At 44.5% G+C, this 49630-nt stretch carries 34 protein-coding genes and 4 tRNA genes; 11 read left to right on the top strand and 27 right to left on the bottom strand.

Annotated features, from left to right (window positions below):
* Nucleotides 1-5: 5 nt before the first annotated feature.
* The 4 genes from N4A56_RS09050 (at nt 6) to N4A56_RS09035 (ending at nt 345) form a co-directional block, all read left to right on the top strand.
* A tRNA-Cys gene (locus N4A56_RS09050) sits at nt 6-80 on the top strand.
* A 7-nt stretch (nt 81-87) separates the two neighbouring features.
* Nucleotides 88-162: transfer RNA gene (locus N4A56_RS09045), tRNA-Gly, on the top strand.
* Between the two features lie 26 nt (nt 163-188).
* Nucleotides 189-263: transfer RNA gene (locus tag N4A56_RS09040), tRNA-Cys, on the top strand.
* Nucleotides 264-270: 7 nt separating this feature from the next.
* Nucleotides 271-345: transfer RNA gene (locus N4A56_RS09035), tRNA-Gly, on the top strand.
* Nucleotides 346-543: 198 nt separating this feature from the next.
* Here the strand turns inward: N4A56_RS09035 and N4A56_RS09030 are convergent.
* Nucleotides 544-3156 (bottom strand): tetratricopeptide repeat protein, encoded by a 2613-nt coding sequence (locus N4A56_RS09030; RefSeq protein ID WP_295546695.1) that lies wholly within the window; start codon nt 3154-3156, stop codon nt 544-546.
* 33 nt (nt 3157-3189) lie between these two features.
* On the opposite strand from N4A56_RS09030, the gene N4A56_RS09025 reads away from it, so the two are divergent.
* Nucleotides 3190-3552 carry a molybdenum cofactor biosynthesis protein MoaE gene (locus N4A56_RS09025; protein ID WP_293668625.1) on the top strand — a complete coding sequence of 121 codons (363 nt, stop codon included), beginning with the start codon at nt 3190-3192 and terminating at the stop codon, nt 3550-3552.
* Nucleotides 3553-3720: 168 nt separating this feature from the next.
* Here the strand turns inward: N4A56_RS09025 and treS are convergent, their stop codons facing one another.
* From treS to N4A56_RS09010, 3 genes are all read right to left on the bottom strand, one after another.
* The gene (gene treS, locus N4A56_RS09020; protein ID WP_295546692.1) at nt 3721-7059 is read right to left on the bottom strand and encodes a maltose alpha-D-glucosyltransferase; all 3339 of its coding nucleotides are present in this window, start codon (nt 7057-7059) and stop codon (nt 3721-3723) included.
* 197 nt (nt 7060-7256) lie between these two features.
* Nucleotides 7257-8618 carry a sodium-dependent transporter gene (locus tag N4A56_RS09015; protein ID WP_293668627.1) on the bottom strand — a complete coding sequence of 454 codons (1362 nt, stop codon included), beginning with the start codon at nt 8616-8618 and terminating at the stop codon, nt 7257-7259.
* 563 nt (nt 8619-9181) lie between these two features.
* Entirely contained in the window at nt 9182-10261 is a 1080-nt protein-coding gene (locus tag N4A56_RS09010; RefSeq protein ID WP_295546688.1) for a tRNA(5-methylaminomethyl-2-thiouridylate) methyltransferase, read from the bottom strand.
* Nucleotides 10262-10494: 233 nt separating this feature from the next.
* Between N4A56_RS09010 and recA the strand changes: the two genes are divergently transcribed.
* Nucleotides 10495-11577, top strand: a complete 1083-nt coding sequence (gene recA, locus N4A56_RS09005) for a recombinase RecA (protein WP_295546687.1) — start codon at nt 10495-10497, stop codon at nt 11575-11577.
* A gap of 103 nt (nt 11578-11680) precedes the next feature.
* Nucleotides 11681-14326, top strand: a complete 2646-nt coding sequence (gene alaS, locus N4A56_RS09000; RefSeq protein WP_295546684.1) for an alanine--tRNA ligase — start codon at nt 11681-11683, stop codon at nt 14324-14326.
* Between the two features lie 104 nt (nt 14327-14430).
* Here alaS and N4A56_RS08995 read toward each other — a convergent pair whose 3' ends face one another.
* The 19 genes from N4A56_RS08995 to N4A56_RS08905 all read right to left on the bottom strand — a co-directional run bounded on the left by N4A56_RS08995 (nt 14431) and on the right by N4A56_RS08905 (nt 33660).
* Complete coding sequence (locus N4A56_RS08995; protein WP_295546682.1) at nt 14431-14898, bottom strand: nuclear transport factor 2 family protein; 468 nt, start codon at nt 14896-14898, stop codon at nt 14431-14433.
* A 187-nt stretch (nt 14899-15085) separates the two neighbouring features.
* On the bottom strand, nt 15086-16288 hold the full coding sequence (locus tag N4A56_RS08990) for a dicarboxylate/amino acid:cation symporter (protein ID WP_293668634.1): 1203 nt from the start codon (nt 16286-16288) through the stop codon (nt 15086-15088).
* A gap of 671 nt (nt 16289-16959) precedes the next feature.
* Nucleotides 16960-17655 (bottom strand): phosphate signaling complex protein PhoU, encoded by a 696-nt coding sequence (gene phoU, locus N4A56_RS08985; protein WP_295546679.1) that lies wholly within the window; start codon nt 17653-17655, stop codon nt 16960-16962.
* 46 nt (nt 17656-17701) lie between these two features.
* Entirely contained in the window at nt 17702-18451 is a 750-nt protein-coding gene (pstB, locus tag N4A56_RS08980) for a phosphate ABC transporter ATP-binding protein PstB (RefSeq protein ID WP_295546678.1), read from the bottom strand.
* A gap of 55 nt (nt 18452-18506) precedes the next feature.
* On the bottom strand, nt 18507-19193 hold the full coding sequence (locus N4A56_RS08975; RefSeq protein ID WP_293668638.1) for a response regulator transcription factor: 687 nt from the start codon (nt 19191-19193) through the stop codon (nt 18507-18509).
* A 194-nt stretch (nt 19194-19387) separates the two neighbouring features.
* The gene (locus N4A56_RS08970; RefSeq protein ID WP_295546696.1) at nt 19388-20005 is read right to left on the bottom strand and encodes a 3'-5' exonuclease; all 618 of its coding nucleotides are present in this window, start codon (nt 20003-20005) and stop codon (nt 19388-19390) included.
* A 77-nt stretch (nt 20006-20082) separates the two neighbouring features.
* Nucleotides 20083-21465: a 4Fe-4S binding protein gene (locus N4A56_RS08965; RefSeq protein ID WP_295546675.1), complete on the bottom strand. Its 1383-nt coding sequence runs from the start codon at nt 21463-21465 to the stop codon at nt 20083-20085.
* A 2-nt stretch (nt 21466-21467) separates the two neighbouring features.
* Nucleotides 21468-22133, bottom strand: coding sequence for a 4Fe-4S binding protein (locus N4A56_RS08960; RefSeq protein WP_295546674.1), 666 nt, complete (start codon nt 22131-22133; stop codon nt 21468-21470).
* 238 nt (nt 22134-22371) lie between these two features.
* Nucleotides 22372-23748 carry a tRNA uridine-5-carboxymethylaminomethyl(34) synthesis GTPase MnmE gene (mnmE, locus tag N4A56_RS08955; protein ID WP_295546672.1) on the bottom strand — a complete coding sequence of 459 codons (1377 nt, stop codon included), beginning with the start codon at nt 23746-23748 and terminating at the stop codon, nt 22372-22374.
* 87 nt (nt 23749-23835) lie between these two features.
* Nucleotides 23836-25011 (bottom strand): Jag N-terminal domain-containing protein, encoded by a 1176-nt coding sequence (locus tag N4A56_RS08950; RefSeq protein ID WP_295546670.1) that lies wholly within the window; start codon nt 25009-25011, stop codon nt 23836-23838.
* A 42-nt stretch (nt 25012-25053) separates the two neighbouring features.
* The gene (gene yidC, locus N4A56_RS08945) at nt 25054-26670 is read right to left on the bottom strand and encodes a membrane protein insertase YidC (protein ID WP_295546667.1); all 1617 of its coding nucleotides are present in this window, start codon (nt 26668-26670) and stop codon (nt 25054-25056) included.
* 16 nt (nt 26671-26686) lie between these two features.
* Complete coding sequence (gene yidD, locus N4A56_RS08940) at nt 26687-26935, bottom strand: membrane protein insertion efficiency factor YidD (protein WP_082936320.1); 249 nt, start codon at nt 26933-26935, stop codon at nt 26687-26689.
* Complete coding sequence (gene rnpA / locus N4A56_RS08935; RefSeq protein ID WP_293668799.1) at nt 26935-27318, bottom strand: ribonuclease P protein component; 384 nt, start codon at nt 27316-27318, stop codon at nt 26935-26937. The genes yidD and rnpA overlap by 1 nt, the downstream gene beginning before the upstream one ends.
* The gene (rpmH, locus tag N4A56_RS08930; protein WP_074217433.1) at nt 27309-27443 is read right to left on the bottom strand and encodes a 50S ribosomal protein L34; all 135 of its coding nucleotides are present in this window, start codon (nt 27441-27443) and stop codon (nt 27309-27311) included. The genes rnpA and rpmH overlap by 10 nt, the downstream gene beginning before the upstream one ends.
* A gap of 205 nt (nt 27444-27648) precedes the next feature.
* Nucleotides 27649-28425: a FlgO family outer membrane protein gene (locus N4A56_RS08925; RefSeq protein WP_293668649.1), complete on the bottom strand. Its 777-nt coding sequence runs from the start codon at nt 28423-28425 to the stop codon at nt 27649-27651.
* A gap of 2 nt (nt 28426-28427) precedes the next feature.
* A complete protein-coding gene (locus tag N4A56_RS08920; RefSeq protein WP_293668651.1) occupies nt 28428-29093 on the bottom strand; it encodes a hypothetical protein in 666 nt (221 codons plus the stop codon).
* A gap of 163 nt (nt 29094-29256) precedes the next feature.
* Nucleotides 29257-30906 (bottom strand): chaperonin GroEL, encoded by a 1650-nt coding sequence (gene groL / locus N4A56_RS08915; protein ID WP_293668652.1) that lies wholly within the window; start codon nt 30904-30906, stop codon nt 29257-29259.
* 41 nt (nt 30907-30947) lie between these two features.
* Entirely contained in the window at nt 30948-31232 is a 285-nt protein-coding gene (gene groES, locus N4A56_RS08910; protein ID WP_293668653.1) for a co-chaperone GroES, read from the bottom strand.
* Between the two features lie 481 nt (nt 31233-31713).
* Entirely contained in the window at nt 31714-33660 is a 1947-nt protein-coding gene (locus N4A56_RS08905; protein WP_295546661.1) for an ATP-binding cassette domain-containing protein, read from the bottom strand.
* A 176-nt stretch (nt 33661-33836) separates the two neighbouring features.
* Between N4A56_RS08905 and N4A56_RS08900 the strand changes: the two genes are divergently transcribed.
* The gene (locus tag N4A56_RS08900; protein WP_295546659.1) at nt 33837-34211 is read left to right on the top strand and encodes a hypothetical protein; all 375 of its coding nucleotides are present in this window, start codon (nt 33837-33839) and stop codon (nt 34209-34211) included.
* A gap of 276 nt (nt 34212-34487) precedes the next feature.
* Here N4A56_RS08900 and N4A56_RS08895 read toward each other — a convergent pair whose 3' ends face one another.
* Both N4A56_RS08895 and N4A56_RS08890 read right to left on the bottom strand, forming a co-directional pair.
* A complete protein-coding gene (locus tag N4A56_RS08895; protein WP_293668658.1) occupies nt 34488-34979 on the bottom strand; it encodes a YajQ family cyclic di-GMP-binding protein in 492 nt (163 codons plus the stop codon).
* A 14-nt stretch (nt 34980-34993) separates the two neighbouring features.
* Entirely contained in the window at nt 34994-36436 is a 1443-nt protein-coding gene (locus N4A56_RS08890; RefSeq protein ID WP_295546656.1) for a DEAD/DEAH box helicase, read from the bottom strand.
* Nucleotides 36437-36644: 208 nt separating this feature from the next.
* On the opposite strand from N4A56_RS08890, the gene N4A56_RS08885 reads away from it, so the two are divergent.
* A complete protein-coding gene (locus tag N4A56_RS08885; protein ID WP_295546653.1) occupies nt 36645-37586 on the top strand; it encodes a phosphotransferase in 942 nt (313 codons plus the stop codon).
* Nucleotides 37587-37656: 70 nt separating this feature from the next.
* Nucleotides 37657-38271 (top strand): peptide-methionine (S)-S-oxide reductase MsrA, encoded by a 615-nt coding sequence (gene msrA / locus N4A56_RS08880; protein ID WP_293668663.1) that lies wholly within the window; start codon nt 37657-37659, stop codon nt 38269-38271.
* Between the two features lie 173 nt (nt 38272-38444).
* On the opposite strand, the gene N4A56_RS08875 is transcribed toward msrA, so the two are convergent.
* Complete coding sequence (locus N4A56_RS08875) at nt 38445-39725, bottom strand: NYN domain-containing protein (protein ID WP_295546650.1); 1281 nt, start codon at nt 39723-39725, stop codon at nt 38445-38447.
* Between the two features lie 92 nt (nt 39726-39817).
* Nucleotides 39818-42589 carry an excinuclease ABC subunit UvrA gene (gene uvrA, locus N4A56_RS08870; protein WP_295546648.1) on the bottom strand — a complete coding sequence of 924 codons (2772 nt, stop codon included), beginning with the start codon at nt 42587-42589 and terminating at the stop codon, nt 39818-39820.
* Between the two features lie 923 nt (nt 42590-43512).
* On the opposite strand from uvrA, the gene N4A56_RS08865 reads away from it, so the two are divergent.
* Nucleotides 43513-49630: calcium-binding protein (locus tag N4A56_RS08865; RefSeq protein ID WP_295546646.1), on the top strand; the 6118-nt coding region annotated here is incomplete at its 3' end.

The raw sequence follows: 49630 nt of genomic DNA, 5'->3' as shown, positions 1-49630 counted from the left end.
TTTGAGGCGACATGGCCAAGCGGTAAGGCAGAGGTCTGCAAAATCTCCATTCTCCGGTTCAAATCCGGATGTCGCCTCCACTCAAGAGCGGGAATAACTCAGTGGTAGAGTACAACCTTGCCAAGGTTGGAGTCGCGAGTTCAAATCTCGTTTCCCGCTCCATTTTAAAATTAAATTTTCTCTTTTGAGGCGACATGGCCAAGCGGTAAGGCAGAGGTCTGCAAAATCTCCATTCTCCGGTTCAAATCCGGATGTCGCCTCCATTCAAAAGCGGGAATAACTCAGTGGTAGAGTACAACCTTGCCAAGGTTGGAGTCGCGAGTTCAAATCTCGTTTCCCGCTCCAAATGCATTTAAGCCGATTCATTGAATCGGCTTTTTTTGCGTCTACAGTTTACTTTCCTCTGCCCTCTTGCCTTCGCAGATGAATTTATAGTCTCGGATCAAACAACATCTTCATAAAAAAATCCCCTGTACTGAACTGGTACAGAGGATTTTTTTATATTGATGCTAGGCAACAGGGCTGCCGAAACGCATAATGCCATCAAGCAAGCCCACGCGCTTTATTGAAGTACTTTTCTCGAACTTTGTCGAATACAAGTGCTGTCCGGAAACACGAAAGGACAATTGCAAAAATCGAGAACCCGAGAATCAATTGTTTCTGGATACTCCACTTTTCTTTAAAGAGTAGTCCAGTTGCCCATTCCATGCCGGATTGCTCTCCATAAAACATCGTCAGAGGCAACGCGACAACAATAATGCACATAAACACAACTTCAATCCAGAAGAAGGTACGGGACATAATAAGCATAAATAATGTTGAGTCCCTAACAACTTTCAAAAACTTAAGACGCTTTTCAAGCTTTTCAAGTCGTTTTTCCTCTGTATCAGCAACAATCTGTGCCTTTTTAAAAATATCTGCGACCTGAAAATGTGTCTTCAACGCCCACGAGATATTTGCAGCGCATAAATTGTAGTTTTTATTAAACTCAACAAGAGCACGCGGGAACGGAAACCATGCTGCCTCTTCCCTAATATATCGCAGCCTCTCTCGCTGATCCTGAAATCTGTTCTTCAGTGTTGCGGTTTCTTTCGTAATATACCGCTCTAAATCTTTTGCCAGCCCTTTGCACCCCTGAAGGATAATCATGAAAGAGACATAGTTTTTTACATCACTGGCAGCAGTCATCCTATCAATCCGCTTCATGCTTTTGACAAAAAACGGACTCCCTTCATCAAACCATTCATGCACTTCTTTTTTTAGCCTGCCAAGCTCATCAACCGCTTTTTCAACCTGATTCTCCGCTTCAATCCAAGGGTGATATAACGCTGACAAAACCTGAATGTGTCCACGTTCCATCTCAGGATCAATCAATACCCTGTTGAAATAGTGCGGAGTCTCTTTCACAAGAGAAATGAGCGAAGCCATTGCCTGCTCTGCAAAGCCGATTTTTACCTGACATACAGATTTTCGGTACTGTGCATCATGCATGGTTGGGCACATGCGCAACACACGGCTGTACAATTCAGAAGCTTTTTGGAACTGCGAGGTGTATTCAAGTAGACGAGCTTGCAAGAACACACAATACGCTTGCTTCATCATAGTTGTAGAAAGAATTTCAGCCTCTTTCCACATCATCATTGCTTTATGGTCATCTCCGCGTTCCATAGCAACAAAACCGGCGAGCATGCGTGGTCTGGCATCACGCGGAGCACGAATCGCAAGGTTAGCAAGTTCCTTGTCTGCCACCAGCAAATCACCTGCGAGCATGCAGCTAAGAGTGCTCCACACTGGGTTTTCATCACGCGGTACGACCTCTTCAAGACCTTTTGCAAAATCTTTTCCCCGACACAACCACATGTGCTGCATCATGCGCAATTGTGAAATCTCGTTCACACCATACACGGCATTCAGCAAAACACCGTCATAACTTTTTGAAGCCTGAATTTTTTGCAATCCTTCAGGATCTTTTGTTCCAAGGGTTGCTTCAATAGTTTCAAAACCTTTGTTGAACTCTTCAAAACCCAACGAGGCGAGTTCGCTCCACACCTTCGGCGTAAGTTTTGTTAAAGAACGAGTCGGGCATTGCGGTGATGTGTGCGACCGCATACCACAATAAAAACAATGGTCATGGTTACCAGCAGTAAGATGCTTTGAAGTTCGAATCGGGAGCATGCCACTTTCTTCGGAATGATCGACAGCCATTGTGACTTTGCACCAGTCATCAACGCTGTTTGCATCTAACGAGAAGTTTACATCATGCACTTCAAAAGCACGCCCGAGCAAGTAACCGGAACGGAAGCTCATATGTGGAAAGTCAGGAACAAGCTGGTTCCAATCAAGCCCCATTCTTTTGGGAAGATCAGGCGTAAAATTGACGCCGCGCTTATTGGTTACCGCCACAACAGCAGGCCAATATAAGTCGCGGTCTGTAGCTTTCAGCTCATCGACCAGCGCCAGATGCTCGCGTGTCCATTGCCGGAGCATCTGCAAGTTTTCTAAATGAAAAACCAGATACGAATCCTGAACAAGGAACTTAATATTAACCCGTTCAAATAACTTTTTAATCTCGCCGGAATAATTTCGCCAGCCCTCAAGAAAATTTTTCTCCATTGTATTGCCAAGAGGTTTAATAACCCCATACCACCCTAATGTGGATTGATATGGCAATCGTGGGTCAACAATAAGAGATACCCATTCTACGGGAGCCAAACCGGAACGAGATTCTTCCGGCTTAAATGTCAGTCCAGGCAAACCGTTGCCATCACCACGGCATTTCGGATGTATCCAAATCTGGCACGTATCCGGTACAATAATAGACTGGGCAGTGAGTGTTGGGTCTAACGAAAACGAAATTTCACGTTTTGGGCTGAACAACAACTTTGCAGGAACAATTTGCGCATACAGTTGGAGCGTATTGAATTTTGCCCATACATTTAATCTGGCAGCAGCCAAAAAAACGTCTGAACTAAAGAAGAACCATAATGCTTGGTCTCTATCCACTTCTACCTGCAATCCACCGTAGTCCTGCAATGTTTGCACTACTGCCGGATTAAGTTCACCATTCCAGTTAATCCACATTCCGTAACCAGTGGCTACCATTCGGGATTCCTGAAACATTGGAAGTTTCTTGAGCAAGTTTGATAAATGAGGCATATCTACCTTTCACCATTACTTTTGGGAGGACTTATGGACATTACCAGAACTCTGGCTGAACTAAAAAAAGACCCGGGTTTTGCCGAAAATGTCGGCATGACACTTATTCATAACGGCACTGTACGCGGCTGGTCTCGCAAAAACAGGCAAGAAGTCCAAGCTATCCGTGTTCGTCATGATTACGATAAAATTGAAAGCATCCGTAAAGAACTTGAACAAAATGAAGGTATTTACCGAATCATCACAGAGGCATATGAAGGTGATTTCAAACCCGGTGATGATGTAATGTACCTTATTGTTGCTGGCGACATTCGCGAGAATGTAAAAGCAACACTCGCTGAACTGCTTGATAGAATCAAATCAGAGGCAGTAACAAAAGAAGAAATTTTTGCCTAATTACTCTTCGGCATTTTTCTTTTTTTCTCTAGCGAAACCTTCAGCCATTTGTCTGGCTGGCATATTTTGCCCAATACAGTACTTTGTAAATATTTTTGCAATATTTATTCCAATAAAAAACGGTCTGCATTTTATTTGCAGACCGTTTTTTCATGCTAACCAGCTATATTATTTATTCTTGTGATCGCACTCTGTTGCAGATTGCGGACAATGCATATTAAGCACGCCCCTCAAAGCTATTTCCAGTTCTGCCACATTCATAGATTCAAATTGTCGCAAATCATTAAACTTTTTCTGCATACAAAAAACATCAACCATGCATCGCAGTGCCTCAGCATCATCCGGCAAAAGCTTACTTTCTGATACTGTTTCTGCATAGCTGCGCAAAAATACTCCACCTGCGTGTCTGCGCCATACCTCAGCCCATATTTCCAATTTTTCTTTGTCTTCAGATCGAATAAACGACGCATCATACAATACTCGCAGTACGGTATCCTGTAATGAGTCCAGCACATCAACCACATCTCGTAGACCACTGTCTTTTAGCCTGCGGGCAGTAAACGAGCGGTACTTCTGCCCTTCAAAATTTACAAAAAGGAAATCTTTACCCGTATAAAAAATCCTGCGTAAATGTAGGCTGCCATGAAGTCGTATTTTTTTACAATTGTAGCGATGTTCAAGAAATTGCTTCGCATCACTCAGTAGCTTTTGTTTACGCTCCAGCACTTGATCGACCAGCGGAATAACATGACTGCTCAACTTCCCTCTGTTGCGATGTAGGCGCTCCATGGTGCGTTTCATAACGCTCTGGACACTTTGATAAACAGAACGGGCATACAGCTTGGAATACGCTTCTGGAGAAAAATGCTTTCCTGAATTCTTTCTCGCCAATGCCAGATGCATTTCACCCAGCCTTTTCCCCAGCAGGGTGAACACAGTCACATCAGCATCTGTCAACACTTCTGCGTTGTTCAAATCTGGGCGTTCAAATGCAATCTCATACACATCGGCGTCCAGCTCCTCTGGAGCCTTCTCTATCGTACTATCAATAGTCAACCGCTCTTCATAAAATCGCGTAATACTATCTACGACCATCTGCATTACATCAGATTCAGAATGCGTATATTGACTGTACGCCCCTATATAATGTTCATCACCACGTTCACATACATATTTAACTGCCCCAAAATACCGCGGCACATTAGGGAAATGGCAGTTAACGGACAGATGCTCCAACATTTCAGCATCAGGATTAATGCCATCGCTTAACCTTCGGTACATCCGAAAGAACAAGTCATCCCCACAGATAACAGCACTGGATTCAGGATAATCTTTCCACCATCCAAGACAATGTTTGAACACAGGCAATCTGCGTCTATCCTGCAATACAGTAAAGACACCGTTTCTACCGGAAACAGACTTCACCTGTTTATATAGCGAAATAAAAGAATCGCAGCTCCAGCCCTCTATAAAACCTTCCACTAGTGCAGCTTCTTCGCCTTCATTAGTCACAACACAGATTAACTCAGACGTTCGAGCTGTAATGATATCCGTCGCGGCTGCGCCTTCTACCCTACTGACAAACAATGTGTATAGCTCTGGCGGTTTTTGCATAAAACGAATTTCTACAACAAGAAGCCAGCACTGCTCTGTTTCGCTGCCAAACGGCAAAGCCTCACGGATGGAGATTTCCCGCAATATTGCATTACTGCCAATAATTTTATTCCTTCGAATAAAGTACGCTGGTAGCACACCTTCAAGTCCGCTTCTGAAGTCTTCGTCAAACATATTAACTGTTGTGGAAGATTCGATAGTCGGAACCACTTCGGACCGCGCTACTTCCTCATCGACGTTCCTATGTAAAATGAACATGAAATAACCATGCGGGTTCAATGTAAGGTCATACATTGCCGTCCGCACCATAGGAAATTTCGTGTGCGACATAAGTTCAATAGGCTCACACCCTTCATAGCCCGAAAGGTCTAGTGAGGCTGCCTGTGGAAAACGTGATAAATTGCAGACAATCAAAATATTCTGCTCATTGTAAGAACGAATAAACGCCAGAACTCTATGATTATCCGGCATCAAAAAAGACACAGAGCCTCGTGCAAATGCAGGATATTTTTTCCGCATTGCAATTATCCCTTTCAGCCACCAGAACAAAGATGATTTACTGCATTGCGCGGTTTCTACATTAATGGCCTCATAATGATATTCAGGGTCAATAATTACAGGTAAAAAAAGACTTTGCGGATTGGCTCTGGAAAAACCTGCATTTCGGTCTGCACTCCACTGCATCGGCGTACGAACCCCGTTGCGATCACCAAGATAGTAATTATCGCCCATGCATATTTCATCACCATAATACAATACCGGAGTTCCCGGCATGGAGAACAGCATTACATTCATCAACTCTATCTTACGCCGATCATTTCCCAAAAGCGGCGCAAGCCTGCGACGGATGCCAAGATTGATCCTGCTCTTGGGGTCACGCGCGTACATTCGGTACATATAGTCGCGCTCTTCATCCGTTACCATCTCAAGCGTCAGTTCATCATGGTTGCGTAAAAAAATCGCCCATTGTGCATTTTCCGGTATCGACGGAGTTTGTTCTAAAATATCAATAATAGGATATCTGTCTTCCATTTCAATTGACATAAACATGCGAGGCATCAACGGAAAATGGAAAGACATATGGCAGGCATCCCCATCGCCAAAATATCTTGCAGCATCTTCCGGCCATTGGTTTGCCTCCGCAAGGAGCATGCGTCCCGTATATCGTTCATCCAAGCGGGCACGGAGTTTTTTCAAAAATGCAAATGTCTTTGGTAAATTTTCGCAATTTGTCCCTTCTTCTTCATAAAGATAGGGAACAGCATCGAGCCGCACACCATCCACGCCCATTTTAAACCAAAAGTCGAATACCTTAAACACGGCTTTGTGCACCTGCGGGTTCTCATAATTCAAATCCGGCTGATGATGATAAAACCTATGCCAGTAGTACGCCTTAGCAACAGGGTCCCAGCTCCAATTAGAAGGCTCGAAATCCTTGAAAATTATTCGTGCATCAGAATACTTATCCGGAGTATCACTCCAGACGTAAAAATTCCTATGAGAAGAACCGGCAGGAGCTAGGCGTGCACGTTTAAACCATTCATGCTGGTCTGATGTATGATTTAAAACCAGCTCAATAATAACGCGCAAATCACGTTTGTGTGCTTCGCGGATAAGCTTTTTTATATCTGGAATTGTCCCGTAGTCGGGATTAACATTCATGTAATCTTGAATATCATAGCCGTCATCCCGCAACGGTGACGGAAAGAAAGGCAACAACCAGATGGCGGTGACTCCCAAATCTTGCAGATAGTCAAGCTTGTCTACAACCCCCTGAATATCCCCTTTACCGCTACCATTAGAGTCGTAAAACGATTTAATGTGCAGCTCGTAAATAATCGCATCTTTGTACCATGTAACATTTTCAGCATCAGAGACTGTTTTTTTGGGCATAGGACGTCCTGCGGTTTGGTGGTCGAGAATCAATCCACCATACCAAGGAGCCGTCAAGGATGTAATGCGATTATATTGCCACTCTGCTTTTAATAAAAAAGGCTGCCCTTCATTACAAAGGACAGCCTTTCTTTTTACTATACGGATTCTTCAGCTTGAAGCATCAAGCTTCAAGCCGCATGATAAAGCACTCAGACCTAAAATGCACCAAGCCCTTTGAGCAGTACAATAAATACAAGAATCGGAGTGACCCATTTTACAAGGAAGAACCAAGCTTTGAGTACACCTTCGTTGGCAATAGCACCACCATTGCTAAGGCATTCTTTAGAGCGTTCCCAACCCCATACCCAGCCTACGAACAGGCAGATAAACGCGCCACCAGTTGGCAGGAGAATATTTGAGCTGAGGAAGTCATAGAGATCGAAGAAGTTTTTGCCAAAAAACGTAACATCCGCAAACGTGCTGAATGACAATGTTGCAGGCACACCGCAAAGCCCGATACCGAGAGCAACAGCAATTGTTGCAACTTTACGGGAACAGGAAGGGATAGTTTCAATAAGAAATGCTACAGGTACTTCGAACAGGGAACACATAGCGCCGATAGTGGCAACGGATGTGAGCACGAAGAACAATGTCATGAAAAGCTGTCCAGCAGGAAGCGCGCTGAATACAGCTGGCATTGTCATGAATACCAGACCCGGACCTGCTGTAGGCTCCAAGCCGTAGTTGAATACAGCCGGGAAAATAGCGATACCTGCAAGCATAGAAACGGTAAGGTCTGCAAGCATTACTCGCATAGTCGTTTTCGGAATGTCTGCTTCATCAAGGAAGTAACTACCGTAGGTCATCATAGTGCCCATGCCGAGAGAAAGCTTGAAGAATGCAAGCCCCATAGCATTGAGTACAACTTCTACAGTAATCTTGGAAAAATCAGGTGCAAAAAGAAAAGCAAGACCTTTGCTGGCATCTGGCAGCATAAGAGAGCGCACACAGATTGCACACAGCATGAGGAACAGCACTGGCATCAAAATTTTTGTTGTTTTTTCAATACCTTTAGAAACACCAGCGATGAGAATAAATGCAACAAGAGCAAGTACAAACCACTGCCATGCTAATGAACCGAAAGGATCAGAAACCATGGAGCCGAATGCTGCTTCACCTACAGATTTGTCAAGACCGTTCAGTTGACCGGAAGCCGCTTTTACAACAAAGGCAAAAACCCATCCTGCTACGTCTGTGTAGAACGCCATGATACAAAAAGCAGCCAGAACACCAGCACAACCAACGAGGAACCACGGTGAACCAGGAGCAATTTTGTGCCATGTACCAATGGCATTCTGCCGAGCCTTACGACCAAGCATAATTTCACTAATCATTACAGGGAGTCCGACCACAAGCGTCGCAAGCAAATATACGATCAGGAAAGCAGCACCGCCGCCTTCGCCTGTCATGTACGGGAATTTCCAAATGTTACCAAGGCCAACTGCTGAGCCTAATGTCGCAGTGAGAACACCAAGAGCAGTGGCGAACCCATCACGATTTTTCACAGGAGACGTCATTTTCCACCTCAACAAGTTTTACAGTTTTGTTATTTCTTGTCCCCGTTGTAGTTCGCAACGCTGTTGCATTCAAGTCTTTTTACTCACATTAGGCATTCCAATTTGTCATACCTGACAACTGGCAGTAGTAACTTGAGAAATACTTCATACAGTTACAGCATTTCTTCAAATTTGTAGAGCGAGTAATTCTCACACTCCCCCACATGAACACTGTAGTAGAAATGTATTATAACTACAGAAAGTAGATGGTATACGGCAAAAGCATGTTTTTTCTTTATTACTTCTCATCCCTACATGGTATTAACACTGATATGCAGGCAATACAGCATCCAACAAAAGACCATAAAAAAAGAGAGCCTGTTCAGCGTACTGAAAAGACTCTCTAACATTACCCCGGATTGACCGTTACCGATGAGACCTTGCAAAATCCTTTAATTAAAGGATATGGCAGCCGCCGTCAGGAGCAACTCAATCCCCTTTGGTGACAACGGCAAGGTGCCTGCATGTGATAGTATTGATTCTGCCTATGTATCAAAGGCTGACGAATCATCCAGGAAATTCTATTATTTCGCGCGGGCACGAGCCTCAGCGCGTATTTCTTCTTTTGCATCAGGCCAGAGCCATTCTGCCCAGCCCATTGGTGTTTCTCGCAATGGAGTAACAGTAAGGATACGTTCTTCTTCGTTCTCCTTGCCTTTAGTTACTACACTTACTTGAACAGGAACGCCAGCTTTTTTTGCTTTTGGAGAATACGATGCTGCCCAAGCTGCTGCATCTGCAATCACCTCATCAGACCACGGTGCTCCCTCAAACTGGCGACCAATTGAAATAGGTCCAGGGAAATCAACCACCTTAAAAACAAGGTCTGTATCCAGCTTTATCTTAAGAAGGGATTCGTTGTCCATCTGATTTCTACCGACAGCCATCCAATGCTTGCCAGACCAGTACTGACGTCCAACATTAGCTAATTTAAAATCGGCAACAGAAGGTTTTGGTGAATACTTAAGCACAGGCCAGTACCGCCGACCATTTTCGCGCTCTGTCAATCTACAGCCGCCCCCCGGAGAAGGAATTTCCGTAAAGCCGTAGTGCTCTGCAAGCCTAAGTTGCTCTTTACGACCTCGCCCGAAGAGTCCAAGCAGCTTGTCGCGCTGAACAAGTCCGGACTCTTCCATCGGAGTCGGATCGAGACACAGCGCACATAAAGGACGAAGCAGCACTGACTGCACGTCTGCATCACGCTTAATAACATTAAGAGTGTCTCTACGCTGCGACATAGGGCGCTGCCCTATCACTTCGCCGGAAATGATAAATTTGGCACCATATTTACCCATTAACTCATGGGCTTTTCTGAGCATCAAAATTTTGCAGTCTACACACGGATTCAGCGTTTTACCGAATCCATGCACAGGACGCTCAACCATCATACGCACATATTCTTCGGAAACATCAACTGCGTCGATTTCCATGCCGTATAATTTTTCCCAACGGCGTACCAAATGAGGTTTACCAAAAAACGGAGTTACAAAATGCAACCCTTTAACCCTAAGCCCCTGATCCTGTATAACCTTTACAGCAAGCAGAGAATCCAGTCCGCCGGATAATAATGCCACGGCGTCATATTGCTTCGTTACCTTTTCCATGCACGCCAAATAAGGCTCATTAGATAGAAAAGCAAGGCTAGTTTTGCTCTGCAAAAGCTATTATACTGATTTAATGAATAAAGATTTTCGAATGTTACTTTTTTTGATATTCTGTATTTCCTACTGTACCTAATTCTACGTTGCACTTTTTTGAAGATTGCCCCTGATTCAGCGATTTGCTATTCACCATGAGCGCTCCCCAAAAAACACTTTCCTGTACGGAGATTAAAAAAATGGCTACTAAATCCGCAATGAGTCCGGAAGACATGCGTCGTGAGGCTCTTAGCACAGCAATGAGCACTATTCAGCGAAAATACGGACAAGGCTCCGTAATGAAGCTGAATGATGATGCACATGTCGCAATTCCTGTTATTCCAACCGGCTCAATCACACTCGATCTCGCATTGGGCATCGGCGGTATTCCTAAAGGTCGCGTAACAGAAATTTATGGTCCGGAATCTTCCGGTAAAACCACCCTTGCGCTGCATGCCATTGCTCAGTGCCAGAAGCAGGGCGGAACAGCTGCTTTTATTGATGCAGAGCATGCTCTTGACCCTACATATGCACGCCGCCTTGGTGTAGACACTGAAGCATTACTTATTTCGCAGCCAGACTACGGCGAGCAGGCTCTCGACATTGCAGATATGCTTGTACGCTCCGGTGCTGTTGATATTATTGTTATCGACTCCGTTGCTGCGCTCATTCCGCAGTCCGAACTGGAAGGCAACATGGGTGAAACACAGGTAGGCAGTCAGGCTCGCCTTATGTCCCATGCTTTGCGTAAGCTTACCGGCACAATCCATAAATCCAGCGTAAGTGTTATCTTCATTAACCAGATTCGTATGAAGATCGGCACAATGGGATACGGCAATCCGGAAACAACCACTGGCGGTAACGCACTTAAATTCTACTCTTCTATCCGTATTGACGTACGCCGCATCCAGTCCCTCAAAGACAAAGACGAAGTTTTCGGTAACCGCACACGCGCAAAAATCGTTAAAAACAAGGTTGCGCCGCCATTCCGCGAAGCTTTATTCGATATTTTATACGGAACTGGCATTTCCCGCACTGGCGAATTGCTTGATCTTGGTGTAGAACACGGCATAGTAGATAAAAGTGGTGCCTGGTATGCGTACGGCTCTGAACGATTAGGTCAGGGTAAGGAAAACGTTCGAGCGTTCTTGAACGAAAATGACGCAATCAGAGACCAGATTGAAAAGAAATTACTCACACATCTGGGCGTAATCGAGGAAGAGACTGAAGAGGCAAAGCCGGAACAGGCTGCTGCACCTGCCAAAAAATCTTCCAAAAAATAGCACCGCTTCTCATAGTTGAGAATAAAGTACGCCGCCCTGTTTTTTAAGGGCGGCGTTTCTTTTAACAATAAGCCGTTAATGATTTTCCAAGGGAGACGACACTGTGATTACCGCAAACGAAATTCGAGAGAAGTTTCTCAAGTTCTTTGAGGACAAGGGACACGAAATTGTTTCTTCTTCATCTCTTATTCCCGCTGATGACCCTACTCTGCTCTTCACTAACGCAGGCATGGTTCAGTTTAAAAAAACCTTCCTCGGTCAGGAAAAACGAGCGTATGTACGAGCCACTACTTCACAGAAGTGTCTGCGCGTAGGCGGCAAACATAACGACCTTGAAAACGTAGGTAGAACAGCGCGTCACCACACATTTTTTGAAATGCTCGGTAACTTCAGCTTTGGCGATTACTTCAAAAAAGATGCAATCCGCTACGCTTGGGAGTTTATTACAGAAGAACTCGGTCTTCCTAAAGAGAAACTCTACATTACCATCTACAACGATGATGACGAAGCAAAAGAGTTGTGGATTTCTGAAGCTGGAGTATCAGAAGATAGAATCTTCCGTCTCGGCGAAAAAGACAACTTCTGGTCAATGGGCGATACCGGCCCTTGCGGTCCTTGTACCGAAATCCATATCGATCAGGGCGAACACATGACCTGTGGCCCAGATTGCGGCATCGGTAAGTGTGACTGTGACCGATTCCTTGAAATCTGGAACCTCGTTTTCATGCAGTTCAACCAAGATGAACAAGGCGTTCGCACTCCGCTTCCTAAGCCGAACATTGATACCGGTATGGGTCTGGAACGTATTGCAGCGGTATGTCAGGGTGTATACTCCAACTACGATACCGACCTTTTCCTCGAATTCATCAATTTCACAGCTGACCTTGCAGGCGTGACCTACAAAAAAGACGGCGACGACGTAGATACTGCTCTTCGCGTTATCGCTGACCACAGCCGCGCCATTGCATTCATGATTAGCGACGGAATTCTTCCATCTAACGAAGGTCGTGGATACGTACTCCGCCGCCTTATCCGTCGTGCATACCGCTTTGGTCGCCTGATGGGTCTTTCCGGCTGCTACATCCACAAGTCCGTTGCTAAGGTTGTTGAAGTCATGGGTGAACACTACCCAGAACTTTGCGACAATGCAGACTTCATGGACCGTGTTGTCATCATGGAAGAAGAAGGCTTCAACAAAACGCTTGATAAAGGTCTTGCCCTGCTTGAAGACGAACTTCTTGCTGTTGAGAATACTGCTGAAAAAACACTCAAAGGCGAAACAGTATTTAAACTGTACGATACCTTCGGGTTCCCTATCGACATCATCAACGATATTGCGGAAAAACGTGGTATTGCTGTTGACGAAGAAGGTTTCAACACATTTATGGCAGAACAAAAACAGCGCGCTAAAGCTGCTTGGAAAGGCGCTGCTGGCGACACCCTTGCTGCACGATTCCAGTCTCTTCTTGAAGAAGGTCTGCGTAGCGAATTTGTAGGATACATTACTCTTGGTACAGAAAGCCGCATTGCAGTACTTATGAATGAAGATGCTGAAACCGTTGATTCACTCGCTGCTGGTCAAAAAGGCTACTTCGTATCCAGCAAGACTCCATTCTACGGTGAATCCGGCGGTCAGTCCGGCGACCACGGCGTTGTTTCTGCTGATTCCGGTGAAGCAAGAGTTCTCGATACTCTCAAGCCAAACGCAGAACTGACTGTGCATCACATTGAAGTTTCAGAAGGCACTATCCGCAATGAGCAGGCTGTAAACTTACAGGTAAGCGAAGAGTTACGCCTCGCCTCTGCACGTAACCACACCTGCACTCACTTGCTCCATGCTGCACTGCGCCGCGTACTTGGTGACCATGTGAAGCAGTCCGGCTCTCTGGTAACTCCAGATCGCCTGCGCTTCGACTTCACACACATTTCTGCTCTGACTCCAGAAGAAATTAAAGCAATTGAGCTGGATGTGAACGCAGCAATCATGGCAAACATTCCGCTTGATGTAGCTGAAATGGAATACGATAAAGCCGTTGAGAAAGGCGCTATGGCTCTCTTTGGTGAGAAATACGAAGATCAGGTTCGTGTTGTTGCTATCGGTGACAATTCAGTTGAGCTTTGCGGTGGTACTCACCTTTCCGCAACAGGTCAGGCTGGCTCCTTCTTTATCTTATCCGATGGCGGCGTTGCTGCTGGTATTCGCCGTATCGAAGCTGCAACGGGCTTCAATGCACTCAATCTTTCCCTTGGTAACCGTGAAGAACTGCAAGAAATTGCAAGCATGGTAAAAGGCAAAGCTGGCGATGTTGCAAACCGCGTTAAAGGCTTACAGCAGGAAAACCGCTCCTTACGTAAAGACATGGAAAAACTTGCTGCCAAAGCAGCTTCCAGTCAGGGCGGCGACCTGATGTCCAATGTTGCTGATATTAACGGCGTAAAAGTACTCGCAGCACGCGTTGACGTTCCTAACGTGAAAGCACTGCGTGACATCATGGATGACATTCGTTCTAAGCTCGGCTCCGGCATCGCATGTCTTGCAAGCGCAGACAGCGAAGGCAAAGTAACCTTGCTCGTGGCTGTGACTAAAGATCTCACTGACAAGTTCAAAGCTGGTCAGCTCATCGGTCAAATTGCAGGTGAAGTTGGCGGTAAAGGCGGTGGACGTCCTGATATGGCTCAAGCTGGCGGTAACAATGCTGACGGTATCAACGCAGCATTTGACAAACTTAAAGAGCTTGTACAGGGCTAACGCTTTTCATCACTAGCTTTGATAGCTAGTCATCAAATAAGCAAAGCGGACTTGAGAACATTCTCAAGTCCGCTTTTTCTATACTGGTGTGCCAGTTCGTATTGCTACAAAACATTTGCTCCGCCATTTTGATGATTAATAACAAACAACCATGTTCCATCAGGCTGTTTTTCTAATACATCAATGCTGCTGCTCAGTACTTCTTCCACCTTCCCGTCCGGTGTATTGTACACAGAACGATACTTTGATCGGAAAAGCACCGTATTTTCAGATTCAACTTGGTACACCGTTTCCAGCGACAAGGTTTCTACCATATCCACCATAATGGAAAACACCCTGCGAATGCTGCGCTGTCCGCTTACTTCCAGTTTTCCATCACGCAATACCAGCACAGCATCTTCAGAAAACATCGCACAAAGTTGATCTACATTTTTCTCATTTATCGCTTTTACAAATAATGTGTGCGCCATATCCGGATCTGTAATTTTCTCTAACTGAATCTCCGTATCCGTTGCACACACACTTACTGGTAACAGCAGCGACAGGATAAGAATACAGATTAATCTTTTCATACATTCTCCATACACAATTATTTCGGATGAGTAGCATAATTTTTATGTTCGATAGTACAGCCTGTTCTTATACTTAGATCGGCGCAATTATTACATTTGGCTTATCATTCCTTGCACAATGAAAAAGCCCGCAGCGAACGCTGCGGGCTTGAAAGCCTACATAAAGCTTATAACAACAAAAACTGAATTAACCAGCGTTGTACACTTCTTCATCAAGCTCATTTTCAGTACGGGAAACAAGAACAGCAGTCATTGCGTCACCGGAAATATTCACAGTAGTACGTGCCATATCAAGCACGCGGTCAATGCCCGCAATAAGAGCAATACCTTCCATAGGAAGACCTACTGAAGAGAGGATAAGAGAAAGCATGATAAGACCTGCACCCGGAACACCAGCAGTACCGATAGAAGCCAGTGTGCCTGTAAGCATGATGGTCGCGATATTACCCATTGTCAGGTCAATATTGTATGCCTGCGCAATAAAGAGCGCACACACACCCTGATAAATTGCTGTGCCGTCCATATTGATGGTTGCACCAAGTGGAAGAACAAAGCTGGCGATTGAAGGAGATACACCCAGATTTTTTTCTGTGCAGCGAATAGTCGCAGGCAATGTACCCGCACTTGAAGTGGTAGAAAACGCCACCATAAGCGCATCAAGAATACCACGGAAGAATTTAACCGGGCTGAGACGGGCAATAATAGTTACGTAGCTGCTGTATGTTATAAGTACATGGATAATTGCACCAAAGTACACAGCACCGATAATTTTTGCCAAAGGCAGAAGAGCATCAAGACCATACTGGCCAACAACTTTTGCAATAAGAGCAGCAACACCGTATGGAGCACACGCCATAACAATACCGGTCATGGAGTACATAACTTCAGCAAGGGATGCGAAGAAGTTCTTAACAGGAGCGCCTTTTTCACCAGCAAGGTTGATGGAAAGACCAAGGAAAATTGCAAAGATAATAATCTGAAGAATGTTACCTTTTACCATTGCATCAATCGGGTTCTTAGGAATAAGCCCAGTCAATGTTTTGGAAAGGGAAGGAGCTTCTTTAGCAACCTGTTCACCAGCAGCGGCAAGGTTCATACCTGCACCCGGCTGAAGCAGTTCACCAACAATAAGACCGATTGAAATCGCAATCAGCGTTGTTGTGAGGTAAATACCAATAGTCTTAAAGCTGATGCGTCCGAGTTTTTTCACATCGTCCATGCTGGTCATACCAGTCACGAGAGATGCAAAAACCAAAGGAACGATAAGCATTTTGATAGCATTAATAAATAGTGTTCCAACAGGCGCAACGTACGGAACACATGCTGGCGCAACAGCGCCGATAATCACACCCACAATCATACCTATAAGGATTTGGGTCCACAGCTTCATTAGAAATTCTCCTTTCCCTGCCGATGCAGCGGCAGTAAACAAATTATATAAAACAGCAGCACCGGTTTTACAGCGACTTATGGCACCACAACATACACACCCCTCTCTGATGTGCACCCTGCTCGTCGATACCGGCTTTTATACACTTGCGTTCATGCGTTACGCACAGGCTAAGGACATCTCTAAAAGCCACATAAAGGCGTGGTGGAAATAATCCTCAAAAATACTACTCAAGCAACAAAAAAGGCAGACCTATGACTGCCGTTACGTACCTTGAATGAGGTAAAAAAAATATAACGATGACGCTAAAAGTTATCTGTGAATAGCGCACCTTTGCGTTTTCGTCAATTCTGCTCAAAATACTTCTGCTACATACCGCAATATATCTTCTAACATCGCGCACTTTAGTTTGAATATCATAGTAAAAATTATTTTTTGACATTAATGTCATATCGAACTTACCCTTTATACAATAAAAATCCCTTTCTTTTCTGACTACTACACAAAAAGCCTCTACACAAAACTGTTGTGCAGAGGCTTTAAAAGCAATATGCATTTTTTTATCATTTATGTAAAAACGGTCACACCATACTTACTCAACCCACGCCATCTACAGTAAATACAGCACAAAAGAAAAATAAATTTATCGAGTCACCAACTAGCAATAATTATTACAGGCTTTTTTTCTCGCGTATCGTGACACTATTTTCGCTGCATATTTTGTGCTTAATGCTTTCACCTTCAATAATAAAAACAACAGCTTCACCAACATTAGTTGATAAGTCTCCCACACGCTCTAAACTGCGGGAAGACAAAATAGCTGCCACAGCACGCTTAACAGCCGGAGATTCATAGCCCATGTAGTTTACCAGCTCTTTGATTACTTCTACATCAAGCTCATCACACTCTTCATCCATGCGACATACTTCACGTGCTAACAAAGAGTCGCCTTCACGCAAGGCAACAATAGATGTTTTGAGCATATCCAGTGCAACAGAACACAATTCGCGCAAATTTTCTTCAAAAGGAAGGGCAGGTCGTGATGAAAGATACTTTGCCTGCCGCGCAATATTTACAGCTTCATCACCTATCCTCTCTAAATTTACGGATACACGCATCATGCCGACAATAGAACGTAAATCAACCGCGACTGGTGCATCAAGCGCAAGCAGCCGCAAGGACATATCATCCACTTCACATTCTATTTCATCAATAATTCTATCTTCTGCTATCACGCGCTCTGCCAAGTCAGCATCACGCTGCAACAGGGCTTCCGTCGCATTTTCAACGGCATTCTGCGCCCGTGCCGCCATTTCCAGCAACTTTACACGCAGGGCATCAAGCTTACCATGAAATTGAGTCTCCATTCTATTCTCCAAAAATTGTGTATATGTTCCGCAAACTCATCAGACATTACCCAAATCGACCGGTAATATAGTCCTCTGTCTGTTTTTGCTGCGGTCTTGTAAATAAGACTTCTGTTTCACCATGCTCAATAAGCTTGCCCATATAAAAGAATGCCGTGTTATCAGAAACACGGGCTGCCTGTTGCATACTATGTGTAACAATAATAATGGTGTATCTCTTCTTTAACTCGAAGATAAGCTCTTCAATTTTTTGCGTTGCAATAGGATCAAGAGCAGAAGCAGGCTCGTCCATCAGCAGCACCTCAGGCTCTACTGCAAGAGCACGGGCAATACACAACCGCTGCTGCTGCCCACCGGAAAGCCCAAGTGCTGAGGTTTCAAGGCGGTCTTTTACTTCATCCCACAACGCCGCATTTTTTAAACTTTCTTCAACTTTTGCTGCAATAAACGAAGCATCTTTGACTCCGTTAACACGCAACCCGTACGCTACATTTTCGAAAATTGTTTTTGGGAATGGATTAGGTTTTTGAAAAACCATCCCTACACGCCGACGCAGTTCAACCACATCGAGCTTAGGATCATTAATCAACGTACCATCAAGAACAACCTCCCCTTCCATCCGTGCAACAGGGATAAGATCGTTCATGCGATTCAAACAACGCAGAAAGGTAGATTTACCACAGCCAGAAGGACCAATTAGTGAGGTAACCTGATTCTGGGCGAACTCAAGAGTAATATCTTCCAATGCCTGAAAATCACCGTAGTAGAAATTCAGCCCCTTGGCATACATTTTCATAGTAATTTACTCCACCATTACTCAACATCCATCACATGCTGCGGCACTATGAATGCTAATCTTTAAACCTGTATCCGACGCCACGCATCGTTTCGATATAGTTTGCGTAGTCACCGATTTTTTGACGCAACCTACGCACATGTGTGTCTACAGTTCGTGCATAGCCCTCAAATTCATATCCCCACACTGTGTTTAACAGCTGGTCACGAGTACGCACCCGCCCTTTATTTTTAAGTAATTCTGCGAGCAATTTGAATTCAGTTGCAGTCAGCAACACTTCTTCACCATCAATGAGGACTTTGTACGCATCCATATCCATAACAAGCCCATCTATTTTAAGACTTGCTTGTTTTGCTACTGGTTCTGCCGGAGCATTGCGTTTAAGAACGGCACGAACACGCAGCACCAATTCCCGTGGACTGAAAGGCTTCACAACATAATCGTCCGCACCAAGTTCAAGCCCGACCACGCGATCAACTTCTTCACCGCGTGCAGTAAGCATAATGACAGGAATGGACTCAGTATCTGCGTTCCGTTTAAGTTCCTTGCAAATATCCAACCCGCTCATTGAAGGCAGCATGATATCCAGAATAACAACATCTGGCATTTCCGCCGTTGCAGCGTCTAGCCCTTCCTGTCCATCAGCACGGGTGATGACATCAAAACCGGCTGCTTCAAAGGTAAAGGTGAGCAGCTGTCTAATATCCTCATCATCTTCTACAAGTAAAATAGTATTGGTCATCTGTTTCCTCCAACTCGCATAACGGTTACATCAGAAATTCATTACAGCCTAATGGAGACATGGTTACATCAATATGACAAAAAAATATTATGACTGAACAATTACGCAGCATTATATAGTGTTTATCGTAAAAAAACAAAAAAGGTCGGAATCAAAAGATTCCGACCTTTTTTGCATTGCAAATACGCAGTGCATTAATCAAGGGAAAGACCAGCCATAAGACCAGTTTCTTCCATTTTAATGTGAATAAGACGGCTAACCCAAGCATCAGTAGCAGCATACACTATCTGCTGATGTGTTAGCTCTTTGTTCGCCCAGTTGGAACATTGTGCTCCTTTAGAAATCCTGAAGTCAAGCAGATTTGCCGCAAGATTGCGTAATCCGTGAGTTTCAAGACCAATATGACGGGCGATTTCTCCCAAGTCTACCACACCTCTGTCTGTAAACGGGGACAGCTTCTGTAAATCTTTAATATCATCCCTGACGGCTACTCCTGTTTTAAGAATAGAGTCGTCGGCAAGCAACGAAATAAGAGGTTCACTAAACGGTACCCAGTTCAGCTGGATGAGGAAGACAACATCCGAGCACGCTAATTGAACCAAAGAAGGAAGATTTATTTTCCCTTTTCTAAAGGTAGGTCTTGTTTCGGTGTCAAACCCAAGCAGGTCTTCCTCTTGCATGCGATTTACAGCGTACTGCAACTCGCCTTCATTCCGAATAAGACAAATATCACCGTCGTATCGTCTCAGCGGCAGTGAATTAATCTCTTCTTTAGTTATCTTGCGTTTATATTGTTCTGGATCGTACATCATAGTCATGTTTTGTGGGTAGTAAGAATACATAACCACAGTGATCTCGTAAAGCACTTTGGCTTAATACGACCAGTATTCTACATTCTGGCAACCCCTAAGAATACTGCATGCAAAGATGTAACTATTACAACAAATAAATGAGTCACTTTAGGGGACGCAACACCGAAAAGCTGAATCTGTGCAGCACCGTGTTTGCAGACTGCGGTACAGTCGCGGCACAACGAACAGGAAAAAGAAGGAGACCCTTTTTCTAACTGTTCAGGTGTAATTGCATTATACCGGCATACCGCAGCACAGGCATTACACTTCGTACAATCATCTGAAAATCGCAAACGCCACGGGCTAATTTTCCCCAATAAATTTGACATCACTCCAAGCGGACAAAACGCGCTGCAATGCACCATCAATTTCAGTCGGCTGCTTGCAAAAAACATTACAGCTACTCCTGCAAGACCAAAGAGTGCCGCAAGCCACACAGCCACTATCACCTCAACACCAGCTAGATTCAGTCCCAGCGCAACAGCAAAAACACTCACAGCAATTGCTATACGAACTTTGCCAACCCAAGCAGGAACACGCCCTGTTTTTCCTTTACGCATCCGGCTCAGCCTATCATCCCAAGCGCCGATGTAGCATAAATGACTACACCATGCCGAGCCTGCCAGCAGCACTGAAACAGAGAATAAAATAAGCATAAAAAAGCCGCTTCCTCTGAACAAAGGACCTGCAACGATAAGTGCGGGCACAGGAAGGTGCAAATCTCCTGTCATAAGAAATGTAGTGAAACCAAACAAACCAAGCGCAAGCTGACCGAAGAATACAACAGAAAAAAAGCCCCAAGCGTACGAGCGCGCCTTGCGTTGCGTGTGTTTATTGAGCAACAATCCACATAACCACGCGGCATACCCAGCGATACAAAGGACTTCAACAGCGCCACTCCCAGGAACAAAACGATCAGCGAGAAGCAACGTCATGTTTTGAGGCATAACACGGCAGAGCCATAACCCACCGCACGTTAATACAAAAACTGAAGCCTGACTAATTGCAGTGGAACAACCTTTGTCAAACCGTGCAGCAGCTTTCTCGGTACTAAGAACCCACGCTCCGGCAAGGCTAAACAAACATACGCTCCCCATAATGACGGCGAGACGCCCCCACGGTGCGCCGACTGCCATCCGCATTTGCACAAAATCAATTCCTATCTGAATCCACAAAAATGAACCAAGGAACAATGCCAGTGAGCACACAATGCGTGCCCACCCTAAGCGGGAAAAGCATAAAGCGGACGTAATTACAATCGCCGCCGTCAGCCATGCATCGCCAAAGCGCAAAAAATGTGCAGCAAGAAGCATCAAGCCCAACACGGGAATGATTAGCCACCCAGCTTTCATAGGGAGAACAGCGGAGGTCTTACATGCTGTCTCCGCATTCGATACACACATTTTCTGCGCATTAGCCATAATTACCCTTTGCAGCGAACTGTTTTTATCAACTCTAGGCGCTGCATCAGCGCATCATAGTTTTCTTCCACCAGCGTTCCAAACCGTAGCTTTGGACGATATTGCTCCATGTAGTAGAACAAACATTCTGTTATGGTGACAAGCACCTGTTCTTCGCAGAAAATGCCGCTAAGCTCTGATGCAAGGCGCGGATGCCTACCAAGCTTTCCACCAAGAACAATTCTGTATCCATCTTCCGATGCACGAATAGCGCGCTCTGGACATTTCTGTATGCACAAGCCACATTGCACACATGCATCCAGATCAAAAACAGGCTCACCTTTGTCATAAGAAATAGCTTTATCTGGGCAAATACGTCCACACAGCCCACAATGCGAACAAGCAGCTGCTACAAGTGCTGGCTGTTTTGCGCGAATAATACCAATATCCGCAATATGTGGACGTGAACATCCATTTGGACACAGTGAAAGAGCTATTTTAAATGTGTGATGATGTAAGAGAGGACCTCTAATTTGCGTCCGCAAAAAATCATCCCACCCTGTTTGTTCTATCACAGTGCGAATTGCAGAAGGAAAACTTTCGTCAGCATCCATCGCAAATCGACAGTTGCCGCTGGAAATTCCACGACAAACGGCTATATCAACAGACTCAACAACTGGCTTCGACATGAAAACTCCATAGAAATATCTGCTTCAAGGCATGTGTCCCGATCATCTGACACGCATGCATGCAACCAGCTATGCGCACTGTCACACATCAGGGGTACAGTGAAGCAGTTTAGTAATCATAAAAAAACGACACAGGATTGCTGTGACATACATCACACACCTGTGCCGTTGTTCTGGTAGTATCAAGTGCTTATTGAGAAGATATCTTGATAAGAAACGATTCTCAAGCAATTTGCGACTATTTACCGATACAAAAACTTTCGAAAATTTTGTTCAGAATTTCGTCAGGAGTTGTTTCGCCAGTTATTTCTGACAAAATAGAACATGCTGTTTCCAATCGAACACCGAGTAAATCATAAGGAATTTGCATTGCGAGGTCGTCAAGCAGACCTTCAAGTTCAGAAGCAGCCAAACTCAAGGCATGGCTCTGGCGAAGGTTCGGAACAAGGTCACCGGCTTCCGGCTCTTTTGTATCCCCATTCCGAGTTAAGATATTGGTTCGGATTGATTCAGCGAGCATATCAAGCCCGTCACCGTGCTTGGCAGATATCTGAACAACAGCACAGTCAGCAGTATCAATCTGCTGCTCACCTTCAACTAAATCGACTTTGTTCCACACCAAAAGAACTTTTTCTGCTCCGACAGTTGCAATCAGCTCTTTTTCGTGTGTACCCAAACCACGAGTTCCATCGACCACAAGTAAAACTAAGTCTGCCTGTGATGCAAGATCACGGCTGAGACGCACGCCTTCCTGCTCGACAATATCTCCGGTTTCACGCAATCCTGCGGTATCCACAAGGCGAATTGGAAGCCCGTCAAACGTAAGGTGTTCTTCGAGAAAATCTCGAGTTGTACCCGGAATATCAGTCACAATAGCTCGCTTGCGTCCTAGCAAACCGTTCATCAGGCTAGATTTACCCGCGTTAACCTGACCCGCCAAAACAACAAGAGCACCATCACGCCAACAGCGGGCACGATCAAAATTACCGACAAGAGTTCGAATTGCCTCCATCACGTTTGTGATGTCATCAGTAAACTCCTGAGGATCAAGGCATTCGAGGTCTTCTTCTGGAAAGTCTACAGCTACGCAAAGCTTCATGCGCACAAACTCTAAACGGGTGCGTAGTTCCGCAATGCGCTTTCCAAGTAAACCATCAAGTTTTGCCTGAGCAAGTCGCACACCTTCACGAGCCGGAGCAGCAATCATTTCTGCAATTGCTTCCACCTGTGTTAAGTCCATACGACCATTCAAGAAGGCACGTTTTGAAAACTCACCACAATCTGCCGGACGTGCACCCAAGGCAAAAATAGCCTCTAATACGCTGCTCAAAATTGCCGGACCGCCATGGCAATGAATCTCAGCACACTCTTCACCTGTAAAGGTTTTGGTGCCGGGCATATGAACCACTAACACATCGTCTAAATCTTCGCCTTTTGCATCCTTGATATGCCCGTGGTGAAGAACCCAAGGACGAAATCCGGAAAATTTTTCGCTGGAAGAGCGAAACAGCTTACGCAAAATAGTACCGGCTTCAGATCCGCTGATGCGGATAATACCAATGCCACCCTGCCCCATTGCTGTGGCGATAGCTGCAATTGTATCATTCTGGGTCATGACAGAGTCCTAAAATATTTTCATGAGAGTAACACAAAAAAGAGGAGCCGAGGGCTCCTCTTTTTTAATACTGTATCGTCGAAAACGCTATTTGCGCTTGCGACCGATGATAACACGCTTAAGCGGGCCGTCACCTTTGCTGCGGGTCTGAATTTCATCATCATCCTGCAAAGCAAGATGTACCACGCGGCGATGATAAGAGCTTAATGGACGAGTAGATTGCGGTTTGCCGATGGTTTTAGCTTTTTCAGCTAAATGCAGAGCAATATCACGCAATTTTTCATCCTGACGCTCACGGTAATCTCCTGTATCCAGCTGCACACGTACTGCTACGCCAAAAATTTTAGCTACAATACGGTTTGCAAGATACTGGAATGAAGCAAGTGTTTGGCCTTCACGACCAATTAATAGTCCGGAATTGTCGCCGCTGGAAATAGAAGCTTTGACTCGTCCGTCCTCAATACGTGCTTCAACCGGAGTTTCACCTATTACTGGGGTAATAAGGCGGTTTACTACTTCAGTAACAACCTTCAAAAGCTCGGTCTGATCCAGCTCATCAAGGTTTGCTTCAGGAATCGGGTCAGCTTTTACCGGCTCAATAACAGATTCAGGCCTTGGCGCCGGACGCTGTTTTCGTGAATGCGGTGCACCGTCTTGCTTAGCGCCTTGCGCTTTCTGCGGACGACGACGCTGATTGTTGCGACCACGTTTTGGTCCTTCCATCTTTTCTTCGCCAGCCTCGTGCTTCTTACGAGCAGGTTTTGCACCTTGAGGCTTCTCAGAAGATTTCGCAGTCTGCTTTTTCTGACCACGAGGACCTTCCGGCTTAGAACGCTGAGGACGACCACGTTCCTGTTTTGGTTTAGCAGTCCGAGCTTCTTCAGCAGAAACTGCGGATTTTTCTTTTGCTTTTTGTTGTTTATTAGGCTGAGTTTTTTCAGAACGTTTTTGAGGACGTTCCTGCCGTTGTTTTGGCTTCTCAGTCTTGCGCTCGGTTTCTGGTTCCGCCGTAACCGATGCGGCATTTTTCTTAGAGCGTCGGGAGGTCTCTAACGGGGCAGACAGTGTCTGCGAATCAAACTGAACCTGCATTCTGCGGGCTCTAATTTTTGCTTTCTTCGCCCCGACTAGACCAAAAATACCGGTCTTCGCGTCATTAATGAGGTCAATTTCCAGTTTTTCCCGAGGACTATTGAAGTAGCTGCACGCTTCCTCGATAGCGCTGTCAAGGGTTTTACCCTTGAACTCTTTGTATCCATCCATGCATACACCTCAGAAGGTAATCGCGTTTGAAAAACAGAGGCGTTACGCCTTACGGAGCATGAGCCACTGCTGGAAGATGGAGAGCACGTTGTTTACAAGCCAATACACCACAAGTCCGGCAGGGAAGTTCAAGAACATAAACGTAAAGACTACAGGCATAATAAGCATCATTCTGCGCTGAGTCGGGTCGCCGGTGCTTGGGCTGAGCAGCTGCTGGAGCAGCATGGTTGCACCCATCACAATAGGAGTGATGTAATATGGGTCCGGTGCAGATAAGTCAGAAAGCCAAGGCATATCTGTGAACGGCAGGTAATCAATAAATGAAGCATGACGCAACTGAATTGCGTTAAGCAGTGCCTGATACAGCCCGAAGAATACCGGAATCTGGATAACCATTGGCAGACAACCGCCTACAGGGTTTACCTTGTAGGTTTTGTACAATGCCATAACTTCCTGATTCTGTTTTTCGCGATCATCTGCATATTTTTCGCGAATCTTCTGCATCATAGGCTGAAGCTTTTTCATAGCTTCCATAGATTTGTAGCTCTTACGAGACAATGGCCAGAATGCAATCTTGATAAGAATGGTAAGCAGGATAATTGCTACACCGTAGTTACCTACATACTGCTCAAAGAAGTTAATCATTTTAAGCATCGGCACTGCAAGCACAGTAAAGAACCCGTAATCTTCTGCTGCGCTCAAAACGTTAGGAGCAGCGGCAAGGTATTTGGAAATCTTAGGGCCGAGGAAGTACGTGGTAGACACAGAGGACATATTGCCAGGTGCAATACCAATGTTATCTTTTTCAAGCGCAACTCTGTACACGCCGCTCAGATACTTAGCTTTCATGGCTAAGTCAGCACTTTTCGGTGCAATGGCTGCAATAAAGTAGTTGCTTTCCACACCTGCCCACATCATAGGCAGAGTGCTGCTGATACCGTTGCCGAGATCTTCGACATCGTCTTCAGTATCAAGACCTTCGGAATCAGTAAACCATGCAATGCGAGTTTTGTTATATGGGTTACCTTCATCGGTCATACTGTCGGTATCAAGAGTATAATCCAATCGAACATTACGCGGGCTGTCACCAGCGTTAATGATATTTGTTTTTTCAGTAATAGTGTAATTGTCCGCTGTAAATGAGAATTCTCGCTCAACACGCAGACCATCTACTTCACCGACAAACACAAGCATACCGTTCTTACCGTCTTCGAGGGTAAGATCAGAGCCTTTTACGCTCCATGCTGCGTTTTCCCAAGTGCGCTTGCCATCGAGCAGCAGACCAAGTGGGGCAAAAGCAGAAGCTGGCTTGCCGATAAGATCAACATTTGGAGATTCAGGTGTGTTCTCTGCTTTGTAATTTTTAAGAACAAAGCTTTGCAGCACACCGCCGTTAGAATGAAATACAGCAGTATAAAGAGGAGTATCAACAGTAACAGTGCGACCGTTTTCAGATTTGAAAACAGGAAGTTCCGGTGCTGGTGTGTTTTGTGCAGGCTGAACCTGTTCTGGGGAATTTGAACCTGTTGTAGCGGTTTCTTCTACCGCAGTCTGCTGTACAGGCTTCGGTAACCACCCCATATACTCTGCAAGATAGTTCCACCCAACGGTGATAACCAGGCAGAGTACAACGGTAATTATGACTCGGTTTTTATCCATGGGCCCTCAATAGCTCCTATGCATAGGGATTATTATCTTTGGAAGGCGGGACGGGATCGTGCCCCCCTGCTGACCAGGGGTTACAACGCAGAATGCGCCATCCGGCTAGAGCAGATCCCTTCAATAAGCCGTGGCGCATCACGGCCTGCGCTGCGTATTCTGAACATGTAGGTTCAAAGCGGCAGGCAGGCGGAAAAAGAGGCGAAATACAGAGCTGGTAAAATCGTATAGGCGCTACCAGCAGCGTGCGGAAGATTTTCTTCATTACGCTTCGTCTTCCCCATCCTGAGCAGACCTTTCACGTAACTTGTGAATGATCGGTAAAAGTTCCTGTGTGACAAAACTAAGGTCAACATGCTCAGGATTCATCCGGCGTTTAGGCACTACAACAAAATCAATGCCGTTCGGTAGTTCCCGCTGATTCAGTCGAAAAAACTCGCGCAACACACGTTTAACGCGGTTACGTTGTACTGCCGATCCTGTTTTCTTCGTCACTGCCAATCCCACACGCCACAATGCTGTGGGGTCTTCCTTTTCTAAAACAAACAAGACGAAATTTTTAGAAAAGTATCGGCGACCTTCATCGTAACACTTAACGAATTCAGGCCGCCGTGTCAGCCGATGTGTTCTTGGGAACGTTAGGCAGATAATTTCGCACGACCTTTAGCGCGTCTGCGACGAAGGATCGCACGACCACTAGCGGTTTTGAGACGAGCACGAAAACCGTGGGTTCTTTTGCGCTTAATTTTGCTTGGCTGGTAAGTTCTCTTCATGAGATGACTCCTTTAAAAAAATGAACGGACTCTTCTACAGAGTAACCGCGTCTACGTCAAGTTTATCATAAACATACAAAAGGTCAGCCCCCATTTTACTGGCAGCTGACTAATTATAACAAAATATAGTACCGAACAGCTGTGTATACATAGAGGGTTTTGCTTATACCATCAAGCAGAAACCCTCATTTATGATTTTTTTTCGCTACCTTTCCAAATCAAATGCATTCGCAGGAGCACTCAATACCGGAAAATTCGTCATGTCAACGTCATCATCTGCCTGTGGATCAATTGCAGCAGCACCGGTTAAGCGTCCACGGCTATGTGTTTTACCGCTTTTTTCCAACTGTGCAAACGCTGATGGACGTTTATTGAACATCGCCCACAGATCACGCTGCTCGCCTTTTTCTTCACGAAGCAACACCGCAAACTCACGTCTATTTTTTAGAGTGTATTCATGCGCAGCCATAACTACACCGTCTGAAATACGCAGCAAGCGGATAGAAACATACACTCTGTACGGAGTAGGTACATAGCTGCCTACAAGAACAACCTGAGCGTCGTATTCTTTTTGCATCATTTCAGAAACATCACGGGTTAAAATAAATTCACCTTCTTTCGGAACAACGGTGTATTCCTTTTTCAGACGAGATTCTACAACCTGATATCCAAACTGGCTTATACGTGATGAAATCTGCTGCATAACCAATCTACCAAGTACGGATGAATGGCGCAAATCGTTCAGTTGAACCATACTTGCTATCAATACCGGACTATTGTGACTTACCTTGCCACTCATTTGCGCAGCAATTACATCTGCTGCCAAAAAGTTTTCAGCCGAAAGTGAAGACGGCTCAAAACGTAACTCAGGCAAACTTACAATTTGTTCCGGAGCTGGAGGTAACACGCTAGTTTTTTCAGCAAAAGCCGCTGCCGGAAGAATACATGCCACCACAACGAAAAGAAGTAGAACTTTACGCATTACTATTCTCCTCTGACTTTAATGTTACGGGCAGGAAATTCTTTGACTTTATATCCACGCTCATATGGAGATACAAAATTGCCCCGCTCTTCTTCTGCCACGCTCAAAATAGAAGACGTATGCATAACGTATCTATTATTATAGCTCAGCCCGATGGACAGGATGATTGCTCTCTTTTCACTTTCATCCCACATGTCGTAGCGTTCAAAGTCACCTTTAGCCGCAATTTCGCCACCTGCTTTAGAACCGCCTATTAAGCCTGATTCCATAGCGACATATGTTTTTTCATTTTCGCTTGAAACTGGAAGCGTTGCATAGCTAAGCACAACCATGTCCTCTTCTTGCAATACAGCAACCTGCAACCCGCGGCTAATCAGCTCCGTACTCAGCAGACTGTAAAAGCCGGTCGCAAACGCCCTACCATTCAGCGGACGCATATAAATTGGTTTACCTGCAATGTCAGGACGATCATTAACAGCTTTCTCAACCTTATCGGCTACCTCAGAAGCCCATACGCCCCAGTCATCAACAGCAACATACTCTGTGTGTGCAACAGACGAGGACGTACGCGCAAAAGTAGGTTCTCGCCTTACCTTTACACAACCAACTGCCATAACTACCAGAACAACAGCAATAACAGTTGTCCATAATCTTTTACTATTATGCATGCGCGCCTCTTCACGTTTATTAATACAAGTCGTCATTAAAGACGTTTTTCTATCTACTTTTCGGAAGACAGCGCAGTATCTTTAATAAGTTGTTCATACATAAAAAAAGACCGGAGCAAGTGCTCCGGTCTTATATAGCGAGATAACAGGTTGGCTGTACTGATTAGTACATGCCACCCATGCCCCCCATACCGCCCATGCCACCTGGCATTGCAGGTGCAGCAGCTGCGCCAGCAGGCTCAGGCTTATCTGCAATTGCGCATTCAGTGGTGAGGAGAAGAGATGCAACAGAAGCTGCATTCTGAAGAGCGATGCGGGTTACTTTTTTAGGATCGATAACGCCGGACTTGATGAGGTCTTCGTATTCGCCGATAGCAGCGTTGAAGCCCATGCCGTCTTTACCGTCTTTAACTTTTTCTACGATTACGGAACCTTCGAAGCCTGCGTTAGCAGAGATCTGACGAAGAGGTTCTTCGATAGCGCGACGGATGATGCGTACGCCAGCAGCTTCGTCGTCGTCAGCAGGTTTTACGTCGTCGAGAACAGCGGAAACACGAACGAGAGCAGTACCACCGCCAGGAACGATACCTTCTTCAACAGCAGCACGAGTTGCGTTGAGAGCATCTTCTACACGGTCTTTTTTCTCTTTCATTTCAGTTTCAGTTGCTGCGCCAACGTTGATAACAGCTACGCCGCCAACGATTTTAGCGAGACGTTCCTGAAGTTTTTCACGATCGTAGTCAGAAGAAGACTCTTCGATCTGAGCACGGATCATTTTACCGCGTGCTTTGATGTCTTCAGCTTTACCAGCACCGTGAACGATAGTGGTGTTTTCTTTGTCAACTACAACACGTTTAGCGGAACCGAGTTCTGCAACGGTGATAGCTTCGAGTTTAACACCCATTTCTTCAGAAACAACCTGACCACCAGTAAGGATAGCGATGTCTTCAAGCATTGCTTTACGACGTTCGCCAAAGCCAGGAGCTTTAACAGCAGCAACGTTAAGAGTACCGCGGAGTTTGTTAACAACGAGAGCTGCGAGAGCTTCGCCGTCTACATCTTCAGCGATGATAACGAGCGGCTTGGACATTTTAGCAACCTGTTCGAGAACAGGGAGCATGTCTTTCATGTTAGAAATTTTCTTTTCGCAGATAAGGATGAGAGGCTCGTCCATTTCTGCAATCATTTTATCAGCGTTGGTTACAAAGTAAGGAGAAAGGTAACCACGGTCGAACTGCATACCTTCAACTACGTCGAGAGTAGTTTCAAGACCTTTTGCTTCTTCAACAGTGATAACGCCTTCTTTACCAACTTTGCTCATAGCTTCAGCAATGATGTTACCAATAGTAGCATCAGAGTTAGCAGAGATGGTACCAACCTGTGCAATTTCTTTCTGATCGCGGGTTGGTTTTGCAAGAGCGTTAAGTTCGCCAACGAGAGCTTCAACAGCTTTGTCAACGCCACGTTTAATAGCCATTGGGTTACGACCAGCAGCAACGAGTTTTACGCCTTCGCGGTAAATAGCCTGAGCGAGGATAGTAGCAGTAGTAGTACCGTCACCAGCGATGTCAGAAGTTTTAGAAGCAACTTCTTTAACCATCTGTGCGCCCATGTTTTCAAACTTGTCTTCAAGTTCGATTTCTTTAGCTACAGAAACACCGTCTTTAGTGATAACAGGAGCACCGAAAGATTTTTCGATAACAACGTTACGACCTTTAGGGCCGAGGGTCACTTTAACAGCGTTAGCAAGTTTATCTACACCGCGGGAAAGGCATTCGCGAGCTTTAACGTCAAAAAGAATTTCTTTAGCCATTTTGGTATATCTCCTAAGAATCTAAAGAGAGGAAAAAAATATTAAGCGATAATTGCGAGAACGTCGTCTTCGCGCATTACGAGGAATTCTTCGCCGTCGATATTAATTTCGTTACCTGCGTATTTGTTGAAAAGAACAACATCGCCAACTTTAACGGTCATAGCGATTGTGTTGCCATTTTCAACACGACCAGGACCGGCAGCAACGATCTCACCACGAGAAGGTTTTTCTTTGGCAGTGTCAGGAATGTAGAGACCGCCAGCAGTCTTCTCTTCAGCTTCAAGGCGTTTTACCAGAACTCGATCGCTCAGTGGCTTCAGATTCATAAGTATAAACCTCCAACATAATGTTACTATCTAAATTCTGACTGCTACAGCAAAGTGTGTCAGCCTCGTGCTTTGTCACATACTCCGGTTTAAAAAAAGCCGTTATATATCAGGAAAGACAAAGCAACCAATTACTATTTAAATCAGACCCGATGAAATAATTCCATCGAGATGGATACTTATTCAAAACTGTCAGGGAGTATAAATCGGTTTTCATAATTGAAAAGGGGGCGAAGTAATTTTTTTTTACTCTTTTTTGCTTTATACTGAAAAAACAAACCATTACGAGTTTTATTTTTTCTACATATACCCGCCGATTTCAATGCAGATTCAGCGCATCAGCTACCCACAACCTGCACTGAGCAAAAAATACATTCTAATTCCCCAAACAGGAGCACGGCTATAGCGTACCCAACCTAAACTCACAAGCACTAATCGCGCAACGCACAGTTATGCCCACACTTTCTACACCCAAAGATGGCTATTTTTCAAATTGAGCGAGCTCTTCGACACGAGCTTCAGCTTCTTCCCACTTGAGCATCACTGTTTCTTGTTCAGATGCTAAAACTTCAAGGCGGGCTGTCGTTTTTTCAAACTCTTCTGGGCTGCTGGCATACAATTGCGGGTCTGCAAGTTTCGCTTCCAAGGTTGCCTGCTCTTCTTCCATGTTTTCAAGAGTTACTGGAATCTCATCCAGCTCCTTGCGAAGCATATCCAGCTCACGCTGTTCATTATACGATAATTTTTTAGGCTTTTCTGCGTCTTTTTTTGCTTGCGCTTTTTCTTGAGCTACTTTTTTGTCGCTATTTTTTTCTACTTCGAGAGACGGACGCTGACGCTGCCAATCGTCATAGCCGCCCACATACTCATTAACAACGCCGTCGCCTTCAAACGCGAGTGTCGATGTTACCACGTTATTCACGAATGCACGGTCATGGCTGACAATGAGTACTGTACCCGAAAATTCAACAAGCTGCGCTTCGAGCAACTCAAGCGTTTCTACATCAAGATCGTTTGTCGGTTCGTCAAGCACCAGAACATTACACGGCTGTGTAAACAACTTAGCGAGCAGCAAGCGGTTGCGCTCTCCACCAGAAAGCGTGTTCACCGTCATATTCATTCGTTCAGGGTCAAAAAGAAAATCTTTCAGATACCCCACAACATGCTTACGAACGCCACCAATCTCTACAGTGTCGTTACCATCCGCTACGTTATCACGCACAGATTTCTCTTCATCCAGCACATTGCGTAACTGGTCGAAATACGCAATTTCGAGCTTCGTACCATGGTGAATGCTTCCAACCTGCGGAGTCAGTTCTCCAAGAAGCAAACGTAATAATGTTGTTTTACCTACGCCGTTAGGACCTATCAACGCGACTTTATCGCCACGAGAAACAATTGTTGAGAAGTCTTTGATTACGGGCTGAGTGGCATCGGGATACGTATATGTTACATGTTCTGCTTTCACCACAACTTTACCGGAGCGGTCAGCAACCTGAACAGCCATGCCCACATTGCCGGAACGCTCACGACGCTTTGCACGTTCTTTACGCAAATCCTGTAAAGCTCGTACACGTCCCATGTTTCGAGTCCGTCGCGCTTTAATACCTTTACGAATCCAAATCTCTTCTTCCTTGAGCTTTTGATCCATGCGACGCCATTCTTCATCTTCTGCGTGAAGAACCTCTTCCTTACGAACAAGGAAGGTATCATAATCACAAGACCAGTCTGCAAGATGTCCGCGGTCAAGTTCAACAATGCGGTTAGCAACTTTGCGTAAAAACATCCTATCGTGAGTAATCAGTACTAAGGATTTTACGTAGCGCAATAAAAATTCTTCAAGCCATGTAATAGATTCCACATCAAGGTGGTTGGTAGGCTCGTCAAGCAGCAACAAGTCCGGTTCAGAAGCAAGGGCACGCGCAAGCATGGTGCGACGCTTCACCCCGCCGGAGAGAGATGAAAATCCTGCATCAGCATTGAGCTTAAGGTGATTTATCACTGTCTGGATTTTTTGATGCAATTCCCAGCCACCTTTTGCATCCAGAACCTGCTGCGCTTTAGACATCGCAGCCAATGCTGCATCAGCGTCGTCACCAGTATCCAGCAACACGGAAGCATCGTGATATTCCGCAAGTGCTACGCCCAATTCTCCAAGACCGGAAGCGACTACGCTATATACGTTGCCTGTAATATCCTCAGGCACTTCCTGAGAGAGCATTGCAATCTTTAATCCCTGCTGGCGCGCAACAACACCGCTATCCGGCTTAATATCGCCGAACATAAGCTTCATAAAGGTAGATTTACCAGCGCCGTTACGACCAAGAAGGCAGACCCGTTGTCCTTCTTCTATTTGCAAGCTCACACCAGACAGCAGCTGTGGTCCACTGAGAGTAAGCGAAACATTCTGAATACTTAAAAGTGCCATATATTATCTCCAAACCGAACATACATAAATTTCAGCTCTGTGTTGTATATGGGGGAACGATAATTCGCAAGGAAGCAATATGAAGAGGTCGTTTTCAACAGACAAAATACTCTTATTGCTTCTTGGAAGAACTATTCTTCAATGATACCATTCAGGCAAATGGAGGAAAAAATAGTATGCGAGTGAAACCTATTGAGCATCTTATATCTACACTAACTGAGCAGGCAAAACAGATTGAACAGCTAGAAATACTTGCAGCAAAGCTCGTGCAAGACCCGCAGAGTGTTCAACGCTACCGTGCAGTGCTTGAAGAAAAAGCACGATTACTCGCAGGGCTGGCTCAACTCGCACTCCCTATCACCAAAAAAATGCCGTCAGAAGATGCTACAGAACTCCAGCAGATGTTGAATAAATTTTCCCAAAGTGCAGCAACGTCCCTACGCATCGGGTCACCGTTTTATATGTCCGCCCTTCTCTACCCTCAAGACCACCGGCAAGGGCAACCCAACGACTTGGAGTTGTTCATCGAACAGTTACAGCAAATGCAATAGGACAGTCGGACAGGTGAAAGGTTGCCTCCGGCGGCTGGGCTGAAAACTTTAAAAAGTTTTCCCCCAGACCCCCTTTCAAATTTTGTAACTGCGATACGCTTCTTTTTCTTTTGTGGATTGCGGCTTATGCACCACTACATTAGTGGATTATTTTTTTTAATTTGTGCCGTTCAATACTAAAAAATCTGCTCTTCAATTGAAGAGCAGATTTCTTATTTCATATATGCTATGATGTTGAAGGCTTGGCAAAATCGTTCAACACCTTTTTACGTCAGCTTAGCTTTTCATGTTAACGAACTGAAGCGGAATACCGTAGTCGCCTTCACGAAGCATAGCGATTACGGACTGAAGATCATCAAGTTTTTTACCAGTCACGCGCAACTGGTCATCCTGAATCTGCGCTTGCACTTTAAGTTTAGACGCTTTGATTTCTTTTACCATTTTCTTAGCGAGATCTTTTTCGATTCCTTCCTTAAAGACAACCTCACGCTTAAGCGCACCTTTAGAAGTCGGCTCAGGGTCTTTAAATTCAAGAATCTGTGGATCTACTTTACGACGCAGGCAATGTGTTTTGAGCATCTCTGCTACAGCTTTCATTTTAAGCTCATCAGCTGCGAGAATGCTGAGACGCTTGTTGCCTTTATCAAGACTGATTTCTGTTGTTGTGCCACGAAAATCGTAACGAGTTTCAACTTCTTTCTTTACGTTGTTCACAGCGTTATCAAGTTCCTGCAAATCAACTTTGTTCACTACGTCAAAAGATGGCATAAAAATATCTCCTGCTATGGCTGACTTTCGTCAGCATCTTGGATTTTCTTTTCTTCTATTCTCAGCTTTTGCAACTTACGCGGAGAATGCGGCTGTTTAAGCACGGTACGTGATGCTGGTCGTAAATTAAGTACTTCCAGCTTACCAGTACTCTTTTCAGTAGGTTTAGATACAACCTGTGCCTTTACTTGTGGGCTACCCGGCATAGTCTGACGCGCAGGACGATTCTTCGGTGTAGTTTGTTCTGCACCAAGTACAGAACCCTTTTTGCGAATACGTTGCGGACGCGGCTGTTTCTTCAACTTTGCCGGTTTTGCAGCAATGCTGCGCTGCTTTGCACTGTAATCAAAATCTTCCACGTAGCAACAAGTAATATCATCTCCGAGCGCTCGCTCCAATGTTTTCATCATCGGTGCATCATCCGACGACACAAAAGTAAAAGCACTTCCTGTAGCACTGGCTCTACCCGTTCTGCCAATGCGATGAATATATGTATCCACCGTTGGCGGGAAATCGTAATTAATAACATGAGAAACGCAAGAAATATCCAACCCGCGGGCGGCAATATCTGTAGCAACAAGAATAGAATACTTACCACGACGAAATCCGCACATGGCTTCCTGCCGTCTTCGCTGACTCAACTTTCCTTGCAAACAGGTGACAGTAAACCCTGCGTTGCCCAGTTGCCGCCATAAGCGTTTCGCACCGTACCTCGTCCGCACAAAGACGATCAAAGACTGAAAAGCCATCGAACGTAGAATAGTTTTCAAAAGAGGTGTTTTCAAATGCTGGGGTACGGGATAAATTGCGTGTGAAACAGTTTCAACAGGCGCAATGGAGTCAACTTGAATATGAAGAGGGTCAGACATAGCATTGTTTGCCATCAACTCCAGCTCATCCGGCATTGTAGCAGAAAACAACAACGTTTGATTTCGCTGTCCAGTCAGTTGCAGTATTTGCTGAATATCTTCAATGAACCCCATATCGAGCATCATGTCAGCTTCATCAAGAACCAGCATATCTACTGTCGATAAATCAATGGATTCACGACGCACATGATCGAGCAGTCGTCCCGGGCAGGCAACGACAATATCAACATCACCTTTCAATTGCTGACGCTGTGTATGTAAGCCGACACCGCCAAAAACAGTTACGCACGTTATGTCTGTTTTACGGATCAACTGTTGAATATCTGAAGAAATTTGCATTGCCAGTTCGCGTGTAGGCGCAACAATAAGAGCACGCACCCCGTTACCGGAACTTGTCAGTAATCTATGAAGCATGGGAAGTACAAAGGCTAATGTCTTACCTGTGCCTGTTCGCGCAAGCCCAAGCAGGTCGCGCCCTGCTAATGCAGGTGGAACTGCTTTATCCTGAATAGGGGTTGGCTCGGTAAAGCCTAAATTCGAAATGGCATCCAATAGCAAAGGATGCATGGAAAAATGCGCAAAACTCACAATTCAATCCTTGAAAAACGGTAATAACAAAACCTTGTACATCCCGTTGACAATACCCTGCTGCCCCTTCGAGCGCAATGCTTAACAGCACACATCTTATCAATTTATTTACGAAAACGCTTTCATTACACTCTGTTTTTGTAGACAGATTCCATCTGAACAGGTACTCTTCTTGAATATTATTAGTTACTATTACTAAGCAGGTTCAATGAAAAAACTTTTTGAAAAATTTGCACTCTCCTTTGCACGCCAGCGCACTGATATTGAAATCCCCGGTAGCCCTGAACGCTGCCTTGCGCGCTTCGTTGCAGAAGATACTGAGGGTAACCTCTGGCTTGTTGAAAAACTAAAAGATAAACAAGCAGGATGGCGCAACACCGTCGGAACATTACTGGCAGAAATTCAACAATCCGGCGTGCCGCATATTCTTGCCCCTGCACGGACACCTGAAGGCGAGTCCATTGTTGTGCTCGATACTATAGCATACCAAATGACACCGTTCATAATAGCCAGCACCCTCCCCCGCCCCGCCTATTGCGCGGATAAAGAACGAGGACGCGCCATAGGCGAATTTATTCATGCATTACAGCAGGCAGGCAGACGCATCAAAACGCCTGCGAACTCGACTCCGGCGTTACCGGAATATGTAGCAGATATAACCGACACAATACGAAAGCGCAGACCAGATATTGCGCGTCAGCTCGAAGACATTTTGCCGCACTTGGATATTTTTTTTGCTGAACAGGATTCAATCCCCCTTGCACTTGCCCATGGCGATTGTCACCCGCTTAATATTCTCTGGCAGGATACAAATATTGCAGGAGTGATAGACTGGGAGTTTACCGGAGACAAAATAGTTCTGTATGATGCTGCAAATTGCATAGGGTGCGTCGGTATGGAGCACCCCAACTGGCTAATCAACGGTCTTGTGCCTGAACTTATTAAAACACTCATTACAAAAAACAGTGAGTTCGCAGCAAACATACACCACCTCATCCCAGCAATTATCGCATTGCGGTTTGCGTGGCTTTCTGAATGGTTACGCAAAGGTGACACAGAGATGCAAGAACTTGAACTTGATTACATGAAACTATTGGTTACTAGCCGAAGTGAAATAGAACATTTCTGGAAGCTTCAATATACACAGTAAGACTCTTTTTATCCTTCGGTTCATTTTCCCCTGTGCTACACTTTTAGGTGTATCTAAAAGGAGAACATACATGTTTCGATGCAAAACTGTAATTTTAGCACTATTACTGGTGGGCACTATGCTAAGTTTTTCTACACAAGCCAGTGCTGAAACCAAAGCTACCGCTGTTTTTGCAGGAGGTTGCTTCTGGTGTATGCAGCCTGCTTTTGACAAAGTTCCCGGTGTACTGGATACCGTTGTAGGTTACACAGGCGGTACCACAGCAAACCCTACTTATGAACAAGTAGGCACAGGCACTACTGGACATTTTGAAGCGATAAAAGTCGAATATGACCCTGAAAAAGTTACATATAAAACACTGCTAGATGTTTTTTGGCATAATATAGACCCGTTTGACACAAAGGGACAGTTCTGTGACGTCGGTTCAACATATCGCAGTGCAATTTTTTATGAAAACCCTTCACAGGAGAAACTGGCGATTGCCAGTAAAAAAGAAGTAGAACAGCGTTTCAAACAAAGTGCCGCAACCAAAATTCTCAAAGCAAATCAATTCTGGGCTGCGGAAGACTATCATCAGGACTACTACACTAAAAATCCTGTACGCTATAAATTCTACAGGTATCGCTGCGGCAGAGATGCCCGCCTCAAAGATGTCTGGGGAAGCGAATACCAACACGCTAAATAAGGCATTCTTTCGTACGTCTTACATTCAAAAAACTAGTACCAACAAAATTTCGCCCCATCTTAACTTAGATTAGCGAACAATGGTGGTTATTCAATAGGCTGTAGGGCAAATGGCTTACAGCCATTTTTGATACAAAAAAAGCCGGAGATAATATCTCCGGCTCTTCCTAAGAGTTATTCTTCATCTACGTTGAAGGACATCCATTCAAACATTAATCTGATTTCTTCAGCACGCAAATCGAACTGTGTTCGATTGCATAAGTCCCTTACATTACGCATAAAGGCTTTTTTAACCTCACGAAGAAGGACATGGTCGCCTTGCTCAGACAACGGATAGCCACCACGTGAGATGCCAACAAGAACAAAGTTAACATGCGCCCTGCCAACCGGCACACCAGCTTCTACGCATTTGTCACGCACGTTGCGCGATGTATTTGTGAGGAAAAAGCCGTTCTCATTTACCTCATCAACAATAAATTGCAGTAGCTGACTGTAGTGTGCAGGCATCAGCAAAGGAACATCTGTCAACCGATGCACTCTAAGTGCAAATTCAAAAAGTTCTGGGTGCTGTGTTTTAAATTCTGCCCTGACACTTGTTTCTTCCGGTTCATCATGCCGTCCCGGATCATACACATATCCCGGAACAACATTGGAAATCTCCAATTCATCAAGCTCAAGCGCCTCTAAAAATTCGCGGAATCTTCCGTAACCGAACCAATCATGCCCTGCGTCCAGTTCTTTTTGAAGATTATGCGACAACTGTGCGAGCGGCACTGGAGATGATGAATCCTGAACCATACTTTTTACAACATCTGCTCCACGGAGCAAAACGTCTGCATTGTCGTCTTCCTCGTCCTCTTCAGAAGACTGAGTTGATACCGGATAGTCGTCAAACCCTTTTTCATCGAGCGCCTGCTGCACAAACCAGTCTTCACGGATACGCCATGAACTTGCTGCTGTGTAAGCGGGCGATGCATAGCCCACGGAAAGCACTAAAGTTCGACGCGCATGCTCCTGTAATCTAATCAGAAGCGGTGTAAAATCCGCATCACCGGATAGTATAATAAATTCGTCAAAATGTGTTTTGTGGCTCAGAGTATCCATTGCATCCATAACAAGATGAATATCTGCACTTGTCTTACCTTGATTAGTAAGAGGCGGACAATCAATCACGTTAAATGCTGCACGGATAAAAAAGGGTCTGTATTGATGGTAACAGTGCGGGTTAAGATAACAGCAACGCATTAAAATACGACGACGAACTCCATCACCGTACAACATACGTACTGCATGTGTTTCCAACCACTTAAGCCAACGCTGCGGATTGGTTGCAAACACATGAGCGGCTGCGGGCTCTATCTCTTCCAAGCGCGTAAATATATTGTCAAAATCGACAAATAAAGCGCTATACACCTCCTCAAATCCATACTGATTTCGAAAACTTCTTCGATCCATATTTTCCTCATTACGGATAGAAATAACAAATCAGATTATAAAAATATAACTCTAGTTCTTATACTGATACCTGCCCAGCATAAAAATAGCAACTATGAACTCTTCCTAACTGCTTGCTCTGCAACTAAATATGCACCGGTGACAGAGTTGGTGTCGTTGATAATTTCCTCTGGAGTACCCGCAGATACTACGCGTCCGCCATTTTCTCCGCCGCCGGGACCAAGATCAATGACGTAGTCAGCTGCCATGATAACATCAGTATTATGTTCAATAACAACAACAGTTGCTCCCTTATCAACAAGTTTTTGCAATACTCTGATAAGTTTACCCACTTCGTGCATATGCAATCCAGTTGTCGGCTCATCCAATATATATAATGTCCCTGGAAGATTACGCTTGCCAAGCTCACGGGAGATCTTGATACGCTGAGCTTCACCACCGGAAAGGGTTGTCGCAGGCTGTCCAAGGCGGATATATTCAAGCCCTACATCCTCAAGAACGGACAGGCGACGTTTAAGCGTAGGATGGTTTTCAAAAAACGCTTTTGCCTGACGTACTGTCATGTTCAGCACATCGGCAATGTTTTTATCTTTATATCGAACTTCAAGAGTTTCATGACTGTAACGCTTGCCGCCGCAGACATCACAGGTCACATACACATCGGGAAGGAAGTGCATTTCAACACGAATTTGCCCATCACCGCTACACGCCTCACAACGACCACCACGTACGTTAAAACTAAAGCGCCCCGGTTTATAGCCACGCTTTTTCGCATCCGGTGTCATTGCAAATATATTTCGAATTTCATCGAATATTTTGGTGTATGTCGCAGGGTTGGAGCGAGGAGTACGTCCAATTGGAGTCTGGTCGATGGAAACAATGCGCTCAACTTCTTCCAAGCCCGCGATGCCCTTTATCTGACCGGGGTTGTCAACCTTGATAGATTTTGACAGCGCAATATGCTTGTACAAAGAATCTACAACCAACGAGCTTTTACCAGAACCGGAAGGTCCAGTAACGCAAGTTAATGTTCCAAGCGGAAACTTCACATTTAAATTCTGCAAGTTATTTGTAGTAACACCTTGCAAGATCAAATCACGTTCCGCCACTCTTCTCTCTTCTGGAACGTCAATAACCATCTCGCCACGCAGGTATTTTGCAGTAAGTGTATCTGCTCCATTAAGCATAGAGTCCACAGAACCATTAAACATAATCTCGCCGCCCAACATGCCAGAACCGGGTCCAAGCTCGATTAGAGTATCCGCTTCACGCATGGTAGCTTCATCATGCTCAACAACCAGCACGGTATTACCGCGCTTTTGCAAGCTACGAAGTGTATTAATAAGACGGACATTATCTTTTGGATGCAAACCGATGGATGGCTCATCCAAAACATACGTTACCCCGACAAGACCGGAGCCGAGCTGAGAAGCAAGACGGATGCGTTGCGCTTCGCCGCCTGACAACGTCGACATATTCCTGCTGAGGGAAATATAATCCAGCCCGACATTCACCATAAAGCCGAGACGATGTGTCAGTTCTTTCAACAACGGCTCTGCAACCACCATTTGTGACTCAGAAAAGCTCTGCTGCTGCAACCATTCGAGAGCACGCCAAATAGAAAGGGAACAAAATCCGTGGATTGAATGTTCGCCAACTCGGACAGACAACGATTCTTTTTTTAATCGCGCACCGTCACACACAGGACATGGGCGGCTTTGCCTGTAACGGGAGAGTTCATCACGCCAAGCATGACCAAACTGCATACCGCGATCGAGCAATGCCACTACCCCCGGCCAATCGCCTTGTCCTTGGAAAAGAGCTTTCCATGCTTTTGGGGAAAATTCTGAAAAAGGAGTGTCCAGCGCAAAACCGTTTTTCTTGCCCAACGCTTTCAAGTCATCCGCATAGCGTTCCATTACTTTTGGATTTTTCCATGGAAGCAAACCGCCGGATTTAAGCGAAAGCCCTTTGTTTGGTGCAAGTAAGTTTGGTTCAAAATAATCTACGGAACCAATACCGGAACAGCGGGAACATGCTCCCTGCGGGCTGTTAAATGAAAAAAGCTGAGGTGAAAGACGCGGCAAACTGATTTTACAGGTCGGACAGACGGATTCTGTCGAAAGGATTTTATCTTCACCCCCTACAACAGAAACAATCAACCGCCCTTCACCATACTTGAGTGCGAGCTCAACGGAATCCGCCAAGCGCCCCCGCAGTCCTTCTTTAATGACAAGACGATCAATAACAAGATCAATTGTATGCTTTTTATTCTTTTCAAGCTCAGGTGCATCATCAATGGTATGCATTTGCCCATTAATGCGTACACGCACAAAGCCCTGCGCCTTCATCTTTTTGAATCTGTCGGCATGAGTACCTTTTTGATGCTCAACAAGTGGAGCCAGCACTATAAATTTAGTACCGGCTTCAAGCTCTAAAATTTCGTTAATAATTTCATCAGCAGCGCGCGCCGCAATAGGTTTGTTGCATTTCGGACAGTACATTGTCCCAAGGCGAGCATAAAAGACACGTAAAAAGTCATATATTTCAGTTACCGTTCCCACTGTAGAGCGCGGATTTCGGGTAGACGCTGTTTGCTCCAAAGAAATAGCAGGAGAAAGCCCCTCAATTTTGTCCACATCCGGCTTATCCATTTGTGGCAAAAATTGACGTGCGTATGCGGAAAGTGATTCCACATAGCGGCGTTGTCCTTCTGCATACACAAGGTCGAACGCAAGTGTGGATTTACCGGAACCGGATGGACCGCACACAACTACAAGTTCGTCTCTCGGAATATCGAGAGTAAGATCTTTCAAGTTATGTTGGCGGGCACCTTCAATATGGATCACATTATCTTTGGTCATTTGCTGTCTCATAAAGGCTTTATACTATTAGTAACTGATTATCATTAAGAGATGAACACTAGCACTATGTAATCAGTTATCCAGTTTATGCAACCCTTGAATTGTGGAAAAGCACATTTGGCTTAAAATAACCAAACAGTCAGAATATAGCACCCACAACGTAGCAGCGCACAATCAAATTTTACGACAAACAACGTAGCCAGCCTTGCAATCTGCTTTGCGCATTTCATCCTTCTTCACTATTAAATTTGCATTTTCTATCCTTTTTAACAGCGAATTTCTGCTATATTCAACCGCAGCCATACTCGTTTATTTATTTTCATCATTGTAAAATCTAATTCCTTCACCCCAAAAATTTCATAGTTATTCTCACTCCCCCTCTTCATCACTGTTTTTTGCATTAATCACCAGTCTGCTCTCTCAAAGCCCACCGATAGAACAAGAACTAAAACACCTATGAATTATTATTCATAAAAAGGTTACACATACAGCATTCTATATCTCCACGCAAAAGCGAAGCATCGCATTAGATTTAACAAATTCATCTATATCAACCCCACCACTTATCAGTATTTACTCACTGACAGATAGACACATAAAAGGAGAGAAACACAATAAATTAATATCTAGAGTTTTCTAAGTAGTTACTTACTATTTTTATCATTTTATTTTTTGCATTCTATATTTCATAAACACTTTTTAACTACATCTATCTTCTAAAATATAAAATAATTCATCCAATACTCCATTTCCGTATCGAACTTTCATTTTTTTATTTTGAATGCTATTTGAAAAAATTCATAAACAGTGTTTATTGCATCGAAAGTTTACTTTATCGCTCTGCAATAAAATAGTTTGAACTTCTATCAATTCAGCAACAAAGAATTGCTATAGAGTATTATGTAATTTTAAATGGAGATTTTATGAGTACCATAAAACGCGGCACGTCTGGTGACGACGAAATTATTATAGAAACAGGTACTGGAGTCGTCTTCGGAGGAGGCGGCAATGACACTATAGATGGAACTAACAGCAGCATGCTTATAGCCCACGGTGAAGATGGCGAAGACATCATTACTGGTGGACGTTACAATGACTTTATTAATGGTGGCAATGGAAATGACACTATTAATACAGGAGACGGATACGATATTGTTTATGGCGGAAAAGGGAATGACACCATTACTGCCACGTATAGGGATAATAATATTTATGGAGGAACAGGTAACGATGATATCACTGCTGGTGGCGGTGCTGATACTATAGACGGTGGTGACGGAAACGACATCATTAAAGCTGGAGATGGCAGTAACACCATTACTGGTGGAAAAGGGGATGACGTCATCTATGGTGGAAGTAATACAGACACATACACTTTCAACATTGGAGACGGGCACGACACCATTTACGAAAACACTAAAAATGTATCTGCATCAGGATATTCTAGTGACGAAATCATCTTCGGTGCCGGAATTTCTAAAGAAGACCTTGTCTTCACAATAGATGGTGATGATTGGCTCATTACATTCAAAAATAACTCAGATGATTCAATCCGAATTAAAAACGTAATGACCCAAAACTATTCTGGAATTGATTATCTTAAATTCATAGATAACTCTAGAGTCAGCACCTCTTCAATTGAGTTTAGCTCAAACAGCCATACTGAAGAGGCTGATACAATTGATATGTCTGATTTTGTCAAGCCTGCAACGATTAATGCTTCGGAAGGTGATGACTCCATTACAACCCCTAAAAACAGAACAACCGTTTTTGGTGGAAATGGCAATGACGTCATCACTGCTACTTATGGCAACAACACAATTTATGGCGAAGATGGTGACGACACAATCACTGGCATGTACTCTGATTACATCAGTGGCGGCACTGGGAATGATACTATCATTACAGGAAACGGAAACAACACAGTCTATGGCGGAACTGGTTCCGACACCATTACTACCGCGAGTGGTAGTAATAAAATCTATGGTGAAGAAGGTAACGACAACATCACTGCTGGTGGCGATGCTGACACCATAGACGGCGGTGCCGGAAACGATACCATTAAAGCTGGAGATGGAAGTAACACCATAACAGGTGGACAAGGAGATGACGTCATCTATGGCGGAAGTAATACTGACACCTACATATTCAACATTGGAGACGGACACGACACGATTTATGACAATGCCCAAAACAAGTCTGCGTCAGGATACTCTAGCGATGAAATTATCTTTGGTGGCGGTATCTCTAAAGAAGACCTTGTTTTCACAGTAGATGGAAACGACTGGGTCATTACGTTCAAAAACAGCTCAAATGATTCAATTCGAATTAAGAACGTAATGACCCAGTACTATAGTGGAATTGATTATCTCAAATTTGCAGACGGCTCTAGGTTCTCCACATCTTCAATTCAATTTAATTTGCATAACCTTACTGAAGAAACTGATACGATCGACATGTCTGATTTTGTCATGCCGACAACCGTTAATGCGCTGGGTGGTAACGACTCCATCACAACAGGCAAAGAAAAGACAACAGTCTTTGGCGGAAGCGGCAGTGATACCATCACCAGTTCTTACGGCGAGCTTATTGCCTATGGTGAAGATGGTGACGACACTATTACTGGTAATAGATACGCAGATTCCATCAGTGGTGGCGATGGAAACGATACTATCAACGCAGGCGGCGGAAACGATACAGTTTATGGCGGAGCAGGTAATGACACCATTACTGCCACGTATGGTGACAACAAAATTTATGGTGATAAAGGTGACGACAATATCACTGCTGGTAGCGGTGCTGACACCTTAGATGGTGGCGACGGAAACGACACGATCAAAGCTGGAGATGGCAACAACACCATAACAGGTGGAAAAGGAGATGATGTCATCTATGGCGGAAGCAATGCTGACACATACATCTTCAACATTGGAGACGGGCACGACACGATTTACGACAATGCCCAAAACAAGTCTGCGTCAGGATACTCTAGCGATGAAATTATCTTTGGTGAAGGTATTTCTAAGGATGACCTTGTTTTCACAGTAGATGGAAACGACTGGCTCATTACGTTTAAAAATAGCTCAAATGATTCAATTCGAATTAAGAACGTAATGACCCAGTACTATAGTGGAATTGATTCTCTCAAATTTACAGACGGCTCAAGAATCAACCCGTATTCAATTCAATTTAACGTAAGTAGCCTTACTGAAGAAACTGATACGCTTGACATGTCTGATTCTGTCGCGCCCGCAACCGTTAACGCACTCGGCGGTAACGATTCCATTATAACAGGTAGACACAGAACCACTGTATTCGGTGGAAGTGGCAATGACACCATCACCAGTTCTTACGGCGAGATTATTGCTTATGGTGAAGATGGTGACGATACTATTACTGCGGAAGATCGCAACGATTACATCAATGGTGGCGAAGGAAACGATATCATCAATGCAGGCGGCGGAAGCGATACCGTTTATGGTGGAACAGGTAATGACACCATTACTGCCACGTATGGTGACAACAAAATTTATGGTGATAAAGGTGACGACAATATCACTACAGGCAACAACGCTGACACTATCTACGGCGGTGACGGAAAAGACACGATCAAAGCTGGAGATGGCAACAACACCATAACAGGTGGAAAAGGAGATGATGTCATCTATGGCGGAAGTAATGCTGACACCTACATCTTCAACATTGGAGACGGACACGACACGATTTATGACAATACCCAAAACAAGCCTGCGTCAGGATACTCTAGCGATGAAATTATCTTTGGTGAAGGTATTTTTAAGGATGACCTTGTTTTCGCTGTAGATGGAAACGACTGGCTCATTACGTTCAAAAACAACTCAAATGATTCAATTCGAATTAAGAACGTAATGCCCCAGCACTATAGTGGAATTGATTATCTCAAATTTGCAGACGGTTCTGAAGTCGCCACATCTTCAATTCGATTTAATTTGAACAACCTTACTGAAGAAACTGATACGATCGACATGTCTGATTTTGTCATGCCGACAACCGTTAATGCATTGGGCGGCAACGACTCCATCACCACAGGCAAAGGAAAGACAACAATCTTCGGTGGAAGTGGCAATGACACCATCACCAGTTCTTACGGTGAAATTATTGCTTATGGCGAAGATGGTGACGACACTATCAACGCTAAAAACTACAACGATTATATCAATGGTGGCGAAGGAAACGATACCATCAATGCCGGAGGCGGAAACGATACCGTTTATGGTGGAGCAGGTAATGACACCATTACTGCCACGTATGGTGACAACAAAATTTATGGTGATAAAGGTGACGACAATATCACTACAGGCAGCAACGCTGACACCATAGACGGTGGTGCCGGAAACGATATTATTAAAGCTGGAAGTGGCAACAACACTATAACAGGTGGACAAGGAGATGATACCATCTATGGAGGAAGTGATGCTGACACCTACACCTTCAACATTGGAGATGGGCACGATACCATTTATGACAATGATCAAAATGTGTCTGCGTCAGGATACGCTAGTGATGAAATTACCTTTGGCAACGGAATCTCTAAGGATGACCTTGTTTTCACAGTAGATGGAAACGACTGGCTTATTACGTTTAAAAATAGCTCTAGTGATTCAATTCGAGTCAAAAACGTAATGACACAGAGCTATACTGGAATTGATTATCTCAAATTTGCAGACGGCTCTAGATTCTCCACGTCTTCAATTCAATTTAATTTAAGTAGCCTTACTGAAGAAACTGATGTTGTCGACATGTCGAATTTCGTCAAGCCAACAACTGTTAACGCATTAGGTGGCAACGACTCCATCACAACTGGTAAAGGAAAGACAACTGTCTTCGGCGGAAGTGGCAATGACACCATTGCTAGTTCTTACGGCGAGATTATTGCTTATGGCGAAGACGGCGATGATACTATCAATGCTGAAAACTACAGCGATTATATCAGTGGTGGCGAAGGAAACGATACCATCAATGCCGGAGGCGGAAACGATACCGATTATGGTGGAGCAGGTAATGATACCATCACTGCCACGTATGGTGATAACAAAATTTATGGTGATAAAGGTGACGACAGTATCACTACAGGCAGCAACGCTGACACGATTTACGGCGGTGCCGGAAAAGACACGATTAAAGCTGGAGATGGCAACAACACTATAACAGGTGGACAAGGCGATGATGTAATTTATGGCGGAAGTAATGCTGACACCTACATCTTTAACATTGGAGACGGACACGACACTATATATGATAATATTGCAGGAAGTACTGCATCTGGATATACTAGTGATAAAATTATCTTTGGTGACGAGATCTCTAAAGAAGACCTTATTTTCACAGTAGATGGAAACGACTGGCTTATTACGTTTAAAAATAGCTCTAGTGATTCAATTCGAGTCAAAAACGTAATGACACAGAGATATAGTGGAATTGATTATCTCGAATTTGCAGATGGTTCTGGAATCGCCACATCTTCAATTCAATTTAATTTGGGTAATCTTACTGAAGAAACTAATTCAATCGACATGTCAGATTTTGTCATGCCGGTTACTGTTAAAGCTTTAGACGGCAACGACTCCATCACAACTGGTAAAGGAAAGACTACAGTCTTTGGCGGAAAAGGCGATGACACCATTACTAGTTCTTACGGTGAGATTGTTGCTTATGGCGAAGACGGCGATGACACTATCAATGCTGCAAACTACAGCGATTATATTAGTGGTGGCGAAGGAAACGATACCATCAATGCCGGAGGCGGAAGCAATACTGTTTATGGTGGAACAGGCAATGACATCATTACTGCTACTTGCGGCAACAATAAAATGTATGGTGAAGAAGGCGACGACAATATCACCACTGGCAGCAGCAATGACACTATCGACGGCGGCGACGGAAAAGACATCATCAAAGCTGGAGACGGCAACAACACCATAACTGGTGGGCAAGGAGATGATGTAATCTATGGTGGAAGCAATACTGACATCTATCTCTTCAACATTGGAGATGGACACGATACAATTTATGACAACGTTGACGAAAACATTAACACTTTCTTCCGCAATGACGTAATAAGATTTGGCAAAGGAATTACAAGCGATGATGTAATCATTGCTCAAGATGGTACAGATAAAATCATTACGTTTAGAAATAGTTCTTCTGACTCACTTCGTATTAAAAATATCTCCAATAATAATCTTAGACTCGAATATTATTCGTCAAATAGCCATTACAAGTACATAGATGGAACAAATGCTAACGACACCATCACTGCTGGTGATGAGAATGATACCATCACTGCTGGTGATGGCGACGACATCATCACTATAGGGGCTGGTCGTGACACTGTAGCTGGCGGACGTGGAAATGACACTATCTACAGTGAAAATGGTGGCGACAAATACATATTTAATGTTGGCGATGGGCACGACACAATCTATCAAAACGCACAATCATATAACGACGAGCTTGTTTTTGGAGACGGTATTGTAGCTAACGATCTTATCTTCACCGCCGACGGAAATGATTTACTCATTACCTTCAAAAATAACACTGGTGATTCAATACGTTTCAAAAACGTAATGTCACTTCCACAACACACATTAAACTATCTGCGTTTTAACGACAAAACAACTCTTGCTGTATCTGATATTCAATTTAACTTGAACCATCTTACCGAAGGTGCTGACACCTTTGATGTATCAGACATTAAAAAACCTCTCACTATCCATGCCCTTGGCGGCAATGATGTCATCAAAACTGGAGACGGCAAAACTACTGTATATGGTGGTACTGGTGGTGACACAATCTCTGCTAAAGGACAGTTGGTTGCATACGGTGAAGATGGAGACGATGAACTCAATGGTTCAAGGTATACTGATACCTTGTTTGGAGGTAAAGGAAACGACACCATTAACGCAGGAACCGGCCATAACAAAGTGTATGGTGGAGATGGCGAAGACACAATAACAGCAGGCGATGGCAACGACACTATTCAAGGTGGCGATGGCAACGACA

The organism is Halodesulfovibrio sp. (assembly GCF_025210605.1).
GTDB lineage: Bacteria > Desulfobacterota > Desulfovibrionia > Desulfovibrionales > Desulfovibrionaceae > Halodesulfovibrio.
The sequence above is the reverse complement of the archived record's forward strand: the minus strand, read 5'-3'. Positions and strand labels throughout refer to the sequence as shown.

Excerpts from the sequence above, each read along its gene's own strand:
- N4A56_RS09025 (WP_293668625.1), top strand. The coding sequence starts at position 3,190 with ATGGACATTACCAGAACTCTGGCTGAACTAAAAAAAGACCCGGGTTTT.
- N4A56_RS08975 (WP_293668638.1), bottom strand. The coding sequence starts at position 19,193 with ATGACCAATACTATTTTACTTGTAGAAGATGATGAGGATATTAGACAG.
- N4A56_RS08920 (WP_293668651.1), bottom strand. The coding sequence starts at position 29,093 with ATGCATAATAGTAAAAGATTATGGACAACTGTTATTGCTGTTGTTCTG.
- rpmH (WP_074217433.1), bottom strand. The coding sequence starts at position 27,443 with ATGAAGAGAACTTACCAGCCAAGCAAAATTAAGCGCAAAAGAACCCAC.
- yidD (WP_082936320.1), bottom strand. The coding sequence starts at position 26,935 with ATGAAGAAAATCTTCCGCACGCTGCTGGTAGCGCCTATACGATTTTAC.
- N4A56_RS08970 (WP_295546696.1), bottom strand. The coding sequence starts at position 20,005 with ATGATGTACGATCCAGAACAATATAAACGCAAGATAACTAAAGAAGAG.
- N4A56_RS08950 (WP_295546670.1), bottom strand. The coding sequence starts at position 25,011 with ATGGATGGATACAAAGAGTTCAAGGGTAAAACCCTTGACAGCGCTATC.
- N4A56_RS08990 (WP_293668634.1), bottom strand. The coding sequence starts at position 16,288 with ATGAAGCTGTGGACCCAAATCCTTATAGGTATGATTGTGGGTGTGATT.
- groES (WP_293668653.1), bottom strand. The coding sequence starts at position 31,232 with ATGAATCTGAAGCCACTGAGCGATCGAGTTCTGGTAAAACGCCTTGAA.
- N4A56_RS08900 (WP_295546659.1), top strand. The coding sequence starts at position 33,837 with ATGCGAGTGAAACCTATTGAGCATCTTATATCTACACTAACTGAGCAG.
- phoU (WP_295546679.1), bottom strand. The coding sequence starts at position 17,655 with ATGGAGACTCAATTTCATGGTAAGCTTGATGCCCTGCGTGTAAAGTTG.
- N4A56_RS09030 (WP_295546695.1), bottom strand. The coding sequence starts at position 3,156 with ATGCCTCATTTATCAAACTTGCTCAAGAAACTTCCAATGTTTCAGGAA.
- N4A56_RS08925 (WP_293668649.1), bottom strand. The coding sequence starts at position 28,425 with ATGCGTAAAGTTCTACTTCTTTTCGTTGTGGTGGCATGTATTCTTCCG.
- uvrA (WP_295546648.1), bottom strand. The coding sequence starts at position 42,589 with ATGACCAAAGATAATGTGATCCATATTGAAGGTGCCCGCCAACATAAC.
- N4A56_RS08885 (WP_295546653.1), top strand. The coding sequence starts at position 36,645 with ATGAAAAAACTTTTTGAAAAATTTGCACTCTCCTTTGCACGCCAGCGC.
- msrA (WP_293668663.1), top strand. The coding sequence starts at position 37,657 with ATGTTTCGATGCAAAACTGTAATTTTAGCACTATTACTGGTGGGCACT.
- groL (WP_293668652.1), bottom strand. The coding sequence starts at position 30,906 with ATGGCTAAAGAAATTCTTTTTGACGTTAAAGCTCGCGAATGCCTTTCC.
- pstB (WP_295546678.1), bottom strand. The coding sequence starts at position 18,451 with ATGAAAATGTATGCCAAGGGGCTGAATTTCTACTACGGTGATTTTCAG.
- N4A56_RS08905 (WP_295546661.1), bottom strand. The coding sequence starts at position 33,660 with ATGGCACTTTTAAGTATTCAGAATGTTTCGCTTACTCTCAGTGGACCA.
- N4A56_RS08965 (WP_295546675.1), bottom strand. The coding sequence starts at position 21,465 with ATGGCTAATGCGCAGAAAATGTGTGTATCGAATGCGGAGACAGCATGT.
- yidC (WP_295546667.1), bottom strand. The coding sequence starts at position 26,670 with ATGGATAAAAACCGAGTCATAATTACCGTTGTACTCTGCCTGGTTATC.
- N4A56_RS09010 (WP_295546688.1), bottom strand. The coding sequence starts at position 10,261 with ATGGAAAAGGTAACGAAGCAATATGACGCCGTGGCATTATTATCCGGC.
- N4A56_RS08995 (WP_295546682.1), bottom strand. The coding sequence starts at position 14,898 with ATGAAAAGATTAATCTGTATTCTTATCCTGTCGCTGCTGTTACCAGTA.
- mnmE (WP_295546672.1), bottom strand. The coding sequence starts at position 23,748 with ATGACCCAGAATGATACAATTGCAGCTATCGCCACAGCAATGGGGCAG.
- N4A56_RS08960 (WP_295546674.1), bottom strand. The coding sequence starts at position 22,133 with ATGTCGAAGCCAGTTGTTGAGTCTGTTGATATAGCCGTTTGTCGTGGA.
- N4A56_RS08875 (WP_295546650.1), bottom strand. The coding sequence starts at position 39,725 with ATGGATCGAAGAAGTTTTCGAAATCAGTATGGATTTGAGGAGGTGTAT.
- recA (WP_295546687.1), top strand. The coding sequence starts at position 10,495 with ATGGCTACTAAATCCGCAATGAGTCCGGAAGACATGCGTCGTGAGGCT.
- treS (WP_295546692.1), bottom strand. The coding sequence starts at position 7,059 with ATGCCCAAAAAAACAGTCTCTGATGCTGAAAATGTTACATGGTACAAA.
- N4A56_RS09015 (WP_293668627.1), bottom strand. The coding sequence starts at position 8,618 with ATGACGTCTCCTGTGAAAAATCGTGATGGGTTCGCCACTGCTCTTGGT.
- N4A56_RS08895 (WP_293668658.1), bottom strand. The coding sequence starts at position 34,979 with ATGCCATCTTTTGACGTAGTGAACAAAGTTGATTTGCAGGAACTTGAT.